46 protein-coding genes (1 of these 46 only partly in view) are annotated in these 57,455 nt (G+C 74.7%); 17 read left to right on the forward strand and 29 right to left on the reverse strand.

Annotated elements, in window-relative coordinates; genetic code table 11:
* Positions 1-140: 140 nt before the first annotated feature.
* Positions 141-728, reverse strand: a complete 588-nt coding sequence (locus ACFVUH_RS17430; protein WP_355359830.1) for a lytic polysaccharide monooxygenase — start codon at positions 726-728, stop codon at positions 141-143.
* A 303-nt stretch (positions 729-1,031) separates the two neighbouring features.
* Positions 1,032-1,862 (reverse strand): hypothetical protein, encoded by an 831-nt coding sequence (locus ACFVUH_RS17435; protein ID WP_387914097.1) that lies wholly within the window; start codon positions 1,860-1,862, stop codon positions 1,032-1,034.
* A gap of 396 nt (positions 1,863-2,258) precedes the next feature.
* On the opposite strand from ACFVUH_RS17435, the gene ACFVUH_RS17440 reads away from it, so the two are divergent.
* The 4 genes from ACFVUH_RS17440 to ACFVUH_RS17455 all read left to right on the forward strand — a co-directional run bounded on the left by ACFVUH_RS17440 (position 2,259) and on the right by ACFVUH_RS17455 (position 8,003).
* Positions 2,259-3,644: a cellulose binding domain-containing protein gene (locus ACFVUH_RS17440; RefSeq protein ID WP_387914099.1), complete on the forward strand. Its 1,386-nt coding sequence runs from the start codon at positions 2,259-2,261 to the stop codon at positions 3,642-3,644.
* A gap of 456 nt (positions 3,645-4,100) precedes the next feature.
* On the forward strand, positions 4,101-4,622 hold the full coding sequence (locus tag ACFVUH_RS17445; RefSeq protein WP_387914101.1) for a hypothetical protein: 522 nt from the start codon (positions 4,101-4,103) through the stop codon (positions 4,620-4,622).
* Positions 4,623-4,737: 115 nt separating this feature from the next.
* The gene (locus ACFVUH_RS17450) at positions 4,738-7,689 is read left to right on the forward strand and encodes an AAA family ATPase (protein WP_387914102.1); all 2,952 of its coding nucleotides are present in this window, start codon (positions 4,738-4,740) and stop codon (positions 7,687-7,689) included.
* A gap of 137 nt (positions 7,690-7,826) precedes the next feature.
* Entirely contained in the window at positions 7,827-8,003 is a 177-nt protein-coding gene (locus ACFVUH_RS17455; RefSeq protein WP_355359816.1) for a hypothetical protein, read from the forward strand.
* Between the two features lie 133 nt (positions 8,004-8,136).
* On the opposite strand, the gene ACFVUH_RS17460 is transcribed toward ACFVUH_RS17455, so the two are convergent.
* On the reverse strand, positions 8,137-8,577 hold the full coding sequence (locus ACFVUH_RS17460) for a hypothetical protein (protein ID WP_387914104.1): 441 nt from the start codon (positions 8,575-8,577) through the stop codon (positions 8,137-8,139).
* A gap of 314 nt (positions 8,578-8,891) precedes the next feature.
* On the opposite strand from ACFVUH_RS17460, the gene ACFVUH_RS17465 reads away from it, so the two are divergent.
* From ACFVUH_RS17465 to ACFVUH_RS17475, 3 genes are all read left to right on the forward strand, one after another.
* The gene (locus ACFVUH_RS17465) at positions 8,892-9,971 is read left to right on the forward strand and encodes an LLM class flavin-dependent oxidoreductase (RefSeq protein WP_387914106.1); all 1,080 of its coding nucleotides are present in this window, start codon (positions 8,892-8,894) and stop codon (positions 9,969-9,971) included.
* Entirely contained in the window at positions 9,968-11,086 is a 1,119-nt protein-coding gene (locus ACFVUH_RS17470; protein ID WP_387914108.1) for an LLM class flavin-dependent oxidoreductase, read from the forward strand. Before ACFVUH_RS17465 ends, ACFVUH_RS17470 begins: the two co-directional genes overlap by 4 nt.
* Before the next feature lie 235 nt (positions 11,087-11,321).
* Positions 11,322-12,848, forward strand: coding sequence for a S8 family serine peptidase (locus ACFVUH_RS17475; protein WP_387914110.1), 1,527 nt, complete (start codon positions 11,322-11,324; stop codon positions 12,846-12,848).
* Between the two features lie 250 nt (positions 12,849-13,098).
* Here ACFVUH_RS17475 and ACFVUH_RS17480 read toward each other — a convergent pair whose 3' ends face one another.
* The 3 genes from ACFVUH_RS17480 to ACFVUH_RS17490 form a co-directional block, all read right to left on the reverse strand.
* A complete protein-coding gene (locus tag ACFVUH_RS17480) occupies positions 13,099-13,641 on the reverse strand; it encodes a DUF1707 domain-containing protein (protein ID WP_387914111.1) in 543 nt (180 codons plus the stop codon).
* A 58-nt stretch (positions 13,642-13,699) separates the two neighbouring features.
* Positions 13,700-14,374 carry a CPCC family cysteine-rich protein gene (locus tag ACFVUH_RS17485; protein WP_387914112.1) on the reverse strand — a complete coding sequence of 225 codons (675 nt, stop codon included), beginning with the start codon at positions 14,372-14,374 and terminating at the stop codon, positions 13,700-13,702.
* 69 nt (positions 14,375-14,443) lie between these two features.
* Positions 14,444-14,800, reverse strand: a complete 357-nt coding sequence (locus tag ACFVUH_RS17490) for a beta/gamma crystallin domain-containing protein (protein ID WP_355359799.1) — start codon at positions 14,798-14,800, stop codon at positions 14,444-14,446.
* A gap of 208 nt (positions 14,801-15,008) precedes the next feature.
* Here ACFVUH_RS17490 and ACFVUH_RS17495 point away from each other — a divergent pair, with 208 nt between their 5' ends.
* The 4 genes from ACFVUH_RS17495 (at position 15,009) to ACFVUH_RS17510 (ending at position 18,382) form a co-directional block, all read left to right on the forward strand.
* A complete protein-coding gene (locus ACFVUH_RS17495; RefSeq protein WP_355359796.1) occupies positions 15,009-15,530 on the forward strand; it encodes a hypothetical protein in 522 nt (173 codons plus the stop codon).
* Positions 15,531-15,949: 419 nt separating this feature from the next.
* Positions 15,950-17,083 (forward strand): hypothetical protein, encoded by a 1,134-nt coding sequence (locus tag ACFVUH_RS17500; protein WP_387914114.1) that lies wholly within the window; start codon positions 15,950-15,952, stop codon positions 17,081-17,083.
* Positions 17,084-17,247: 164 nt separating this feature from the next.
* Positions 17,248-17,631 (forward strand): hypothetical protein, encoded by a 384-nt coding sequence (locus ACFVUH_RS17505; RefSeq protein WP_387914115.1) that lies wholly within the window; start codon positions 17,248-17,250, stop codon positions 17,629-17,631.
* A 43-nt stretch (positions 17,632-17,674) separates the two neighbouring features.
* Positions 17,675-18,382, forward strand: a complete 708-nt coding sequence (locus ACFVUH_RS17510) for a hypothetical protein (RefSeq protein WP_387914117.1) — start codon at positions 17,675-17,677, stop codon at positions 18,380-18,382.
* Positions 18,383-18,451: 69 nt separating this feature from the next.
* On the opposite strand, the gene ACFVUH_RS17515 is transcribed toward ACFVUH_RS17510, so the two are convergent.
* The 17 genes from ACFVUH_RS17515 to ACFVUH_RS17595 form a co-directional block, all read right to left on the reverse strand.
* Positions 18,452-20,407: an ATP-binding cassette domain-containing protein gene (locus tag ACFVUH_RS17515; protein ID WP_387914119.1), complete on the reverse strand. Its 1,956-nt coding sequence runs from the start codon at positions 20,405-20,407 to the stop codon at positions 18,452-18,454.
* Positions 20,408-20,632: 225 nt separating this feature from the next.
* Positions 20,633-22,207: a phytoene desaturase family protein gene (locus ACFVUH_RS17520; protein ID WP_387914120.1), complete on the reverse strand. Its 1,575-nt coding sequence runs from the start codon at positions 22,205-22,207 to the stop codon at positions 20,633-20,635.
* 55 nt (positions 22,208-22,262) lie between these two features.
* A complete protein-coding gene (locus ACFVUH_RS17525; protein WP_387914122.1) occupies positions 22,263-22,823 on the reverse strand; it encodes an OsmC family protein in 561 nt (186 codons plus the stop codon).
* 152 nt (positions 22,824-22,975) lie between these two features.
* Complete coding sequence (locus tag ACFVUH_RS17530; protein WP_355359776.1) at positions 22,976-24,370, reverse strand: solute carrier family 23 protein; 1,395 nt, start codon at positions 24,368-24,370, stop codon at positions 22,976-22,978.
* A gap of 123 nt (positions 24,371-24,493) precedes the next feature.
* Positions 24,494-25,039 carry a 2'-5' RNA ligase family protein gene (locus ACFVUH_RS17535; protein ID WP_387914124.1) on the reverse strand — a complete coding sequence of 182 codons (546 nt, stop codon included), beginning with the start codon at positions 25,037-25,039 and terminating at the stop codon, positions 24,494-24,496.
* Entirely contained in the window at positions 25,036-26,772 is a 1,737-nt protein-coding gene (locus ACFVUH_RS17540) for a methyltransferase (protein WP_387914126.1), read from the reverse strand. The genes ACFVUH_RS17535 and ACFVUH_RS17540 overlap by 4 nt, the downstream gene beginning before the upstream one ends.
* Before the next feature lie 77 nt (positions 26,773-26,849).
* A complete protein-coding gene (locus ACFVUH_RS17545) occupies positions 26,850-28,016 on the reverse strand; it encodes a 4-hydroxybenzoate 3-monooxygenase (RefSeq protein ID WP_387914190.1) in 1,167 nt (388 codons plus the stop codon).
* A 197-nt stretch (positions 28,017-28,213) separates the two neighbouring features.
* The gene (locus ACFVUH_RS17550; RefSeq protein ID WP_387914127.1) at positions 28,214-34,300 is read right to left on the reverse strand and encodes a DNRLRE domain-containing protein; all 6,087 of its coding nucleotides are present in this window, start codon (positions 34,298-34,300) and stop codon (positions 28,214-28,216) included.
* A 328-nt stretch (positions 34,301-34,628) separates the two neighbouring features.
* Positions 34,629-35,684 carry a ketoacyl-ACP synthase III family protein gene (locus tag ACFVUH_RS17555; protein WP_387914129.1) on the reverse strand — a complete coding sequence of 352 codons (1,056 nt, stop codon included), beginning with the start codon at positions 35,682-35,684 and terminating at the stop codon, positions 34,629-34,631.
* Positions 35,681-36,661, reverse strand: coding sequence for a hypothetical protein (locus tag ACFVUH_RS17560; RefSeq protein WP_387914131.1), 981 nt, complete (start codon positions 36,659-36,661; stop codon positions 35,681-35,683). Before ACFVUH_RS17560 ends, ACFVUH_RS17555 begins: the two co-directional genes overlap by 4 nt.
* Positions 36,658-37,908: a cytochrome P450 gene (locus ACFVUH_RS17565; RefSeq protein ID WP_387914132.1), complete on the reverse strand. Its 1,251-nt coding sequence runs from the start codon at positions 37,906-37,908 to the stop codon at positions 36,658-36,660. Before ACFVUH_RS17565 ends, ACFVUH_RS17560 begins: the two co-directional genes overlap by 4 nt.
* Positions 37,905-40,799 (reverse strand): PEP/pyruvate-binding domain-containing protein, encoded by a 2,895-nt coding sequence (locus ACFVUH_RS17570; RefSeq protein ID WP_387914133.1) that lies wholly within the window; start codon positions 40,797-40,799, stop codon positions 37,905-37,907. Before ACFVUH_RS17570 ends, ACFVUH_RS17565 begins: the two co-directional genes overlap by 4 nt.
* Entirely contained in the window at positions 40,792-41,481 is a 690-nt protein-coding gene (locus ACFVUH_RS17575; protein WP_387914135.1) for a nitroreductase family protein, read from the reverse strand. The genes ACFVUH_RS17570 and ACFVUH_RS17575 overlap by 8 nt, the downstream gene beginning before the upstream one ends.
* The gene (locus ACFVUH_RS17580) at positions 41,478-42,149 is read right to left on the reverse strand and encodes an isoprenylcysteine carboxylmethyltransferase family protein (protein ID WP_355359746.1); all 672 of its coding nucleotides are present in this window, start codon (positions 42,147-42,149) and stop codon (positions 41,478-41,480) included. The genes ACFVUH_RS17575 and ACFVUH_RS17580 overlap by 4 nt, the downstream gene beginning before the upstream one ends.
* Positions 42,146-42,934 (reverse strand): AfsA-related hotdog domain-containing protein, encoded by a 789-nt coding sequence (locus ACFVUH_RS17585; protein ID WP_387914137.1) that lies wholly within the window; start codon positions 42,932-42,934, stop codon positions 42,146-42,148. The genes ACFVUH_RS17580 and ACFVUH_RS17585 overlap by 4 nt, the downstream gene beginning before the upstream one ends.
* Before the next feature lie 422 nt (positions 42,935-43,356).
* Positions 43,357-45,030 (reverse strand): FAD-binding dehydrogenase, encoded by a 1,674-nt coding sequence (locus tag ACFVUH_RS17590; RefSeq protein ID WP_387914139.1) that lies wholly within the window; start codon positions 45,028-45,030, stop codon positions 43,357-43,359.
* A gap of 121 nt (positions 45,031-45,151) precedes the next feature.
* Positions 45,152-45,802 (reverse strand): TetR family transcriptional regulator, encoded by a 651-nt coding sequence (locus tag ACFVUH_RS17595; RefSeq protein WP_387914141.1) that lies wholly within the window; start codon positions 45,800-45,802, stop codon positions 45,152-45,154.
* A gap of 225 nt (positions 45,803-46,027) precedes the next feature.
* Between ACFVUH_RS17595 and ACFVUH_RS17600 the strand changes: the two genes are divergently transcribed.
* From ACFVUH_RS17600 to ACFVUH_RS17620, 5 genes are all read left to right on the forward strand, one after another.
* Entirely contained in the window at positions 46,028-47,053 is a 1,026-nt protein-coding gene (locus tag ACFVUH_RS17600; protein WP_387914142.1) for a hypothetical protein, read from the forward strand.
* A 337-nt stretch (positions 47,054-47,390) separates the two neighbouring features.
* Complete coding sequence (locus ACFVUH_RS17605; protein WP_387914144.1) at positions 47,391-48,191, forward strand: MHYT domain-containing protein; 801 nt, start codon at positions 47,391-47,393, stop codon at positions 48,189-48,191.
* Between the two features lie 351 nt (positions 48,192-48,542).
* Complete coding sequence (locus ACFVUH_RS17610; protein ID WP_387914145.1) at positions 48,543-49,748, forward strand: phosphatidylserine decarboxylase; 1,206 nt, start codon at positions 48,543-48,545, stop codon at positions 49,746-49,748.
* Between the two features lie 27 nt (positions 49,749-49,775).
* Positions 49,776-51,200 carry a hypothetical protein gene (locus tag ACFVUH_RS17615; protein ID WP_387914147.1) on the forward strand — a complete coding sequence of 475 codons (1,425 nt, stop codon included), beginning with the start codon at positions 49,776-49,778 and terminating at the stop codon, positions 51,198-51,200.
* Entirely contained in the window at positions 51,197-51,928 is a 732-nt protein-coding gene (locus tag ACFVUH_RS17620; protein WP_387914148.1) for a pyridoxamine 5'-phosphate oxidase family protein, read from the forward strand. Before ACFVUH_RS17615 ends, ACFVUH_RS17620 begins: the two co-directional genes overlap by 4 nt.
* Before the next feature lie 58 nt (positions 51,929-51,986).
* Here ACFVUH_RS17620 and ACFVUH_RS17625 read toward each other — a convergent pair whose 3' ends face one another.
* From ACFVUH_RS17625 to ACFVUH_RS17645, 5 genes are all read right to left on the reverse strand, one after another.
* On the reverse strand, positions 51,987-52,688 hold the full coding sequence (locus ACFVUH_RS17625; protein ID WP_387914150.1) for a nicotinamide riboside transporter PnuC: 702 nt from the start codon (positions 52,686-52,688) through the stop codon (positions 51,987-51,989).
* Positions 52,689-52,805: 117 nt separating this feature from the next.
* Positions 52,806-53,276 carry a riboflavin kinase gene (locus ACFVUH_RS17630; RefSeq protein WP_355359717.1) on the reverse strand — a complete coding sequence of 157 codons (471 nt, stop codon included), beginning with the start codon at positions 53,274-53,276 and terminating at the stop codon, positions 52,806-52,808.
* Positions 53,269-53,793 (reverse strand): flavin reductase family protein, encoded by a 525-nt coding sequence (locus tag ACFVUH_RS17635; protein ID WP_355359714.1) that lies wholly within the window; start codon positions 53,791-53,793, stop codon positions 53,269-53,271. The genes ACFVUH_RS17630 and ACFVUH_RS17635 overlap by 8 nt, the downstream gene beginning before the upstream one ends.
* Before the next feature lie 45 nt (positions 53,794-53,838).
* Positions 53,839-55,185 (reverse strand): NtaA/DmoA family FMN-dependent monooxygenase, encoded by a 1,347-nt coding sequence (locus ACFVUH_RS17640; RefSeq protein ID WP_355359711.1) that lies wholly within the window; start codon positions 55,183-55,185, stop codon positions 53,839-53,841.
* A gap of 46 nt (positions 55,186-55,231) precedes the next feature.
* Positions 55,232-56,152: a ribokinase gene (locus ACFVUH_RS17645; RefSeq protein WP_387914152.1), complete on the reverse strand. Its 921-nt coding sequence runs from the start codon at positions 56,150-56,152 to the stop codon at positions 55,232-55,234.
* A gap of 131 nt (positions 56,153-56,283) precedes the next feature.
* Between ACFVUH_RS17645 and ACFVUH_RS17650 the strand changes: the two genes are divergently transcribed.
* Positions 56,284-57,279, forward strand: coding sequence for a LacI family DNA-binding transcriptional regulator (locus ACFVUH_RS17650; protein WP_355359705.1), 996 nt, complete (start codon positions 56,284-56,286; stop codon positions 57,277-57,279).
* Between the two features lie 22 nt (positions 57,280-57,301).
* Here the strand turns inward: ACFVUH_RS17650 and ACFVUH_RS17655 are convergent, their stop codons facing one another.
* Positions 57,302-57,455, reverse strand: partial view of a cation-translocating P-type ATPase gene (locus ACFVUH_RS17655; protein ID WP_387914154.1) — the 3' portion only. Its footprint extends 2,576 nt past the window's final position; only the last 154 of its 2,730 coding nucleotides appear in the window; its start codon lies off the right edge, out of view; its stop codon occupies positions 57,302-57,304.

A 57,455-nucleotide genomic window follows, 5' to 3' on the forward strand; every position in this document is an offset into this window, starting at 1 on the left:
GGGGGGGGGGGGGGCGGGGGGGGGGGGGGGGGGCCCCCGGGGCCCCCCCCGCCGGGGCGGGCCCCCCCCCCCCCCGGGGGGGCCCCCCCGACGCTCGTACGGGGTGACCGGAGGTCACGTTCCTACGGGGTGACCGACGATCAGAAGAGCACGTCGGTGCAGGAGTAGAACGCGTTCGCGGTGTCCGCGACGTCCCAGACCGCGACGACCACGTGGTGCCCGGTGCGGCCCGTGGGGAGGGTCGCGGTGTGCTTGGTGACGGCGTCGGGCTGGCGGCGGTTGTAGGGGACCGTCAGGAACGGCGTCAGGTCCAGGCTGGCCCGGGTGATCTTCTGGGTCGGGTCGTAGCCCTGCTTGGTCAGGAAGTAGCGGAAGTTGGTGGTCGAGTGCCGGGCCTCGATCTCCCAGGTGAAGGTCTGCTGGCCGCCGGCCGTCACCTTGGTGGTCGGCCAGTTCCCGTTGCGCGGGTTGTCCAGCGGCGCCCAGCGGGCGTCGGCGCCCGCGCAGATGGTGCCGTCGGCGGGGCCGCCGGACGGGAAGCCCTTCGGGCCCTCGACGCTCTGCGGCTCCCACTGGATGTCGCCGCAGTTCTGGACGACGCCCGCGCCGCACAGGGCCGAACGGCTCGGCGGGAGGTTGATGAACCCGTGGGAGTTGGCCGGGACGGCCATCGCGAGCGGGACGGCGACCGCGGCCAGGGCCGCGCCGACGATGTGGCGTTTGCGCATGATGCTCCTCCGTGGGGGGATGGAGAGTTGTGCCCGACGCAGATGGCGCGTGTGGGGGTGCGCCAACCGGGTGGATCTTGGCATGCCTGCGCCAGGTGAATGCCCATACCGTAGGGAGCGCGACGCCCACCGTCAATGGTCTGGACCAGTTTGACGCTCGGCCAACCGGCACTCACCGCCGCCGAGTTGCGCCCGTGGTCAGCGCGGTCGGCCGGGGTCGCCGGGGCGGGGTTCGAGCGCCGTCACGGTGACGGCCGTCCACGGGCGCAGCGGCCGGGCGCAGCGGACCGGCCCGGCCGCCGGTCAGTGCCGGATCGTCGGGGCCGCCTCGCCGTAGACCCGCAGCAACTGGTGGGCGTGCAGCCAGCGCAGCTCGGCGCCGCAGGCACGCAGCGCCATGCCGAGGGCGTGGCGCATCGCCCCGTTGACCGCCGACCGGGCGGTGGCGGCCCGGGCCGCCTCCGGCAGGTCGCTGCCGGCCAGGTCGGCGAGCCCGCGGGACGGGTTCCAGCCGAGGTCCGCCGCCCCGTCCCGGTCGCCCGTGCCGCCGGTCGGGGCGCAGCGGGCGAGGGTGACGCCGGTGGCGCCGAGGTGCGGGGCGAGCGGCAGGCCCGCGAGGGCCGCGCTGCGCCGGACGGTGCCGACGACGCCCGCCGGGAGCCCGAGTTCGACCGGGGTCGGCCCGGCGGGCCGGGCCACCAGGACGCCGGGCGGCACGCGCAGGGCGCCGTCGACCGCGGCCCGGCCGTCGACCCGCAGCTCCCGGCCGACCCGGTCCCGGCCGGTCTCCAGCCCGAAGGCCGGCAGGAACTCGGCGAGCGCGTTCTCCATGGCCGTCGCCACCAGGTCCCGGGCCGATCCGGCCGCCTGGCCCGGTTCCGCCATGGCGGCGGCGCCGGTCAGGCGCGGGGACGGCAGCCAGTCCAGGGCGGCCACGCCCTGGCACCGGTCACGGTCGTCGACGGGGCGCGCGGGGCGGATGCGCACGCCGGGCCCCTGGTCGCCGAAGGCGACCGGCAGGCCGGCGAGCAGCACCGCGTCGGTGAGGCGGTCGGCCAGGGCGGGATCGACCCGGCCGGCGGGCGGTCCGGCGTCGGCCGGGGAGGGCGGCTGCCGGTGCGACGGGGTAGTCAACGGTGCGGGCCCTTCGGAGCGGTCCCCCGGCGACGGGGGACGGGGAGAGGACGGGGGGACGCGGTCGCGCCGACCTGTCCGGCGCACCGTCGAACTCCCGTTCCCCGGCCCTCTCATCCCCAAACGCCGTACCCGGCGGGCAGGATGGGCCGCCACGCGGCGCGGACCGGGGCTCCGCACGGCCCGCCCACCGCCGTCAACAGGCACTATCAGCCACTCCCCGCGGCGGACGCCCACGTTCCGGCCGATCGTCCCGGTTCGGGTTGACCGCCAAATTGGTCTATGCCACTTTCTGATCGCGCGGCCCGCCACCTCCTCCCCCACCCCAGCCGAGGTGAACCCGGGCTCCCCTCCGCCGGTGCCGCGCGCCGACCCCCACACCAGGAGAGGATCCCCATGACCACACGCACCAGCCGCCGGCTCCCCCGCCTGCGCGCGACGCTCGCCACCGCCGTCGCCGCCGGGCTCGGCGCCGCGCTGCTCGGCGCCCTGCCGGCGGCGGCCGCCGGCGAGCCGCTCGCCGTGCAGTACCGCAACGGCGGCAGCGGCACCGCGCAGGCCTCGCCGTGGCTGAAGGTCGTCAACACCGGCTCCGCGCCGGTCGCCCTGGACCAGGTCAAGCTGCGCTACTACTTCCGCTCCGACTCCCCCTTCGCCGCGTACCGCTTCGCGTGCGACTGGGCCGTCCGGGGCTGCGCCAACGTCACCGGCACCATCGGCACCATCAGCGAGCCGGGCGCGGCGGCCGACCGCTACCTGGAGATCGGCTTCACCGCGGGCGCCGGCACGCTGGCCCCCGGGGCCGACAGCGGCGACCTGCAGCTGCGCGTCCACCGCACCGACTGGCAGGTCATGGACCAGGGCGACGACTACTCCTTCGGCGCCGCGCAGAGCGGGTACGCGAACTGGGCCAAGGTCACCGCCACCGTCGCCGGCGTCCAGGTCTGGGGCACCGCCCCCACCAAGCCGCCCGTCCCGGCGGGCCCGGTGCTCTTCGACGACTTCGACTACACCGGCCACGACGACCCGGCGCTCGCCGCCCACGGCTGGAACGCGCGCTCCGGCGGCGGCGGGCCCGGTGTGGCCGGTGCCACCTGGGCGCCCGAGAACGTCACCTTCGCCAAGGAGGCCGGCAACTCGGTGATGACCCTGCGGACGTCCACCGCCGGGACCGCCGAGTCCACCCGGCAGAGCGAGTTCCACAGCCAGGCCATGAAGTTCCGCTACGGCACCTACGCCGCCCGGGTCCGCTTCTCCGACGCCCCGGTGAGCGGCCCCGACGGCGACCACCTGGTGCAGAGCTTCTTCGCCATCAACGACCTCAAAGCCCCCAACGCCGACGACTACTCCGAGTACGACTTCGAGTACCTCCCCAACGGCGGCTGGGGCGAGCCCTCGAACATCTTCTTCGCCACCTCGTGGGAGACCTACGGTCCCCAGGGCAACGACAACCAGTACACCGTCTCCCGGACCTCCTTCGCCGGCTGGCACGACCTGGCCCTGACCATCGACGACAGCGGCATCGTGTACTACGTCGACGGGGTCGAGTTCGCCCGCCACGACACCCGCTACCTCCCCGAGCGGCCGATGGTGATCGCCTTCAACCAGTGGCTCACCGACCTCGCGGGCCAGACCGGCACCGCGGCGCGCACCTACGAGGAGCAGGTGGACTACGTGCTGCACGTCAAGGACCGGGTGCTGTCGCCCGCCCAGGTCGGTGCCGCCGTCGCCGCCTACCGCGCCGCCGGGACGACCTTCACCGACACCGTCCCCGCACCCTGATCCCGACCCGGTGCGCAGCCGGCCGGGCCGCCGGGTACGCACGGGGGCGCTCGGGGCGTGTGCGAAGCGCTCCGGGGGCGCACAGTGCTTCGTCCACGACCGCAGGACCGCGAGCAGTCCGGCGGACAGGTGGCGGCCGGGGTCTGCCGGGCCCCCGGCGGAACGGGTGACGGGTGGGGAAAACCGCAGGCCGGAGAGGTCCGGCCGGAGGAACTCACCGGCAAACCCGCGCACGGGAGCCCGGCGGCCTTCCCCCGCACCACCGGGCGCCCCCGCCCCACTCTTGGCCCCGGCCGCCGGGATCCGCACGATCTCCGGTGTCCGACGCTCACCGCCCCCACCGCGGCAATGGGTAGTGGCCCCCATTGATCCCCGCACCGTTCCGGAGGTCCGCTGGACACCGGCCCGTCGCCGCACTCCCCCACCCGTCACAGCGAGCAAGGCCAGGTGAACGGCATGCACGACCCCCACCAACCGGTGTACCGGCCGGTCCGGCGGTCCGCGATGTACCTGCGGTGCCGCCCGTACGACCCGCACGAGGCCGACTACGTGCGCTCCGCCATGGAGCAGCTGGCCCAGCGACTCGGGCTGCCGTACCCGGACGTCTACGCCGACCACGGTCTGAGCACCCGGGGCCCGCTGCCGGCGCTGGCGAGCCTGCTGACGGCCGCCGAACGCGGCTGGCTGGACGTGGTGCTGGTGCCGGGCCCGTTCGTGTTCTCGCTCGACGACCGGGCGGCGGCGGACACCGTCCGGCGCCTCGCCAGGGCGGGCTGCGAGGTCGTCGAGGCACCGGGCCGGGTGATCCGCCCGGCCGCTCCGCCGTGGGACGCCCTCGGTCAGCTCCGGGACGTCCCCGGCTCGCTCCAGGAGGTCCCCGGTCAGCTGCGCGACGCCCCCGGGCACCGGCACCTCGCCGGTGCCGGCGCGGCGGCGCCGCTCCCCGACGGCGGTCCGGTGGTGTACAGCGCCGTCTGAGCCGAGGCCCGCGGCCCCGCGGCCCGGACCCCGCCCGACACGGGCGGGCCGGGCGCGGGCATCATGGAGACATGCCCGTACAGCTTCCCTCCGCCCCCGGCCGGGCCCGGTGCCGATGAACCGGCCGCCGGTACCGGACGCGCCCGAGGGGCGCGCCTTCGTCGGACGGGTCCGGGAGCTCGCCCGGCTGACCGAGGCGCTGGCCCGCCCGCCGGCCGTGCTGCTCGTCGAGGGCGAGGCCGGCGCCGGCAAGTCACGCCTGGTCGCCGAGGCGCTGCGGGCGCTGACCGCGGCGGACCCCGGCGCGACGGCCCCTGACCGGACGGGCCCCGGCGCGAAGGAACGCGCCGTGCTCGTCGGCCGCTGCCACCCGCTGCGCGAGCCGGAGCCGTTCGGCCCCGTGGTGGACGCCCTGCGGGACGCCGCCGCGCTGCTGCCCCCGCCCGACGCGCTGCCGCCCAGCACCGGGGCGCTGCGCCGGGTGCTGCCGGACCTCGCCGACCGGCTGCCCGCCGCGCCGCCCGAGGGCGGCGAACTGCTGTCCGCCCGGCGGCTGCTGGCCCAGGGCGTGCGGGCGCTGCTGGCGGCGCTGGACGATCCGGTGCTGGTGGTCGAGGACGTGCAGTGGGCCGACGACGCGACCCTCGACCTGCTGCTGCGGCTGGCCCGCGACCTGCCGCCCCGGCTGGCCCTGGTGGTCACCTACCGCCCCGAGGACCTGCCGCCCGGCACGCCGCCGCCCACCGCCGCCCACGGCGGCGCACCCACCGGGCCCGGTGCGGGCGTCGACCGGGTGCGGCTGGGCCCGCTGGACCTGACGGAGGTCGCGGAGCTGGCCCGCGCCGCGCTCGGCCCGGCGGCCACCACCGAGGTCACCCGGGTGCTGCACGAGCGCGGCCAGGGCCTGCCGCTGGCCGTCGCGGAGGACCTGCGGGCCCTGACGGACCGCCCGCTGCCCCGGCGGGCGGCCGACCTGGCGGCCGTGCTGACGGACGCCGAGGTCCCGCGCGGGATGGTCGACGCCGCGGCCTGGCGCCTCGCCCGGCTCGGCGTGGACGGCGCGGCCGTCGTGGCCGCGGCGGCCGTGCTCGCGGTACCCGCCGACGAGGACCTGCTCACCGCCGTCGCCGGGCTGGACGCCGCCACCGGTGCGCGGGGCCTGGCCGAGGCACTGCACACGGCTGTCCTGGAGGAGACCTCGCCCGACCGGTACGCCTTCCGTCACCGGGCGGTCGGCCGGGTCGCCCTGCAGCGGATCCCCGGGCCGGGGCGCCGGGTGCTGCACCGGCGGGCGGTCGCCGCGCTGGAGACCCACGAGCCCCGGCCGCTCGCCCGGATCGCCGAGCACACCCTGGCCATGGGCGACCGCGCGGCCTGGCAGGACCTCGCCCAGGCCGCCGCCGACCAGGCCGTCGCGCTGGGCGACCCGGGCGGCGCCCGGCGGATGCTGCGCGGCCTGCTGGACGAGCCCGACCTCGACCCGCCCCGGCGCGGCCGGGCCGCCCTGGCGCTGGCCCGGCTCGCGGCCGACGACGTCGACCCGGCGGCCAGCGTGCAGGTGCTCAGTGGCATGGTCGCCGACCCCCGGCTGCCGGTCGCCGACCGCGGCGAGATCCGGCTCGCGCTCGGCTTCCTGACGGCCGTGCACAGCGGCAACCGGGCCGGCTTCGGCCGGATCCGCGAGTCGCTGGACGAGCTGGAGGAGCGCCCGGTCCGGGCCGCCCGGGCCATGGTCGCGATCTCCATGGACGAGCGCGACGGCGCGGGCCGCCATGCCTGGGAGTGGCTCGCCCGGGCGGACCGGCTGCTGGCGGACCACCCCGACGAGGACGTGGCCGCCGCGGTCCGGGCCACCTCGCTGACCTTCCAGGCCCGGGCCGGCGACCCGGCGGTCTGGGGCCGGCTGGACGACCTGCCGCGCGCCTCCGAGAGCCCCGAGGTGATGCGGCAGACCACCCGGGCGCTGTACAACACGGGCGAGATCGCCATCGAGCTCGGCTACGACACCCGGGCCGCGGACCTGCTGACGGAGAGCCGGCGGCTGGCCCGGCTGACGGCCATCCCGTACCTGGAGTGCTACAGCCGGCTGGCGCTGATCCGGCTGGACATGCTGGCCGGGCGCTGGGACGGGGTGGAGGAACGGTTCGCCGCGCTGGGCGCCGAGTTCGACGACCTGGCGATGGCCGGGGCCGAGCGTTCGCTGCTGTTCGGGCGGCTGGCGGCGGGGCGGGGGCGGCTGGCGCCCGCCCGGGAGGAGTTCGAGATCGCCGCCCGGTACGGGCAGCGGGAGTCGCAGGTGACGGTCGCGCTGCGGGCCGCCGCCGGGCTCGGGGGCCTGCAGCTGCTGGAGGGCGACACCGCCGGGGCCGCCGCGACGGTCGGCCCGGCGCTGGCCACCGCGCGGCAGGCCGGCGCGTGGGCGCGCACCGCCGAGCTGCTGCCGGTCGCGGTGGAGGCGCTGCTGGCGACGGGCGGGCGGGCCGAGGCCGAGGCTGTCACCGGGGAGGCGGCCGAGGCCATGGCCGACCGGGGCGCGCCCGCCGTGTCCGCGGCACTGGACCAGGCCCGCGGGCTGCTGCTGGCGGCGAACGGCGAGGCGTGCGCGGTGGACGCGTTCACCCGGGCCCGCGACCGCTGGCAGGACATCGGGCGGCCGTACGAGGCGGCGCGGGCGGACGAGCGGATCGCCACCGCGCTGGCCGCCGTCGACCGGGCCCGGGCGGCGGAGCGGATGGCGGCCGCCGAGCGGGTCTACCTCGGCCTGGGGGCGACCACCGACACGGCCCGGTGCCGCAAGCTGCGCCGGGACCTGGATCTCGGCGGGATCGGCTCGCCGGGGCGCCGGGGTTACGGCAAGCAGCTGTCGCCGCGCGAGCGGCAGGTGGCGGAGCTGCTCGCGCAGGGCACCGCCAACCAGGACATCGCCCAGGCCCTCTTCCTGTCACCGCGCACGGTGGAGCATCATGTGGCGAACGTGCTGCACAAGCTGGGCACCAGCCGGGCCGGGACGGCCCAGGCACTGGCCCGGGCCGACGCCGAGGACGCGGCGGACGGCGGTTCCGGCTGATCCGGACGGGTGCCCTCATCGTTCCCGGGGAGCGATAGGTAGTCACCCGCATTGATCCGGCCGGTCCGGACGGGTTCCCTGGTGGTCACCGGCGAGCGAGCGGGGCAGCCGCTCCCCGACCTGGAGGGATCCACCAGATGAGTGCACGTCACCACGCGCTGAGCGCGACCGCCGTCCCGGCGACGGACGGCCCGGACCCGGCCGGGTCCACCGTCCGGATCTCCCCGTCCCCCCGCAAGGCCGGGCACCATCCGCTGGCCCTGGTCCGGCTGGCCCGGCTGAGCCGCACCGGTCCCGCGCACTGGGTGCACTGACGGCGCACCGAACGCGCCGGTCCCCGGAACTGCCGCGTGCGGGCGGCGGCCGGGGACCGGCTGATCGTGGAAGGCCGAACGGCCCTGCCCGGGCGAGCGGGCAGGGCCGTTCGCCGTGCCGGTGCCGTCCGGGTCAGCAGCCGGACGGCACCGTGATGGTGGCGGTGGCGGGCGGCCAGCCCCACTCGGTGGTCTCCAGCGAGCCCGTGGCGCTCGACCCGCACGGCACGGTGACGGTGAGCCGGCCCACCGCGGTGCCGCTGTGGTCCACCAGGACGCTGGGCGTGATGGTGCCGAGCGTGGCACCGCCGACCAGCGAGGCGGTCAGCCGGTAGGGGACCGTCCGCGCCGTCCAGCCGAGGCTGCCGGGCGAGGTCTGGCCGTAGAAGGTGACCTGGTCGCCGCTGATGGTGACGCAGATGTCGTTGACCACCACGCCCCGGTAGCCGGTGACGCAGGTGCCCGGGCCGGCCGGGGAGGTGGTGTCGGCGGTGGTGCCCTGGGCTGCGGCACCGCCGGCCCCGGCGGCGATCAGGACGGCGCTGGTGGCGAGGGTGGCGAGGAGCCGGTTCATCGGGTGATTCCCGTTCATGGGTAGGGACGACGACAATGCGAAGCCATGTGACATTTCACGCTTCACACCTCACATGCTGGCATCGATTGAGGCGGAATTCCTAATTCCACCCTGGCTTTTGAAGCCCAATGACGGATTCAGCCTTCTTATGACCGAATCCCGCCGTCGGCTTGCCTTCATGACGCCCGGTTTCCATGCATGAACACTTCATTGCGACCGTTGCCCGGGCGGTGCGCCGCCGCGCAGGATGAACCGGCCCGGCCGCGCGGACGAACGCGCGGCGGACGGGCGGCCTACAGGAGGCGATCGTCGTCGTGTCCGTGCAGCAGTTCCATCTCGCCGTCCGCCCGCCCGGCGCCGGCGGGCCCATCATCCCCGCCCCGCTCGACCAACTCGATCAGCTCGACCGGTTCGACCGGCTGGCCCGGTTGGCCCGGGCCGCCGAACGGGGCAGGTTCGACTTCCTGCTCCTCGCCGAGACCGCGCCGCCCGCGCCACCCGGGCCGGAGGTCCTGACCGCCCTGAGCACCCTGGCCGCCGCCACCACGCGGCTCGGACTCGCCGCCGGCGTCGGCCCGGCCGCCCATCAGCCCTACGAACTGGCCCGGCGGCTGGCCTCGCTCGACCACCTCAGCGAGGGCCGCGCGGCCTGGAGCGTGACCACCGGCCCGGACGGCGCCGCCGCAGCGGGCGGCCTCCGCCACGGCAGCCCACCGCCGGAGGCCGACCGGGACGCCCACGCCGCCGAGTTCCTGCGCGCCGCCCGGACGCTGTGGGACAGCTGGGCGGAGGACGACGTCCCGGCCGACCCGGCCGACGGCGCCTTCGTACGGCCCGGCGCGGGCGCCTTCGCCCACCGGGGAGCGCACTTCGACCTCGCCGGCCGGTTCACCACACCGCGCGCACCACAGGGCCACCCGGTCGTCGTCCGGACCGTCACCGCCCCGCGGGACCTGGGCTCGGCCGCCGCCGACGCCGATGTGCTGCTCGTCCCGTACACCGGCCTCGCCGAGGCCCGGGAGCTGCGCCGGGACCTCGCCGACCGGCTCGCCGCGCACGGCCGGTCCCCGCAGGACCTGAGGGTGCTCACCACCCTCACCCACGCACTCGCCGACACCTCCGCCGCCGACGCCTCCGCCGCGGAGGTCGCGGACGTCGCCGGCACGCCGGAACAGGTCGCCGACACGCTCACCGCGTACGTCCGGGGCGGCGGCTCGGACGGCTTCCTGCTCACCCCGCACCCGGCCCCCGACGCGCTGGACGCGTTCGTCGACCGGGTGGTGCCGCTGCTCCAGGCGGAGGGCCTGCACCGCACCGAGTACACGGGCCCCACCCTCCGCGACCACCTCGGGCTCGCCCAGGCCCGCCGACCGAGCCGGGAGGCCACCGCATGACCAGCCCCTCCGCACCCCGATCCGGCGGCGGCCTGCCCCCGCTGCACCTCGCCGTCGCCCTGGACGGCGCCGGCTGGCACCCGGCCGCCTGGCGCTCCGAGGGCGCCCGCCCCGGCGAGCTGTTCACCGCCGGCTACTGGGCCGACCTGGTGACCGAGGCCGAGCGGGGCCTGCTCGACCTGGTCACCTTCGAGGACGCCCTCGCCGTCCAGTCCGTGGGCCTGCAAGGGCCCGACAACCGCACCGACCAGGTGCGCGGCCGGCTCGACGCCGTCCTGATCGCCGGCCGGGTCGCCCCGCTGACCTCCCGGATCGGCCTGGTGCCCACCACCAACGTCACCCACACCGAGCCGCTCCACCTGGCCGCCGCCCTCGCCACCCTCGACCACGCCGCCCCCGGCCGGGCCGGCTGGCGTCCGCAGGTCTCCGCCCGCTCCGACGACGCCGCCCACTTCGGCCGCCCCGCCCCGGCCACCCTGACGGCGGCCGACCTCGCCTCGCCCGACACCATCTCCGCCCGCCTCGCCCCGATCTTCGACGACGCCGCCGAGGTGCTGGCCACCGTCCGCCGGCTCTGGGCCGAGCGCGGCCACGCCCTCCCGGTCACCGTCCTCGCCCACGCCCGCATCCCGTACGAACTGGCGGCCAAGGGCGGCGACGTCGCCTACGTCACCCCGCACTCCCCCGACGACACGGCGGCCGTCCTCGCCGCGGTCGCGTCCGCCGCCACCACCGTCGCCCGGCCCGCCGACCGCCCCCTCAAGGTCCTCGCCGACCTGGTGGTCCTCCTCGACGACCGCCCGGGCGAGGCCGCCCGCCACAAGGACCGGCTGGACGAGCTCGACGGCGCCCCGCTCACCTCCGACGCCGAGGTCTTCGCCGGCACGCCCGCCGAACTCGCCGACCTCCTGCTCTCCTGGCGCACCGTCGAAGCCGGCGGCCTGCGCCTGGACGGCTTCCGCCTGCGCCCCGCCCGCCTCCCGCACGACCTCCTGGCGATCACCCGCAGACTCGTCCCCGAACTCCAACGCCGCGGCGCCTTCCGCACCGCCTACACCACCACCACCCTCGCCGACCACCTCGCCCTGCCCACCCCGGCTCCCACCCGCAGCTGACGCCGGTTCACGAAGCGCGGACCGAAAGGCCCGACCCCGGGGCGACGGAGGGCCCCGGGGTCGGGCCCGCGCGAGCAGCAGGACGCTGCAATCCGCGGACGAAGAACGGAGACCGGGCCATTGCTGGTCGGCGAGAGGGCGGGATAGCTTCGTTCCTGTACCACCCGTCCTACACCTGCCCTGGCGTCACTCTGCCCTCGGGCGGGTCCTGCACCCCGGATGATGCGGAGACCACATGGCTCGACGACGTTCCTTACTGCGGCTCGGCCCGGCCGTACCGATCGTGCTGTCGCTGACCGCCTCGCTCGGATTCCTCCCCACAGCGGCCTCGGCAACGCCGCAGGTTCGGCCCACCGCGCAGGCCGAGGACGCGCGGACCCTGTCGTACGTCGTCAACACCACGACCGACCGTCGCACGATCGCAGCGGTCCGACAGGCCATCACCGCGGCCGGCGGCACCATCGTCGTCGGCTACGACGGGATCGGCGTCATCGTCGCCCACTCGGCGGACCCCGACTTCGGCGAGCGGCTGCGCGCGGTACGCGGCGTGCAGTCGGCGGGTGCCACCCGGACCTCGCCGCTGAGCACGGTGGGGACGACCGGCGAGGGTCCGGTCCAGTACCTGACGGAAGCGGAGGCCGCGAAGCTCACGGAGGCGTCCGGCGGCGAAACCGAACCCCTCGAGGCCGAGCAGTGGGCCCTGCGGACGATCGGCGCGGACAAGGCCGCGCGGATCAACCCGGGCAGCAGGGACGTCACGGTCGCCGTGATAGACACCGGCGTCGACGACACCCACCCGGACCTCTCCCCGAACTTCTCCCCCTCGCAGTCCGCGAACTGCGCCAGCGGCAAGGCCGACACCACCTACGGCTCCTGGCGGCCGGCGGACCCGGCCTACTTCCACGGCACGCACGTGGCGGGCTCGATAGCCGCGGCCCGCAACGGCATCGGCATCGCGGGCGTGGCGCCCGGGGTCAAGGTCGCCGGCATCACGGTCGCCCAGCCCACCCCGCGCCAGCTGATATACGCCGAGAGCGTCGTCTGCGCCTTCGTGTTCGCCGCCGACCACGATGTGCAGATCACCAACAACAGCTACTACGTGGACCCGTGGCAGTACAACTGCCTGGACGACCCCGACCAGAAGGCCATCGTCGACGCGGTCAACCGCGCCCAGCTCTACGCCCAGCGCAAGGGCACCCTCACCATCGCCGGAGCCGGCAACTCCAACCACGACCTGGCCTCCGATGCCATCGCCGACGGTCGCAGCCCCAACGACTCCACCCCGGCCGACCGGACGATCGACCCGCACAGGTGCCTGGACCTGCCCGCGCAACTGCCCGGCGTCGTCACGGTCAGCGCGACCAGCGCCAAGAACACGAAGTCGTACTACTCCAACTACGGCCTCGGTGTGATCGACGTCGCGGCGCCCGGCGGCGACCGGTACCAGGCCTCGGACGCACCGTCCGGACACCCCGGCGTCCTGTCGACGCTGCCGGGCAACCAGTACGGCTACGAGCAGGGCACGTCCATGGCCACTCCCCACGCCTCAGGTGTGGCCGCACTGCTCAAGTCCGCCCACCCGCACGCGACACCGGAGCAGTTGCAGGCACTGCTCAAGACCCAGGCCGACAACCCCGGATGCCCGGCCGACCCGTACGACGGGAACGGCGACGGCGTCGTGGACGCCACCTGCGCGGGCGGCAGGCGCGTCAACGGCTTCTACGGCTTCGGCATCGTCAACGCGCTGCGCGCGGTCCGGTAACCGCACCGCACGCGCGGGTCCCGCTGCGGCGGTCGCCCCGGGACAACCCCGGTTCCGCCCCCTGGACGAAGCGCCCCCGGCCATCGCGGACGGGGGCGCTTCCGCATTTCACCGTCAACCTGACCGCCCAGGGCCTCACCTTCGCGGCCGGGACCGCCCGGCACGCACAGCCGGTTCCGGCGCCCCTCGTCGCTGCGGGAGACGCGCCGCATCCGGACGCCCGGCCTCGTCCGGTGGTCTCCGCGCGCGTTCAGCGCCAGGAGTGACGGATCCTCACTCGGCCGTACCCCACGGCCCCGGAGATCCGGATCGTCGGACCGCCCGGGCGGGGGCTCGACGGAGGCCGGTAGCGCAGGTCCTTCCACTCCGTCTGCAGAGCGTCGAGGTCGACGACCGCGTCGCGGGGCACCGTGATCCTGGCGTTGCCGGTGCCCAGTTGCAGCTCGATGTCGACCACCGGGTGCTCGATCACGGCCCGGGACAGGTCCAGGTGGACCCGTCCGAAGGCGGACGCCACCGTGAGGAACCGCGGCACCCGCCACGCGCCGCGCCGCGCGATCCGTCCGCCGGCGGCGGCGATCGTGGCGGTGGTCTCCGCCGGCGGCGCCGGGAGCGAGGACAGGACGGTCGCCAGGTCGCCGCGCGTCCTGGCGGTGAGCACGTCGTGGAGGCGTTCGTCCATCTCCTCGTGCGAGAGGTGCCCTTCGGCGTACGCCCCCTGCACCCGACGCACCGCGGTGTCGCGGTCGTCCTCGCCCAACGCCGCCGAGCGGTCCTCCGGTTGAGAAGTCACCGCCCCACCCTATCGGCGTACCCGCGACCGGCAGCGGCCGGGAGCGCTCCCGCCCGGCCTACGGCTCGTACGTCACCTCGAAGCCTGCCAGCTGACGACGCAGTGTCATCGCCGCTCCGGGGCAACGGCGTTCGAGCTCGGCCCAGCCGGTGAAACGGAGGTCACGGGGAAGCTCGACGAGCCCGGTGACGGCGTCCCGGAAGGCGTTCCAGTTCATGCCGTAGAACCACGGGAAGCCGAGGTCCCGCTTCAGCACCGCGTGCAGCCCGTACTCGTCGCGGACCCGGCTCACGTCGATGACCACGCGCCGGGCCGGGTCCGGCCCGGGCGGCTCCTCGGGTGCCCGGTAGGACGGGAGCCACCAGCACAGTCGGGACGGGTCGGCGGGCTCCGGATGCCGGGCGCCTCCGAGGTCGGGTGACCCATCGTCCGTGTCGTCGAACAGATCTGAACGCGGATCGATCGGGCGCCACCCGGTGTCGAGCGGTTCGTCCTCGCCGGGCGGCCGGACGAAACGTCTGGCCCGCTGGTCACGGGCCCCGTAGGCCCGGAAGTTCCGCTGGGCCTCGATGAGCGGGACGCGGTTCGCGCGGCCGGGGGTGAACGGGCGGCGCAGTCCCGGGAGGTCGTCCTCCCAGAGGCAGACCGGGCAGAGCACGCCCGAGCCGGGCCAGCCCTCGGCGGTGTCGAAGACGAGGTGGCCGCAGCACGGGCAGGGGCGCCTGGTGTCCATCGGTTCAGTGTTGTCCGTGATCACCGTGCCCGGCAAGCGGGTTGCCGCCGGGCACGGGCCGTCGGGGCGTCAGCCGATCTGGATGGCGGCGACCCTCGGCGGACGGTTCGGGAAGGTGATGTCGTGCCAGCGCTCGATCCGCACCGAGTCGCCGTTGACGTCGAAGTAGGTCAGGTCGTTGTTGCCGGTGGAGATCCGGTCGACCCACCACCCGCCGAAGTCGGTCCTCCCCCCGTTCGCGTAGCAGTCGACGCTGTCGCGGCCGTCCAGGTGCGACCAGATCTTCAGGAAGTCGTTGCGGCCCCCGTCGCACTGGACGTGGTCGATGGCGTAGGCGCTGCCGCCCGGCACGCCGAGGGTCAGCGCGGCGGCCGCCGCGAACGCCACGACCGTGGACCAGACGGTCCTCGTGCTCTTCGAGATCACAGGTTTCTCCTTCTCCCGGGAAGGGCGGTGCACGGCCCGGCCACGGCGCGGCACTTGGGCCGGCGACCGGGAGCCCCAAGCTAGCGATCCCGTGTCCCCCGGACGGCCGCAACACTCCGGGTCCGAACGGCGCAGGCGCAGCTTCACCCGTTCGTGGAGCCCACCGTGGACGGAGGAGCCGGCGGGCGGTGATCGGTAGGGTGACGGGGTGACTGAACCCGGGCGGTGCGCGCTGCTGTTCCTGGACGTCGACGGGCCGCTCATCCCGTTCGGCGGGCCCGGCCCGTACCCCACCTACGGGAGGGCCGACGGGAATCCGCTGCTGGCGAGGATCGATCCCGCGCACGGGCCCCGGCTGGCCGCGTTGCCGTGCGAAGTCGTCTGGGCGACGACCTGGATGGACTCCGCGAACCTGTGCATCGCCCCGCTGCTCGGCCTGCCGCCGCTGACCGTGGTGGACTGGCCGGAGCCCTCCGCGGAGGAGGACGCGGCGGACGGCTACGACGGGCCGTACGAGCCGTACGGGCTGCACTGGAAGACCCGTCCGCTCGTCACCTGGGCCGGCGGACGGCCGTTCGCCTGGGTCGACGACGAGATCACCGCCGTCGACCGGGACTGGGTCGCCGCGCACCATCCGGGACCGGCGCTGCTGCACCGGGTCGATCCGCGGGTGGGGCTGACCGACGGCGACTACGCGGTGCTCGACTCCTGGCTGCGGCAGCCGTTCTGACCCACGGCGCTTCCGGCCCGGACCGGCCGTGCCCGGACGGAAGGACGGTTTCCGGTCAGGGACCCGCCGAGGCGGGACGGAGGTGCTGGGGCGGGTGGTGCCGGTGCGGGGGCGGGCGGGGCGACCGGGGCGGGAGGCACCCGGAGGGGCGGCCTCCGGACCCCGCGCGAAGGGCCGGACGGCGCGTGCCGCGGGCCTGTGCCGCCGCCCGGCGCGCCCCTACGATGTGAGCGCCGTCGGGCCTGACCCCCGACCCCGTCACTGCCGGCCGATGCCGGGTGGCGCCGGTCCCCTCCCTGAGGGACCGGTCGTCCCCGTCGGCCGCCGCGCGCCGGCTCACCCCGGGCACGAGCGGAACCGCAGTGCGGGCACCACCGCGCAGGCCGCCCGTGATCTCCTCACACCCAAGGAGTACACCCATGCACGCCGGCACCGCCGCACCACCGGTCAGACCCGTCCCCGCCGACCGCGCTCTGCGCGCCGTCCGCGCCCCGCTGCTCGTCCTCGCGATGCTGGCCGCCCTGCTGGGTGTCAGCCTCCCGGTGGCCGGCCCGGCGAACGCCGCCGTGCCCGACCGCTGGGGCTTCGCGTTCCTCGACAACCCGACCCCGCCGCCGGGCTACGTGCCCGACACCAGCCGCCAGTGGGGCAGCTGGCCCTCGCCGGCCGCCAACCCGGTGACGGTGGACCAGATCGGCGCCGGGTCCTACGTCGTGCACTTCCCGCTGATCGCCGGCCCCGGCGGCATCGCGCACGTGACGGCCGTCGGCCGCACCGGCAGCTGGTGCCAGGTCCGGGGCTGGTCCACCGCCGGCACCGGGCAGGACGTCTCGGTGGGCTGCTACCGGCCGGGCGGCGCTCCCGAGGACACCCGGTTCACCGTGCTCTACACCACCAGCAGCGGGGTGCCCGCCCCGGCCGTCGGCGGCTACGGCTACGTCTACTCGAACACCACCGGCGCGGTGATCACCCAGTACAACTCGACCGGCGGCACCAACGCGGTGGGCTACGGCGGCACCGGCGTCTGGAAGGTCTGGCTGCCCGGCCTCGGCCAGGCCACCCCCGTCGGGAACATCGAGGTCACCGCCGTCGACCCGGTCAACGGCGCGCGCTGCAAGGTCGCCGACTGGGCGCCCTCCGCGAGCGGCCAGACCGTCGTCGTCAACTGCTACAACGCCGCCGGCGCGCCGTACGACACCCGCTGGACGCTGAGCTACGCGGAGAAGCGGGCCGTGCACGGGGCGGCGCTGCCGCCCAAGTCCTACGGCTACCTGTGGTTCAACGGCGGCGTGCCGGGCGGGACCAACTTCAACTCCTCCGGCGGGGTCAACACGCTCGCCGGCTCCGTCCCCTACACCGTCAACCTGCCGAACGTCGCCGTGCCCTCGGACACCGCGCAGGTCACCGCCTTCGGCCCCGGCCCCGACTACTGCGGCCTGGCCACTCCCTGGGCCCGCAGCTCCGGCACGGTGAACCTCTACCCGCTGTGCTTCAACGGCTCGGGCACTCCGATCGCGTCCCGCTTCCTGACCGCGTACGCCTCGGCGTTCTGATCCGGCCGACCGCCACAGCACCGACCGCCCGTCGCCGGGCCCGGACGCCGCGAGCGTCCGGGCCCGGCCCCCTGTGCCGGGGGAACGGCGGGCGGGCGGGGAGCGGTTGGTCCGGATGCCACCGTGCGGGTGCGGCGGGGCGGTTCTGCGGTCACGTTGAGGAGATGGACATCGTCGTCGTACTGGAACCGGACACACCCACCAACATCCGGATCCTCGGGCCCGACCACACCCCCGCGGAGCCCGAGATCCCGGTGCGCCGCGCGCACACCGCCCCCACCGAGGCCTCCGGCGCCTGCGGCCCCCGCACCCTGTGCGGCCTGGACACCTCCGACATGACCCTCGCGCCGCACCGCTCCGGCGAGCTGGGCGGGCCACGGACCCGGGCCCACTGGCACACGTGCAGCACCTGCCGGAACGCCGGGGAGAACTTCACGCCCGACGCCCCCCAGGCGCCCAACGCCCCCAACGCCCCCGACGCGCCCGGGGACGGCACCGGCGACGCCCACGCCGGGGACGCCCGCGCGGGCGACGATCCTGCTCCGTGAACCGCCGTTTCCGGGGCCGCGGCGGGCACCTTAGGCTGACCGGATGACAACTGACCGCAAGACCCTGCTCGCCCCGGTGCTCCTGGCCGGACTCCTGCTCGGGACGTCCGCCTGCTCGTCGTCCGGTGCGGCGGACGCCCCGTCGGGTGGCGGGGCGCTCTCCTTCGGCAAGCTGAAGTCGGCGGTCCAGGTCCTCGGCCCCGACGCCTCCTGCCCGTTCGGCCTGGACCTGGCCGGGGCGCTGAAGGCGGTCGGGATCGAACGCGGTGTCACCCCGGCGGTCGGCACGGGCGGGCGACCGGTGCGGGCCGAGGTCGTCCCGGGCGAGGAGGCCCGGGCGGTTCCGTCCGGCGTGACGCCCAGCCCGGCGGTGGCGTCGCTGCCGGCGCGGCCCGAGAGCGTCCAGGTGTGGTGTTCCTACACCGCCGGGACGACTCCGCTGGAGATCGCCGTGCTCGCCGCCCCGGCCGAGGGGATCGCGCTCAACCTGGCCCTGCCCTACCTCCAGCAGGCCGGCGATCTGACGGGCGACCAGCTGGTCGCCGTCTCGGGCGGCCAGCCCGCCCCCGGTCAGACCGGCACCACCCCCGGCCGCGGATCGGTCGGGATCGCCCGGGTCGCGGTCGCGGACAAGGGCGACCTGACGCTGCTGGTCAGCCAGGGCACGAAGGCGGCCGTCCCGGACGCGGCGCTCACCGGCGAGCCGCTGCGCGCGCTGGCCGGCAAGCTCGCCGCGCAGCTGCACGTCTGAGCCGCGTCCGGACGGTCGACCCGATCGCCACCGGGCCGGCTGCCGGACCGGCTACCTGCCCGGTGGCGGTCAGGGCCCGGCGGTGTCCGAGCGCTGGGCGGGCACCGTCGGGACCCGGTCGTGCTGCAGGGCCCGCAGGTCGGCGAACATCCCCGGCTCGGCGGCCAGCCGCTCGAACGTCCCCTCCTGGATCACCCGGCCGTGGTCGAGCACCACGATGCGGTGCGCCACCCTGGTGTTCTCCAGGTTGTGGGTGACCAGCACCGTCGCGCAGTCCCTGGCGACCTCGGCGAGACCGGTGAAGATCCGGTGCTCGGCCCGCGGGTCCATCGCACTGGTCGGCTCGTCGAGGATCAGCAGGGTGCCGGCCCGGGCGCGGTGGAAGGCGGCCGCGGTGACCACCCGCTGCCACTGCCCCTCGCTGATCTCGGCGCCGCCCCAGAACTCCTTGGCCAGCAGGGTGTCCAGGCCGCCGGACAGCTCGGCGATCACCTCGTCCGCGCCGGTGGCGGCGGCCGCCTCCAGCACTGCGGCGTCGCCGGCCTCGCGCGGCTGACCCAGCGTGATGTTCTGCCGCGCGGTGAGCGGCCAGTGCGCGAAGTCCTGCTGCACGAGCGCCGTCTGGCGCCACAGCAGGTCCGGATCGAGGTCCCGGGTGTCGACGCCGTCCCAGGTCACCGTCCCGCCGTCGGGCAGGGTGAGGCCGCACAGCAGCTTCATCAGCGTGGACTTCGCCGCCCCGTTGACCCCGACCACGGCGACGATCTCGCCCCGGCGGACCCGGAAGTCCACGCCCTTGAGGGCGACCCGGTCCGATCCCGGGTAGCTGAAGGTGACGCCCCTGGCCTCGATCACCGCCGTCCCGGCCGGCGGGGCCAGCGCCCCGCGGTCCAGGCGCTGGGCCCGGGCCATCGCGATGAACTTCTGCCAGTCCCCGACGTACAGGCCGGTGCGGTGGACGGCGGCGCTGTAGTTGGCGGCGGCGTGCAGGTCCGCGGCCGCGGAGCGCAGCGCGATCACCGCGGTGCCGGCCGAGGCCAGGGTGACGCGGCCGTCCGCGAGCAGCCAGGCGAGGCCGCCCCAGACCAGGCAGGACCCCACCCCGGACGCCGCGGCGCCGTACAGGCCGAGCACCGCGGCGCGGCGGGCGGCCGTGTCGCTCGCCTCGGTGACCTTGGCGACGGCCCGCCGGTAGATCCGCAGCAGGAACGGCGCGATGGTGTTCGACCGGACCTCTGCGGCCAGCCGGCGGTCGCAGAGGAACCAGCGCAGCACATTGGCCGCACGGGTCGCGCCGAAGGTGGACATCATCGCCCGGTAGAAGGCGTTGGCGGCGGCCGTGCGCGCCAGGGCCTGCGGGATCACCGCGAGGACGAGCAGCGGGAGCAGCACGGGGTGGATCGTGGCGATCACGAACCCGGCCGCGACCAGGCCCGCGGTGTAGCCGATCACGTCGCGTGCCTGGGAGAGCAGGTCCCGGGTGGCGCCCGCGCCGCGGTCGCCGGCGTCCCAGGCGGCCTGGAAGCTGGGGTTGTCGTAGGCGACGAGTTCGGCGCGGGTCGCGGCGTCGATCAGTTCCAGCTCGGCGGCGCGGGCGATCTTCGGCCCGATCCGCTCGGCGGCCCACTCGCTGGTGATGCGCAGCAGGGCGGACGTCCCGGACATGGCGGCGAGGAACGCCACCGACGGGAGGGAGCGGGTCAGGCGCTCCGCGATGGAGCCCGCGCCGGCCACCAGTTGGGTGATCATGCCGGTGGTGGCCAGCAGGCCGAAGGCCTGGGCGACGGCGGAGGCCGCCGCGCAGCCGAGGAGGACGAACAGGGCGGGCCGGTCGGCCTGCCGGCCGAGGCGCAGCGCGAGCGCGAGGAGCCGGGGCAGTGCCCGGGCGGTGGCCCGCAGGGTGGTCTTGGTGCCGTCGATGATCTCCGCGTCGCTGCCCGGGGGCTGCCACTCCATCATCACGGAGTCGTCGACGCCGTCGGTGGTCGTCGTGGGGGCGGTGGGGGCGGGGGTGGGCGAGCTCACGCGGCGGCCTCCTCGCCCGGGCGGACCGGCCGGGGCGCTCGCCCTCGAACGGCTGTCCCACGAGGTGCGCCGGCGAGTGAACTCTGCCGTTTCACAAAGGACTTGGCTGTCCTCCAGGGGGCTCTCATGGCGGAGGATCCTGCCCCGGCCGCCCCGCCGCGTTCAACCCCGGCGGTTCCGGGCGAGCCTGGAGCGAACAACCCTTTTTCGATTCCGGGCAAGGGCCTAACCGGGCAGGTCCTCCAGTACGGCGCGGGCCGCGTTGTGGCCGGGGATGCCGCTGACCCCGCCGCCGCGGATCGCTCCCGCGCCGCAGAGCAGGACGTTCGGGTGGGCCGTCGCCACTCCCCAGCGGGCGGCGGCGCCCCGCGGTTCCTCCGTGGCGTACGGGAACGCGAGGTCGCGGTGGAAGATGTGGCCGCCGGGCAGGCCGATCTCCCGCTCCAGGTCGAGCGGGGTCTTCGCCTCCACGCAGGGCCGGCCGTCGGCGTCGGCGGCCAGACAGTCGGCGATCGGCTCCGCCAGTGCCTCGTCGAGGCCGGCCAGGCTCGCGGCCACGGCCCGTTCCTTGGCGGCCGGGTCGGCGAACAGCCGGGCGGGCTGGTGCAGGCCGAACAGGGTGAGGGTCTGCCGGCCCTGCCGGACGGCGTCCGGGCCCAGGATCGAGGGGTCGGTGAGGGAGTGGCAGTAGAGCTCCGACGGCGGCGCCGAGGGGATCCGGCCGGCCGCCGCCTCGGTGTACGCGGTCTCCAGCTGCCGGTAGCCCTCGGCGACGTGGAAGGTGCCGGCGAACGCCTCGCGGGGGTCGGCGGCGGGGTCGCGCAGGCGCGGCAGCCGGCGCAGCACCATGTTGACCTTCAGCTGCGCGCCTTCGGGCGCGGGCCCGGGGTCCTCGCCCAGCAGCCGGGCCAGGGTCGCCGGGGCGGCGTTGACCAGGATCCGGCGCCCGACCGCCGTCGCCTCGCCGTCGCGGTGGCGGTAGGTCACCTCGGCGTCGCCGGTGCCGTCGGTGGCGACGGCGGTGACCTCGCAGCCGATGCGCAGTTCGGCCCCGGCCGCCCGGGCGGCCGTCGTGAGGGCGTCGGTCACCGCGCCCATGCCGCCGACCGGGACGTCCCAGTCGCCGGTCCCGTTGCCGATCACGTGGTAGAGGAAGCAGCGGTTCTGCCGCAGTGACGGGTCGTGGGCGTGGGTGAAGGTGCCGATCAGCGCGTCGGTGAGGACCACGCCGCGCACCAGGTCGTCGGCGAAGGTCTCTTCGAGCGTCTCGCCGAGCGGCCGCTCGAACAGCGCCGTCCAGGCCGCGTCGTCACCGACCCGGCGGCGCAGTTCGGCCCGGGTGGGCAGCGGTTCGGTGAGGGTCGGGAAGACCCGTTCGGCGAGGCCGGCGGTCATCGCCTGGAAGCGCCGCCAGGCCTCCCACTCGCGGTCCGCCCCGGTCAGCGCCCGGAAGGACGCCCGGGTGCGGCCGGCGTCCGCCGCGTCCACCAGCAGGCCGGTGGGCTTCCCGTCGCGGACGGCGGGGGTGTACGAGGCGATCCGGCGCCGCCGCAGTTCCAGCCGCAGGCCGAGGTCCCGCACCACCGTGCGCGGCAGCAGGCTCACCAGGTAGGAGTAGCGCGACAGCCGGACGTCCACGCCGGTGAACGCCGGGGCCGACACCGCCGCGCCGCCGACCCGCGGGAGCCGTTCGAGGAGCAGCACCCGGCGCCCGGCGCGGGCCAGGTAGGCCGCCGCCACCAGCCCGTTGTGGCCGCCGCCGACGATCACGACGTCGTGCCGGGAGGACGAGTTCGCCATGTCCGGCACGGTACGCGACCGGGGCGGCCCGGGGAACACGGCGGGCGGCGGCGGGTCAGGCCGGGCCGTGCGGGTCCCGGGAGAGGCGGACGTCGACGCTGTGCTCGGAGCGGACCAGCCGCAGCATGGGGCAGCGGGCGTCCGCGGTGGCCAGCAGGTCCGCCAGGGCCTGCGGCGAGGCCCGGCCCCGCAGCTCGACCTCGGCCGTCAGGTCGTACGGCACGGCGGGTGCCTCGGTCGGCACGCCGAAGAACCGGGCGTCGTTGTTGCGAGCGTTCACCCGGACCTCCACCCGGTCCAGCGGGAGGTCCTCCAGGGCCGCGACGCACAGGATGGTGTGGGTCAGGCAGGTGCTGACCACCGCGCAGAACAGGTCCGGCGAGGTCGGGCCGAGGCCGAAGCCGCCGATGTCGGGCCCGCCGTCACCGATGAAGGACCAGTCCCCCACCCTGACCTTGCGGACCCCGGTCGCGTCGTCGGCCACGCAGACCGCGCCGACCTCCTCGTCCCAGTCGGAGCTCTTCGGTCGCCGCCGGGCGGCGTCGCGCATGGCCGCGCCCTTGTCGCGCAGGTGCTCGGCCAGGCCCGGCCCGGGGACCGCGGGTATGTGCGTCATGGACCGTAGCGTACGGGCCGCAGTCCCCTCCCGGGGCCTTGACGGCCGCATTCACCGGGGTGGTCGCCATGACGGGTCGGCAGCTGACGACGGGACGGGCCGGGCAGGGGGAGGCTCCTGGGGGCCTCCCCCGCCCGGCCGTCGGGGCGTTCCTAGCGGGTGCCCGGCTCCTCGGAGTCGGTGTCGTAGGACGAGGTGCCCTCGTCCAGCAGCGGCTCCTGGGTCTTGAGGTGCGCGGGGGCCAGCGCCCGCAGCACGTGGTAGCCGGTGATGACGACCAGGGTGCCGAGCGCGATGCCGCTGAGGCTGAAGGTGTCGCTGAACTTCAGGGTGACGTTGCCGATGCCGATGATGATGCCTGCGGCGGCCGGCACCAGGTTCAGCGGGTTGCGCAGGTCCACCTTGGACTTGATCCAGATCTGCGCGCCGAGCAGGCCGATCATGCCGTACAGGATGACGGTGATGCCGCCGAGCACCCCGCCGGGGATCGCGGCCACCACGGCGCCGAACTTGGGGCAGATGCCGAACAGCAGAGCGAAGCAGGCGGCGGCCCAGTAGGCGGCGGTGGAGTAGACGCGGGTGGCGGCCATGACGCCGATGTTCTCGGAGTAGGTGGTGTTCGGCGGGCCGCCGAGGGCGGTGGACAGCATGGAGCCGACGCCGTCCGCGGAGATCGCGGTGCCGAGCTTGTCGTCCAGGTTGTCGCCGGTCATCTCCCCCACGGCCTTGACGTGGCCGGCGTTCTCCGCGACCAGCGCGATCACCACGGGCAGGGCCACCAGGATCGCGGACCACTGGAAGGAGGGGCCGTGGAAGGTGGGCAGGCCGATCCAGTCCGCCTTGCCGACGCCCGACAGGTCCAGCCGCCAGTGGTCGGTGAGCTGTCCGCTCCCGTCCACCGAGTGGATCTTCCCGAAGACCTGGTCGAACAGCCAGGAGATGCCGTACCCGAAGAGCAGGCCGAGGAAGATCGCCACCCGCGACCAGAAGCCGCGCAGGGCCACCACGGCCAGTCCGGTGAACAGCATCACCAGCAGCGCCGTCCACTGGTCCTGCGGCCAGTAGGTCGAGGCGGTGACGGGCGCGAGGTTGAAGCCGATCAGCATGACGACGGCGCCGGTGACGATCGGCGGCATCGCGGCGTGGATGATCCGCGCGCCGAAGCGCTGGACCGCCACGCCCACCAGGAACAGCGCCGCACCCACCACGAACACGGCGCCGGTGACGGTCGCGCTGGTGCCGCCCTGGGCCCGGATCACCGCGGCGACGCCGACGAAGGAGAGCGAGCAGCCGAGGTAGCTGGGCACCCGGCCGCGGGTGGCCAGCAGGAAGATGACGGTCGAGACACCGGACATCATGATCGCCAGGTTGGGGTCGAGCCCCATCAGCACGGGCGCCACGAAGCTCGCGCCGAACATGGCCACCACGTGCTGGGCGCCGAGCCCTGCCGTCCGGGGCCAGGAGAGCCGTTCGTCGGGGCGGACGACCGCTCCCGGTGCGGGCGTACGCCCGTCACCGTGCAGCTTCCAGCGCACGCCGAGATCCATGTGGGGGTTCGCTTTCTCTGTACTTCCGGGGGTCCTTCCGCACCATTCTCCTGGTCACCCGGCCTTTCGCCCGCCACCGCCCCCCTGCTGGACCGTGCGCTCGGCACGGTGGGGGCCGGCCGGTCAGCGGCCCGGCAGGGGGAAGGAGGCGCGGGTGCGCCACACCGTGCCGTCGTGGACGACGAGTTCGACCGAGGACACCCGGGCGGTCACCGGGAGCAGCGCGGCGACCTCGGCCTCGGCCCGGGCCAGGACGTGCTCGTCCTCGTGGTGGGCGACGGTCAGGTGCGGGACGACGTCGGCGAAGCGGCCGCCGAAGGGCGGGGCCTCCGGCCAGCGGGCGGCGATCGCCTCGGTGAGGCGGCGCAGTCGGCCGTCGGGTTCGGGGGCGAGGTACAGGATCCCGGGGAAGCGGCCGCACGAGGCGAAGCGCACCTCGAAGGCGGGGTGGCCGTCGAGCACGGCGGCGACGGCGGCGCAGACGGGGCCGTCGACCCGGGCCTCCGGCAGGAACGGGAACAGCACCGTGACGTGGGCCGGGACGCCGGCCCGCGCGGACGGGTCGAAGCGCTCGCGCCAGGAGCGGACGGCGGCCTCGGCCTCCGGGATCCTGACGATCAGTCCGGTGCCGCCGGGCCTGGACGGGTCGGTGTCGGCGGCGTCGGTCATGGGCGGGCTCCTGGTGGGGTGGCGGGCCGGCGGGCGTGGAGGAGGGCGGCGTCGAGCGGGAGGGGGCTGTGGGCGAGCAGGTCCAGGCCGGCGGCGGCGAGGAGGGCGCCGTAGTGGTCGGCGGTGCGCTCACGGCCGCCGACGTTGCAGAGCATGTGGAGGTCCCAGGCGGTGGCGAGCGACGGGGAGCCGTCGGCGGGCAGGAGGCGTTCGAGGACGAGCAGGTCGGCGTGGGCGGGCATCGCGCGGGCACAGTGGCGCAGGATCGCGCGGCAGCGTCGGTCGTCCCAGTCGTGCAGCACCCGGGAGAGGAGGTAGACGTCGCCGCCCTCGGGGACGTCGGCGAAGTCGCCGGCGCGGTACTCGCAGCGGTCGGCGCAGCCGGCCTCGGCCATGGTGCGGCGGGCGGCCTCGACGGCGTGCGGGCGTTCCAGCAGGATGCCGCGCAGTCGCGGGTGGGCGGCGAGGACACGGGCGAGGAGTTCGCCGTTGCCGCCGGCGACGTCGACGACGGTGGCGCCGGCCGGCAACCGGGCGGCGGCGGTGAGGGCCGGGTGGGCGGGGACGGGGTCGAACATCCGGGCGCTCGCCGCCATGGAGCGGTCGAAGAGCTCGGCGAGTTCGGGATCGCGGGCGAAGTGGTCGAAGTGGTTCTCGCCGTAGAGGTGGTCGAAGGCGGGCTCGCCGGTGCGCACGGCGTGGTCGAGGGCGCCGAAGGAGCGGTAGAAGGGTCCGCCGTACATCAGGGCCAGCGGGCGCATCGAGCCCGGGGCGTCCTCGCGCAGCAGTGCGCCGACGGCGGTGAGGCGGTGGCCGTCGTCCTCGGGGGTGACGACGCCGAGCATGGCGAGGTAGCGCAGCAGGGTGGCCAGGGCGCGGGGGTGGGTGCCGGTGCGGTGGGCGAGGGTCGCCGGGTCGACGGGGGCGGCCGGGTGCGGGGCCTCGTCCGGGCGAAGGGCCTCGTCCGGTTCCAGGGCCTCGGGCAGGCGCAGGCGGGCGGCGACGGCGAGCGCCTGGGTGGTCCACGCGCCGGTCAGCAGGCGCAGCAGGGTCTCGGCGGGCGGCCTGGGGGCCGGGGCGGCCAGGTGGGCGGCGAGGGCGGCGCGGTGGTCGCCCGGCGCGTACAGCTCCAGGCGGCGGTAGCCGGCCCGGGAGTCGGCGGGGGCGGTGAAGTAGAGGACGGTGCCGTCCTCGTGGGGGTTGTGGCCGCCGCCGTCGGGGGTGGCGCCGTGGTCGGCGAGCAGGGCGCAGAGGCCGCGCAGCAGCACCGGCTCCGGGTCCGGCAGCTCGAAGGCGAGGTGGGCCTCGTGCTGGTGGGTCCGTTCGTGGTCGGCGAGTGGCCGGAGTCCGGAGCCGGGCGGCACCGGCAGCGCGAACACCTCGACGGTGCGGGGCGTCGGGCCGGTGCCGGGCACGGGGACGCGCCGGATGGTGACGTCGAGCGCGGCTGCCGGGTGGTGGTGGCGGTCGGCCAGCCGCTCGCGGACGACGGTGCTGGGGCCCGGCAGGACGTCGGCGGGCAGGCCGCAGGCGGCCAGGTCCGCGCGCAGCGCCGCCGGGTCGGGCGGGAAGACCAGCAGGGCGGCGTGCACGAAGCGCAGGTGGCGGGTGAGGGAGCGCAGTGCGGTGGTGTCGAGGCCGGGCAGCAGCAGCGGCAGGAGGGTGGCGGTGTCATGGCGGCGGACGAAGTCGGCGGTCGCGTGCAGGCGGGAGGTGTCGTCCTCGGTGGTCATGGCGGTACGTCCTCGGTGCGTGGATCAGTGGTGTCCGCGGATCGGCGGTGTCCGTGGATCAGCGGTGTCGGAGACGGTCAGAGGCCGACGTAGTTCTCGGCGAACCAGTCCTGCTGGGCGCGCGAGGTGCGCAGGGCCGACAGGCGGGCGCGGCGCAGTCCCTCGTCGAAGGAGGACGGGCCGCCGTGCGGGGTGGGCACGGCGTGCAGCAGCCGGACCATCCAGTGCGAGAACTCCTGGGCGCGCCAGATGTACTCCAGGCAGCGGGCCGAGTAGCCGGCCAGCGCGCGGCCGTCGCCGTGGCCGAGTTCGTCGACCAGGGCGGCGGCCAGCAGTTCCGCCTCCAGGACGGCGAGGTTGGCGCCCTTGGCGGCCGAGGGGGTGATCAGGCTCGCGGCGTCGCCCGCGAGCAGCAGCGCGCCGTGGCGCAGCGGTTCGACGACGTCGCACTCCAGGTCGACGACGCTGCGCTGGACGATGCTCCCCCGGTGCAGCGGGCCGTGCTTGGCCGAGCGCATCCGTTCGTCGAGTTCGTGCCAGATCCGGTCCTCGGACCAGGCGTCGGGCGGGGTGCCGCGCTCGCACTGCAGGTAGTAGCGGGTGATCTGCGCGGTGCGGGCCATGTGGCCGGCGAAGCCGCGCTCGTGCACGGCGTAGCCGACGGCGTCCAGGCTGGGGGGTGCCTCGGCGAGCAGGCCGAGCCAGGACAGGCCGTGGTCGTGGTGGTGGACGACGGCGCCGGGCGGCAGTGAGCGGCGGGCGGCGCCGTGCCGGCCGTCGCAGCCGGCGACGTAGCGGGCCCGCCAGCGCACGGGGCGCCCGTCCGGGCCGCTCGCCTCGACGACCGGGCGTTCGCCGTCGGTGTCCAGCACCCGGTGGGCCTCGGTGCCGAAGTGCAGCCGGCCGCCGGCGTCCTGGTAGGAGGCGAGGAGGTCGGCGACGAGGTGCTGTTGCGGGTAGACGGTGTGGCGCTCACCGCGGCCCAGGTGGGCGTAGTCGAGCCGGAAGCGGCCGTCGGCGGTACGGAACTCGCAGCCGGCGTGGGCTTGGCCACGGCGGTGCAGGCCGTCGGCGAGGCCGTGGCGGTCCAGGACGCGGACGGTGTGCGCGGCGAGGAAGCCGGCCCGGGCGCGGGCGTGCAGGTGGGCGCGGTCGGAGCGTTCCAGGACGACGCAGTCGAGGCCGGCCCGGTGCAGCAGGTTGCCGAGGACGAGGCCGGCCGGGCCTGCGCCGAGGATCACCACGTCAGCCGATTCCTCGTCCATGTGCACTCCCCCGTTGATGTTCTGACGATCAGTCACACAACCTCAATGGTAACGACCGGCGGATACGGAAATCGGCACAAATCACTCTCAGGAGTGAGAGGAGGCCCGTCGGCCTGACGGCACCGGCCGGTGCCGGGCCCCGCAGGGTCCGGCACCGGCCGGCGTGCGCGGGATCGTCAGAGGTTGTAGACGATGCAGCCCGCGGCCATGGCCGCCGCCTTCTGCTGCCAGGTGTAGCCGTAGTTGCGGGACGCCCAGGCTCCCCGCCCGCAGAGGATCACGAAGGGCCTGACCCACGTCCAGGCCCGGCGCACCCAGCCCCACCCCCACTGGCCGTCGAGGTCGAAGTGGGTGTTCGGGTCCTGGAGCACGTAGTCGTAGGCGGTGGCGTTGCCGCCCGGGACCGGGTCGGTGGTCAGGAACCGGCCGAGCGTCGGGTCGTACAGCCGCACGCCCATGAGCACGGCCCCGGTGGGCGTCTCGGCCGAGCGCTGCTGGGAGCCGAGCCAGCCGTACCGCAGCGGGGCGGTGCCGGGCGCGCGGTTGCCGTACTCGTCGTAGGTCACCGCGACCGGCGCCCGGCCCGGGTCGAGCGGCAGGACGGCCACGATGTCGCCGTGCAGGTTGGCGAGTTGGAGCTGCACCCCGCCGGTCTTCGCGGTGGTGGCGCCCAGACCGCCGGCGGGCGTGGCGACCTGGCGGGTGAGCTCGCCGGTGGCGGTGTCCTCGACGGTCCAGCTGGGGCTGTCGCAGGCGCACCCGTAGTGGTTGATCCGGCTGCGCGAGGGGGTCCAGCCGGTGCCGGGGTTGGTCTCGGCGGTCCAGGCCCGCAGGCGCAGCGCCGGGTCCAGCGTCCAGGTCTGCCGGTCGGTGGCGGTGCCCTGCTGGCGGACGAGGTCGTTGGCGTAGTAGGAGGTGGTGGCGCCGGGCTGGGCCGTGGTCCGGCCGAACGCGTCGTAGCCGTAGCCGGGGTCGGTCAGCCGGTCGGCGGTGTCGTAGCCGTGCTGCTCCGGGGTGCCGCCGGACGCGGCGCAGTCGGCGCCGGGCGCGGCGTTGACGGAGCTGCGGGCGGTGCGGTTGGTGTTGCGGTCGAAGGTGTAGGTCCGGGTGGTGCAGACGCCGTCGGCGGCCGAGGTGGTGCGGGTGAGGCGCCCGACGGTGTCGTAGCCGAAGACCTGCTGGGAGGCCGAGGCGAAGGTGGCGGTGTGGGTGGCCCACTGGCCGTGCACGGTGGTGCTGATCCCGTCGCCGAGGACGGTCGTGCCGTCGCTGTCGCGGGTGTAGGTGCGGCTGACGGGGGTGCCGGTCGGGCTGGTGGTCTGGCGCATGGTGTAGCCGCCGGGGAGTCCGGTGCTGACCACGGTGCCGTCCGCGTCGTAGCGGGCGGTGAAGATGCCGGCCACCGAGTCGCCGACCGCGGTGGCCAGGCCGCGCGGTTCGACGGCGGTGTCGTAGGTGTAGCTGAGGGTGGAGGGCGCGGAGTCGGACACGAGGACCGGCCGGTCGAGCCGGTCGTAGCGGGTCGTGGTGGTGGCCCCGTCGGCGTCGGTGTAGGCGATGGGGCGCCCGAGGCGGTCGTAGGCGGTGGTGATGGCGCCGGTGCCGGCGGCGGCCGTGCTGACCGGGCGGCCGGTGGCGGCGTCGTAGCCGGTGGTCACGACCGGGACCGGCTGGCCCGGGCCGGTGACGGTGGAGCTGGTGCGGCGGCCGGCGGCGTCGTAGCCGGTGGCCGTGGTCCGCTGGACGCCGTTGGCGGTCTCGACGGTGCTCGTGGTCTGGCCCCAGCGGTCGTACTCGACGGTGCGGCGGGGCAGTTGGGCGGGGTTGGCGCCGCCTCCGGTGATGTCGGCGGCGGGTCCGACGGAGCAGACCTGGTCCGCCCACTCGGGCCGGGCGGCGCAGGGGCCGCTGCCGTCGGCGGTGTAGTAGGAGGTGGTCGTGGTGCCCGCGTCGGTGCCGGTGGAGGCGGGCAGGCCGGTGCTGGTCACCCGGCCCTGGGCGTCGTAGCCGGTGGTGGTGGTGAGCCGGGCCCCGTCGGGGTCCTGGACGCTCGTGGTGGGCCGGCCCTTGGCCCAGTCGTAGCCGGTGGCCGTGGTGCGGGCATCGGCGAGCAGGGCGGTGTCGATGCGGGGCTGTCCGCCGACGGTCTCCTTGGTGACCTGGTCGCGGACGGTGGCACTGCCGTCGGTGGGCCGGCCGCCGTCGTACTCCTTCACCGTCCGCTGCCGCAGCGGCAGTTGGGTTCCGGCTTCGGCGACGACGGCCGTCCCGGCGGTCAGTTTCCGTTCCAGCGTGGCGTAGTGGAGGGGGCCGAGGACCTCCAGCTCGCGGTTGCCGTCGGCGCTGTAGGTCGTCGTGGTGGAGAGCAGATCGGCCCGTTCGGCGCTGCCGAGGGCGGCGATCCCGAGGGCGGCCAGGGTCGCGCGGTCCTGGTCGGTGGCGCCCAGGGCCAGTGCGCGGTTGGCGGCGCTCAGCTGCCGGACGGTGTTGCCGGCCGCGTCGTGGTCGGTGGCGGTGACGGCCCCGCCGGGCCGGACGGTGTCGGTCTCCAGGCCGGAGGCGTCCAGGTAGTGCACGTCGGCGCGGCCGTAGCCGTTCGCGGGGAGCTGCGCCCCGGTGCCGGCGGCGGGTGTCTGGTCGGGCGGGAAGACGGCGGTCGCGTCGGTGGGGGTCTCCCGCTGGCCCCAGGAGGCGGTGGCGGCGCGGCCCAGGTCGTAGGGGGCGCCGGTGCCGGTGACCGGCACGTCGTAGACCAGGGTCGTGGTGGCGGTGCCGTCGACCTGGTCGGCGGAGCCGGGGGCCAGGGTCGGGCGCGAGGCGGTGAGCAGCATGCCGTCACCGGCGGCCGGCGAGTTGCCGGCCCGCCCGTAGGCGAAGGTCCAGGGGAGCTCGCCGGGCGGGGTGAGGCCGGTGACGCGGCCCGCCGTGTCGTAGGTGTACGCGGTCTTCAGCGCGGGGGTGATCCTGGGGTCCCAGGTCTCCCGGAGCCGGCCGTTCGTGTCGTAGGCGTAGCGGCTGACGTCGACGGCGGTGGCGGCGCTCGCGCCGGGTTCGGTGGACCACAGGCGGATCGCGCTGACCTGGCCCGCGACGTCCCCGAGGGCGGCGGCGGTCGCGGTGGTGGCGGGGGCGTAGACGAACTCCAGCACGCGGCAGCCGCGGACGGCCGGGTCGGCCGCGCAGACGGAGGAGGCGACCGCGCTGGTCGGACCGACCACCCGCTGCGGCCGGGTGAGGACCCGTCCGTCGGGGCCGGTGACGTTCTGGGAGACGATCGTGCTGGTGCTGTTGTCGAGCCCCCGGGTGGAGGAGCGGGTGAGCGTCCAGGCGGTGGCGGCGGGGTCGGTCCGGGCGAACTCGGCGGTGTCGCCGTTGCTGTCCGTCAGGGTGAAGCCGGCGGCGAAGGAGCCGGTCAGGGTGAGGTTGGCGGCGCCGGGTTCGGGGACCCAGCCGGTGGCCGTCCCGTCGGCGGTGAAGCGCAGCGCCGTGCCGTCGGTGCGCCGGACGTCCAGCGAGGTGTCCGAGGTGCGGCCGATCGCGGTGTAGCCGGAGTCCTTGCGGCCGGTGGCGGTGCCGGAGAGCCATTCCTTGCCGAAGATCGCGGCCTGGCCCGCCTGGGCCGCGCCCTCCTGGGGGGCACGGGAGGAGGCGGTGCGGGTGACGGCCGTGCCGAAGAAGGAGGCGTCGGTGCGGCTGAGGCCGTAGCCGCCGGTCAGCAGGTTGACGGTGCCGGGGCCGACGGCCGCGGTGGCGGCGTTGTCGGCGGTGCGGTCGACGATCGCCTTGAGCGGGTCGCTGGAGCCGGTGGCGCCGCCCGGGCCGGTGAAGTCGGCCTTCAGCTGCACCGCGCCGTCGGGGCTGACGGTGGTGGCGGCGTCCCAGGCGAGTTCCGGGCTGCGGCCGGCGGCGAGCGCGACCGGCCAGCCGGTGAGCGGGGTGCCGGCGGCGCTGACGTGGCCGGGCGGGACGGGCGCCCAGGCGTCGGCGTCCGAGCGCCGCCAGGAGAAGGTCACGGCGTCGAAGCGCGCGGCGTCGGCCTCGGCCTGGAGCGGCAGCCGGGCTGCGGTGCGCCGGCTGTCGGAGGGCCTGGCGATGCCGCCGGCGCCGGCGTGGAACTCGTAGGACAGCGCCTCGGAGCGGTTGTCGGCCCGGTCCACACTGCGCACCCGGAGGGTGTTGGTGCCGCCGTGGGTCGGCGTGGCCAGCAGGCTGACGGGCGCGTTGGTGCCGCCGGTGGCGATGCGGTTCCAGGTGCTGCCGTCCAGGGTCCACTCCAGCCAGCGGTGGTCCGCCGACGGGGGTGTGACCACGAAGGTGCCGCTCTGGCCGACGCCCTTGACCCAGGCGGCCGAGGGGTAGTCGGCGGAGGTCACGGCGGTCGGCGCGGAGGGCGCGGCGGTGTCCACCGTGAAGGTGCGCCAGGGCGACCAGGCGAGGTTGTAGTGGGTGCCGTCGTAGGGGTTGGTGCGGAAGCGGTAGGTCCGGCCGTCCTGGAGCAGGCCCGCCGGGACGGTCACGGACACCGGTTCCCCGCTGGCGCCCCACGGGGACACCAGGTAGCCGCCGACCGGCTGGTCGGTGGCCGCGTCGACGATCTGGAAGGTGCCGTTGATCCGGTCGTTGTTGGAGTCGGCGAAGGTGTCGCGCAGGACGGGGGTCAGGGTGTTGACGGTGTAGGCGCCGTCGTCCGCGAAGAAGGGCGGGCCGGCCTGCTGGTCGGTGCCGGTGCGGGGGCGGTAGTTGAAGGTGACCGCCAGCTTGGGGATCTGGCTCGCGGCGGCGTTCCCGGAGTAGAACTTCTTCCACCCCGCGGTGTCGGCCTCGTTGGCGGCGCGCAGGCCCAGGCCCTGGCGGCCCACCGTGGCCTGGCCCGCCCAGTACTGGAGCAGCGAGGTGACGTCGGCGTTGACGTAGGCGCCGTTGGCGCAGTTCTGGCCGCGGGTCTCGGTGGACGTCGCGAACTTCTGCAGCCAGGCCGGCTGGTTGGTCCAGCGGCTGGCGGTCGTCGCGTTGTTGGTGTCCCAGACCTCCCAGGCGGCGGGCTTGGTGCAGTCCCAGGAGTGGAAGTTGTAGAGCGACAGGGTGGCCTTGGAGACCAGGGCGTCCTTGATGGGCGCCATGTCCCAGCTGATGAAGGAGCGGGCGATGCGGGGTTTGGTCTTCGGGACGTCCGCCCAGTCGCCCGGCCAGCCGATCTTCAGGTCGGTGGCGCTGGACGCGTCGGTCGTCTCGCCCTGCTGGACCCAGGTGTCGAACACGTCGGACAGCACGGTGTCCGAGGGGTCGACCGTCACGGGGTAGCGGGTCGCCGGGTCGGCGAGGAACGCGGCGTCCGGGCTGAGGTGCAGTTCGACGGTGTCGCCGGAGCGGGTGACCTCGAGGCCCACCGGTGCCCGGCGGGTGTGCTCACCGGACTTCGGGTCGACGGTGGCGTCCCACATGACCGGGGCGGGCATCGTGGAGAGTGCGCGCCCGGTGGCGGACTCGACGAACGTCACGCCGCCGTCCTCGTTCCGGCGCGCGTCGATCCCCGGGGCCTTGAGCGGCAGGGTGTAGTCGGCGGGGCCGGTGGGGCGCCGCTTGAGGATCACGGACTGCTCGTAACCGGTGCGGGTGGCGTCGATGACGAGGTCCGCGTCGGGCAGGACGTCCTGGTAGGTGGCCCGGGCACCGTCCAGGCGGGGTTCGGGCAGGCCGCCGCGCCACTGCACCGCGACGCCCCGGCCGCCGGCGCTGAGGGTGAGCAGGTCCTCGGCCGGGGTGGCGGCGGCCTCGGCGAAGGAGCCGGCCCGCCGAGCGCTCGGCGCCCCGGCCAGGGCGAGCCCGCGCGGGTGGGCCTTGGAGGCGACGGAGCCGTCGGGGCGCTTGGCGAAACTGACGTCGACGTCGGCCCAGCCGCCGTCCGGGCGGCGCATCCGCACCGGGCCGGCCGCGACCTCCAGGGTCAGGGTGCCGTCGGGGTTGGCCCAGGTCGTCGCCGTCTCGGTGCGTTCGGTGGGCACCTCCACCGGCTTGCCGGTGAGCCGGGCCGCGAGCCGGGCGGAGGCCCGGTCGCGGGCCGGCTGCTGGGCCGCGGCGGGCTTGCGGTCGGCGGACGGGGGCTCGGGCTCCGGCCGGGCCGAGGCGGGCTGCACTCCGAGCAGCAGTCCGCCCAGCAGGGCGGCGGAGAGGGTGGCCGCCGTCCAGCGGCCTCGTGGTGCGCGGGTACGGGTGCGGCTGCGGGAGCCGGGCGGGCCTCCCGCAGCGGGTGGGAACCATGACACAGGCACACTCCAGGGGTGATCGCCGGAACGGGACACTGTCCTTGGGTACGCACGTGCTCTCGGGCGGCGGCCCGCGCCGCGGTTCCGCGCTCGGCGGATGCGGTGGCCCGTACGGTGACGTGGTGCCGTGGCGTGGTGCGGGGTGCCTGGTGCGGGGGCCTGGTGCGGGGGTGGACGCGGGGCCGCGCTGCTACGGCCGCCCGGATCGGGCGGCAATGTACATGACTATGTCATGCGGGGGCGTAGCACCGGCCGTGGCCGCGTCCACGGCCGATTCCCGCCGACGAACGGCCGGTTCCGCCCTCCCCGGGCGGAGGGCTCCGGGCGGCTACCAGGCGGGGTCGTCCAGCACCTCGACGACGGCCGCCGCCAGCGAGATGCCGGCGCCGTTGCCGAGGAGCAGGACGTGGTCGCCCGGGCCGACCGCGCCGGTGTCCACCAGGTGGGCCAGCGACAGGAACTGGTCGCAGGCGCCCAGATGGCCGAGCGTGCGCCCGAGGTCGAGCATGCCGCGCCCGGGGTCGATGCCCAGCGGGCGCAGCAGGCCCTCCAGGTAGCGGGGGTGGCCGGTGAAGACATGGGCGACCCGGGTGATGTCCGCCGCGGTGACGCCCGCCTCCTCCATCGCCCGGCGGGCGAGGTCGGTACGGGCCTGCGTGAGGTCGCGGGCCATGCTCAGGCGCAGGTCACGGTCGGTCACCCGGTCCGCGTAGGCGCCCATCCGCAGGCCCATGGGGATCCTGGTGCCGCCCGCCGGGCTCGGCGGGAACAGGTCCTCCGTCCCCCGGTAGACCCGCTCCCAGGAGGAGAGCGAGGACTGGGCGACGGAGCGGATCCGCAGCGGTCCCGCGGCGGCGGACAGCAGCACGGCGCAGCCCGCGTCGCCGAGGATCGAGCCGCGGCCGGCGCCGAAGCCGTGGGCGTAGGTGAACCGGTCGATGCCCGGGGCGCCGAAGTTGTCGGCCGCCGTGACCAGGACGGCGGACCGCTGCGGGGCGTGGACCAGGTGGCCGTGGGCCAGCCGGGCGGCGTCCAGCATCGCGGTGCAGCCCTGGTCCAGGCCGATCGCCGGCGCCGTGCCGCCGAGCACGTGGTGCTGCAGGTAGTGGGCGGCGTACCAGCCGTCCGGGCCCTGGTGGTAGGTGCCGGCGTGCAGCACCAGCCGGACGTCCTCGGCCCGCAGGCCGGAGCGCTTGAGGGCGAGCCGGGCGGCCTCGGCGGCGAGTTCCGGCGCCGGGGTGTCGTCGGCGACCGACACGCTCGTCCAGCCGTCGGCCAGGGCCTGTTCGGCGCCGGGCCGGCCGGCGGCGACCTCCTCGGTGAGCGGCCGGAGCCGGGGCAGGTGCGCGGCCAGGCCGGCGATGTACAGGTGGTCCGTCCTCATGAGGTGCTCCCCAGGCCGGTCAGCAGGTGGCAGACGAAGACGGCCGGCAGGTAGCCGGCCACCGCCGCGACGGGCCAGCGTGCCGCCCCGGTACGGGTGAAGCGGCGGGCGGCGAGCACGACGAGCACCGGCGGCAGCAGCGCCGACCAGCCCCAGCCGGCCGCTCCGCCCGACCAGGGGCGCAGCACCGCCAGGGAGACGGCGGCGGACCCGGCGGCGGAGCCGAGCGCCAGCGCGACCGTGGTCCGCAGGCCGAACACCCGGACGTAGCTGCGCTCGTGCGGGCCCGGCGTGCGCACGATCTTGCGGGCCAGTTCGTGGTGGGTGGCCGCCAGCATGATCACCGCGAGCAGCGGGAGCACGTGGCGGGCCTCCCGCCCGAGGGTGCCGGGGTCCGCGCCGGTGTCGTGCAGGAACACGGCGTAGAGGTAGAGGTTGAGCAGGATCTGCACCGGGGAGCTCAGCAGCACGCCGGTGACCATCGCGTCGCCGCGCGGCCACCCGAGCCGCAGCTCGGCCCCCACCAGCAGGGCGGTGTAGCCGAACTGGGCGGCGAGCAGGAGCAGGGCGGGGCGGTCGCCGGCGTTGAGCAGGAGCAGCAGCGCGGCTCCGGCGGCGGCGAGCGCGTACAGGTCGCGGGGCAGGACGGCGCCGCGGGCCAGCGGACGGGACGGGTTGTGGCTCCGGTCGTAGGGCAGGTCGCGCAGGTCGTCGGCGGCGCGCAGCAGGAGCAGGTCGACCAGGACGGTGAGGGCGGCCGTCGCCGTGCCCCACCCGGGCCGCCAGTGGGTGACGCGTTCGTCGGCGGCGGCGAACAGGCCGGTGGCGCCCAGCGCCCAGGCGGCGGCGAACAGCAGGGAGAGCGGCAGCGGGAAGCTGCCGCGGACGAACGCGGCGAGCCGGGCGGCGAGCGGGGCCGGTGCGGCGGGCGAGGTGGGCGAGGTGGAGGGGGCCGGGAGGGTGGGCCGGTGGGTCATGCCGGCCGCCCCGCGGCGGGTGCGGCGGCGCTCCAGCGGACCGGAAGCCGCCAGACGCCGTTGATGAACATCGTCCGACGCCACTCCAACTCCTCCTCCGGGACGGCGAGTTCCAGATCGTCGAAGCGGCGGAGCAGCGCGCCGACGCCGATCCGCAGTTCGGCGCGGGCGAGTTCGGCCCCGAGGCAGAGGTGGCGGCCGTGGCCGAAGGCGAGGTGGGCGGCGACGTCCGGGCGGTCGGGGTCGAACGCGTCCGGGTCGGCGAAGACCCCCGGGTCGCGGTTGGCGGCGTCGGTGAGCGGGACGACGATCCGCCCGGCCGCCACCGGGCAGCCGCCCAGCTCGGCGTCCTCGGTCACCAGGTGGGGCGCGCCGCCGGTGTTGTTGAGGGAGGTGAAGCGGAGCATCTCCTCGACCGCGGCCGGGATCCGCTCGGGCCGCTCGCGCAGGGTCCTGACCAGCGCGGGGTGGCGCAGGAGCAGCAGGACGCACATGCCGAAGGAGTTGCCGGTGGTCTCGTAGCCGGCCATCAGCATCCCGGAGCCGAGGGCCACCACCTCGCGGTCGGACAGCCGTTGACCGGGGTCGTCGTCGGCGCGCAGGGCGAGCCTGGTGAGCAGGTCGTCGGCCGGGGTGCCGGCCGCGGCGGCGCGCCGCTTGTCCGCGACGAGGGCGGTGAAGTAGTCGTCCATCCGGGCCTGGGTGGCGGCGACCTCCTCGCGGGCGTGGCCGGAGGTGGACATCAGGACGTCGACCTCCGCGCGCAGCATCGCGCCGTCGTCGAGCGGGACACCGAGCACCTCGCAGATGACCTGCATCGGGAAGGGCACGGTGAAGCCGCCGACCAGGTCGGCCTCGCCGGAGGGGGCGCCGCCGGTCAGTTCGTCGAGCAGGTGCTCGGCGAGGGCCTCCAGGCGGGGGCGCAGCAGCCGGACCCGGCGCGCGGTGAAGGCGGGCAGGATCGCTCGGCGGCGGCGGGTGTGGTCGGGCGCGTCGGCGGTGGCCAGCAGGACGGACTCGGTCTTGCGGGCGAACAGCGGGCGGGCCAGCTCGGTGTAGCCGGCGCGGCTGAAGCGGTCGTCGCCGAGCACGGCGGTGACGTCCTCGTGACGGGTGACCAGCAGGGCGGGCTGCCCGCTGGACAGCTGGACGGGGTGCGGGGTGCCGGTGCGCCGCAGGCCGTGGTAGGCGTCGGGCGGGCGGACGTCGCCGGCGGGCGGGAACGGGAAGCGGGCCGGGTCGGTCATGGCGTCTCGCCCTTCTCGGTGCTGACGGTGGGGCCGGCCGGTTCGGCGAGCTGGTCGACCGGCTGCTCGGCGGGCTGCTCCGCGGCCGGTTCGGCGGGCTGTTCGGCCGGTGGGAGCAGGCGCACGGTCCCGGCGGTGCCGTCGATCTCGATCCAGGCGCCGTCCGGGATCGCGGTGGTGGCCTGCGGGACGGCGACCACGGTGGGCACGCCCAGCAGCCGGCCGGTGATCGCGGTGTGCGACAGCAGGGTGCCGCGCTCGACGACCATGCCGGCGGCGGACATCATCAGGAACAGCCAGCCGGGGTCGGTCTCCCGGGCGACCAGGATGCGCCCGGTGGCGAGGTCGGGGTCGGTGGACGGGTCGAGCACCACCGCCGCCCGGCCCCGGACCACGCCGCCGCTGGAGCCGATCCCGCGCAGCAGGCCGTCGCCGACGGCCCCGGCCGCGTCCACCGCCACGGCGTGCGGCAGGGCCCGGGCGAGCGGCAGGCCGGCCGGGGTGCCCAGCAGGGCGGGCCGCTGCGGGTTGCCGGCCCACTCCTCGCGCTGGGCGCGGCGCAGCGCCACCAGGGCGCGCAGGTCGCGGACCGTCCCGGTGCCGTCGAAGGCGCCGATGACCTCCTCGACGGTCAGATCGGCGACGTCGAGCCGGTCGTCCAGGACGCCGGTGCGGGCGAGTTCCGCGCCGAGCCGCCACATCACCTCCCGGGAGAGGCCGAACAGCTGGGTGCGGCAGAACCGGGTGTCCTCGCGGATCCGGGCGAGGTCCCGGGCGAGCGAGGTGAGGCCGAGCAGGACGGCGCGCTGCGCCGGGTTGGGGCACACCTCGCGCAGCCGCTCGCGGGCGCGCCGGGCGGCGGCCTGCTCGTCGGCGCGGTTGGCGGCCACGGTCGCCCCCTGGCGCACCAGCGGGCGGATCAGGGCGAGCACGGTCCACGGGCGCTGGCGGGGGGTGGGCTCCTCCAGCTTGAGGTCGTGCAGCGCGCGGTCGCCGTAGCGGGCGAGGTAGCCCCGGGCGGCGTCGGCGACGGCCACCCCGTGGCGGCCGGAGACGATCTGCTGCCAGAGCTGCTCGGGGTCGGCCGCGTCGTCGAGCACGGCGGCGCGCAACTCGGGGACGCCGCCCACGAGTTCGGCCAGAGCCATGGCCGCGCGGACGGCCTCCAGGGAACGGTTCTCCCGCCCGCCGCCCATCAGTCCGACCAGGACCTGCGGGCCCTCGCCGGTCCAGCGGCGCAGCAGGGTGCCGCCCGCGCCGAGCACCACGAGGGCGAGGAAGGCGTTGACCAGGGTGACGCCCCAGCGCTCGCCGGCGCGTTCCCACAGCCGGCGGTAGAAGGCGATCAGCTCTTCGGGCGAGTCGCCGACGGTCTCCGCCTCCGCCATCTGCCGGTCCCACCACCGCAGGAAGCCCTTCACCTGCCAGGGGTGCGCGACGCTGCGCCAGGCGAGGCGCGGCAGCGCGCGGGCGACCGCCGGGGCGGCCCAGCGGCGCTCGGCGCGGGCCGGGCCGGTGATGCCCATCGCCTGTTCCCAGCCCTTGCGCACCAGTTCGAACATCGGCATCTGCCCGTGCAGGGCCTGCCAGTCGTCCAGCCGGTAGTAGACCTGGCCCTCCAGGTAGCCGACCATCCGGGCGAGGCGGTGCGCGTTGTCCCGCACCCAGGTGTCGGGCACGCCCATCCGCCGGTAGAGGTCGGCGAAGGAGCGGCGGTAGAACTCGCGGGACTGGGAGTAGGTGAGGGCGCCCGAGACGCCGGGGAAGCTCTCGGTGATGTTGTGGTTGCCCCAGTAGACCCGGGCGGGCTCCTCGGCGGGGGCGTCGGGCTCCTCGGCCCGGGCGGCGGGCGCGGCGTCGACGGGGGCGGCCGGGGCGGTGACCATCGGGCGGGCCTGGAGCAGGTGGACGGTGCCGTCCTCGGTGAGGGCGCCCTCGATGTCCTGCGGGACGCCGAAGAGCTCCTCCACCCGCGCGGCCAACTCCCCCACCGCGCGCACCTGGTCGTCGTCGAGGACCGGCACGTCCGCCAGCTCCCCGGCGACCGGCAGCAGGACCGGCGTACCGGAGGCGGCGCCCTCGGGCAGGCCCATCGACCACCGCTTGTGCACGGTCCGGGCGCTCACCGCGCCGGTGGCCGGCTCCTGGAAGAAGTGGTCGATGTCCGCCTTCTCCTGGACGACGCCCTCGCCGATGCCGTACGCGGCCGCGACCACCCGGCGCGCCGAGCCGTCCCGGGGGTCACGGGTGAACGCGACGAACGACCGGGTGCCGAGCACCATCCGCTGCACGCCGACCGCGACCCGGGCCCGGCGCGGGTCGAGTCCGCGCAGGATGCGGTAGCGGACCGCCTGGGCGTTGAAGGCCGAGGCCCAGCAGCGCACCACGGCGTCGGCCAGGCCGTCCTCGTCGACGTAGAGGAAGCTGTCGCTCATGCCCGCGAACGGGTCGACGGCGCTGTCCTCCCCCATCTCCTCGTCCGGGCGGCCGGCCGGCGAGGCGGCGTCCGGCGGGTCGGCGTGCGGCGAGCCGGCGGGCACGACGCAGGCCCGGACCGCGACCAGGCCCTCCGGCCCGGCGATCGCGGCGAACTCCTTGCGGACCCGCTCGGCGAGCGCCGGGGGCAGGGCCGAGGAGGCCAGCGCTTCGCGGGCCGCCGCGCACCAGGCCTCGACGGCGTCCCGCGCGGCGCCGTCGGCCGGCAGCGGCGGCAGCGCGGGGCGCAGCGCGTCCAGGGCCCGGTCGAAGGCGGCGGCGGGCAGGCAGAAGAACTCCGGCACCCGGAACCCGGCCTGCCGCAGCAGCTCCTGACGGGCGAACTTGTGACCCACCCGCGCGGCGTCGGCCAGCGCGGCGCCGTCGGCCGCCGCGGTCACCACGAGCTCAGTCATCCGACCCACCGCTCCATTCCGCGCCGCCCCAGCCGTCCAGGTGCAGCACACTGTCGACGGACCGGCGCGGCGCCGGTCCGAATCCGTCCCCCACCACGTGCGCGGTGGGGATCAGTGCCCCCTGGCGCACGCCGTCCGGCAGTCCGAGGATGTCGGCGACCTCCCGCTCCGCGTCCAGGTGCACCGTGGTCCACGTCGTGCCGAGGCCGCGGGCGCGCGCGGCGAGCATGTAGCTCCAGGCGGCCGGCAGCAGCGAGCCCCACACGCCCGCCTGGTTGCCCTCGGGCAGCGGCCGGCCGCCGAGGTCCAGGCAGGGGATCACCAGGACCGGCACCTCGTGCAGGTGCTCGGCCAGGTGCCGGCCGCCGGTCAGCATCCGGTCGGTCACCCCGACCCCGGACGTGCCGGCGGAGGCCGACGGCGGGTAGCGGACCTCGAAGACCCGCCGGTAGACCTCCGCGACGCGCTTGCGCAGGTCGTCGTCGGCCACCACCAGCCAGTGCCAGCGCTGGGTGTTGCCGCCGTTGGGCGCCTGCAGCGCGATCTCCACGCAGGCGCGCACCAGGTCGAGGTCCACCGGGCGCGTCGGGTCCAGGCGCAGGCGCACCGAGCGGGTGGTCGTCAGCAGTTCGTCCGGGGTCGCCGGCAGCCGGACCCGCGCCGGGCGGGCGGGCGCGCTCACCACAGCCCCGGCACGAGGCGGGCGTGGCCGTCCGCGTAGGCGCGGTAGCCGGGGATGTGCGCCAGCATCCGCTCCTCGGTGCGGATCCGGAAGGTGATCGCGGCGCAGAGCGCGACCAGCAGGACGGCGCTCAGCGGGTTCAGGAAGAACGCGACGAAGCCGAGGTGCGCCGACAGCATCCCGGCGTAGGCGGGGTGGCGGATGAAGCGGTAGACGCCCCAGGTGACCACCTGGTGGTCGCTCTGGCGGGTGACGTGGTGGGAGTAGAACCGGCCCAGGGTGTGGATCGCGACCTGGCGCAGCACGACTCCGCCGACGAACACCGCCGCCGGGACCAGCAGCAGCGGCGACCAGTCGTCCCAGGGCAGCGGGCCGAGCACGGCCGCGGAGACCGTCGCGATCCGGGCCGCCGCGTAGAGCAGCAGGGTCGCCGACTCGCGCGGCGCGGCGCCGGAGCTGCGGAAGGTCACCGGGATCTCGACCGCCAGCCAGCCCAGGTAGCAGGCGGCCAGCACGGCCGCGACCAGGTCCACCGGGTCGCCCGCGTGCCGCAGGTGGACCACCAGACCGGTGCCGACCGCGAGGACCGCGAGCACGAACAGCAGTCGCGGCGCGCGCACCGCCCAGGGCGATCCCGCGCCGCCCGCCATCGGTTCCACCGTACTCATCGGGCCGCCCTCCGCTTCAGATAACCGGCACGGCTGAGGGTCTGGACACCGATCTCCAGGCGTCCGTGCCGTTCGCCGCTCTCCACGTCCACCACCACGAACCGGAACACCGACCGCAGGCCGCGCGCCGGTACGAACTCCCACCACAGCTCCAGCGGCACCGTCGCCGGCAGGCCGGTCGGCAGGTCCCCCTCCAGCGACAGCCAGAGCATCTGCGCGTCGGCGTCCCGGCCGTGGGCCGTGTGGCCCAGCAGTGTCGCCAGTTGCCGGGCCGACTCGATCAGCGCGGCCGGGGTGTGCGCCCCGGCGCCCGCCAGCCGGTGTCCCGGCGGGGGCACCAGCACGGCCGCCCGTTCGACCCGCGCCGGCCCGCCCACCAGCACGTTCTCCGGCCGCCGGCGGTGGACCAGGGTCTGGTCCGCGGGCGCGCCGCCCTCCCGGCCGGGGCCGGCGAGCAGGGCCCGGACGGCCCCGGCCGGGACGACCGGCCCGCCGCCTTCGAGCGCGACCGAGGCCCGGCAGACGGTCGCCCCGTCCTGCACGGCCAGCAGTCGCCACGCCGGTCCGTCGTCGGCCGCGGCGGGCTCGCTGTGCAGCCAGACCGGCCGGCCCAGCTCACACATCCGGTCGAAGGTCAGCGACAGCCGCATCCGCCCGTCGGCCGCGCCCGCCCGCCGCGGTGCCAGCGCCCGGACCTCGTCCAGGATCGCGGCCACCAGCACCATCCCGGGCACATGGTCGAGCGGGTGGTCGAAGAAGCACCGGTCCCGCTCGTCCACCGCCACCGGGACGGCCTCCTCCGGGCGCGCCCGGGGGCCGATTTGGTTTCCCGATGCTTCATCAGGACTCGATCTTGAACCCTTGTGCCGCACGTTTCTTGACGGCTCGTCCGTTTCTGACGTGACGTCAGTTCTGAATGATTTGCCTGATACCAACGATGTCACGAGGACCGAGGTAACCATCGATCACCGAACCGGACAACCCGGACGTCACAACACCGGCAAGTCCCGACCCGACCTGCCGGAAACACGCCCTTCGGTGGCCAAAAACCCATCGCGCCGCCCTCCCGGCGGTGCCCGGGGGACGGCTCAGGACGACGGGTCGGCCGGGCCCGCCGCCCTGTCCTGCGCGTGCGCGTGTGCGCACCGGAGCGCGGCGAGGTCGTCGGCGTGGCGGCCGAGGCGGCGGCGGGCGCCGGGGGCTGCGGTCAGGCGGTGGCCTCCGCCGCGGCGCGGCCGGCCGCGCGACCGGAGAACAGGCAGCCCCCGAGGAAGGTGCCTTCCAGCGCGTTGTAGCCGTGGACGCCGCCGCCGCCGAACCCGGCGGCCTCACCGACCGCGTAGAGCCCCGGCACCGGCGTGCCGTCGGCGCCGAGCGCGCGGGAGGCCAGGTCGGTCTGGATGCCGCCGAGCGTCTTGCGGGTGAGCACATGCAGCTTGACGCCGATCAGCGGGCCCGCGGCCCGGTCGAGCAGCCGGTGCGGCGCGGCGGTGCGGCCGAGCCGGTCGCCGAGGTAGCGGCGGGAGTTGTGGATCCCCTGGATCTGGGCGTCCTTGCCGAAGGGGTTGGCCAACTGCCGGTCCCGGGCCTCGATCTGACGGCGCATCGTCGTCGCGTCCAGCAGCGGGCTCTCGGTCAGCGCGTTCATCCTCGCGACCAGGTCCTCCAGCGTCGCGGCGGTGACGAAGTCCTCGCCGTGCCGTTTGAACGCCTCGACCGGGGCGGGCGCGCCCTTGCTCAGCAGGCGCTCGCGCACGAAGGCCGTGCGGTCGCCGGCGGTGATGTCGGGGTTCTGTTCGGAGCCGGAGAGGGCGAACTCCTTCTCGATGATCTTCTGGGTGAGCACGAACCAGGAGTGGTCGTGCCCGGCCAGTTCGGGGTCGGTGCGCAGGTGGCGCAGGGTGCCCAGGGTGTCGTAGCCGGGCAGGCAGGGCTCGGGCAGCCGGCGGCCCAGCGCGTCGAACCACATCGAGGAGGGGCCGGGCAGGATCCGGATGCCGTGGCCGGGCCAGACGGGGTCCCAGTTGTGCAGGCCCTCGGTGTAGTGCCACATCCGGTCGCTGTTGACCAGGCGCGCCCCGGCCTCGGCGGTGATGGCGAGCATCCGGCCGTCCACGTAGGCGGGGACGCCGGTGACCATGTGCCGGGGCGGGGCGCCCAGCCGGGCGGGCCAGTGGGCGCGGACCAGGTCGTGGTTGGCGCCGATACCGCCGGCGGCCACCACGACGGCCTGGGCGGTGAGTTCGAAGTCGCGGACCTCGTCACGGTTGGAGGCCGCGCCGCGCACCGAGTCGTCGTCGGCCAGGACACGACCGCGCACACCGGTCACCGCGCCGTCGGTGACGACGAGTGCGTCGACCCGATGGCGGTGGCGGAAGGTCAGCAGCCCGTCGGCGGCGGCCTGCCGGGCGTAGCGGGCGAAGGGCTCGACGACGCCGGTCCCGGTGCCCCAGGCGACATGGAAGCGGGGGACGGAGTTGCCGTGCCCGTCGGCGCGCAGGTCGCCGCGTTCGGCCCAGCCGACCGTGGGCAGGAAGCGCAGCCCGTGTCCGGCCAGCCAGGAACGCTTCTCGCCGGCCGCGAACTCGACGTACGCCCGGGCCCAGCGCACCGCCCAGCTGTCCTCGTCCTCCTGGCGGTCGAACCGCGCACTGCCCTGCCAGTCGCTCCAGGCGAGCTCGAAGGAGTCCTTGACGCGCATCCGGCGCTGTTCGGGCGAGTCCACCAGGAACAGTCCGCCGAACGACCACCAGGCCTGGCCACCGAGGTTGGCGGCGTTCTCCTGGTCGACCAGGATCACCCGGCGTCCCCGGGAGGTGAGTTCGTGGGCGGCGGTGAGTCCGGCCAGGCCGGCTCCGACGATGATGACGTCCGTGTCCATGGGTGTCCTCGGGGAAGTGCCGTCACGGGCCCGCTCGGGGGGCGGGGCGGTGGGCGCGGGTGGTGAGGGAGGGTGGTGAGGGGGCGGCGCACCGCCGAAGGAGGGCTGCTGCGGCGTGCGGTCAGCCCGCCGGGCGGTCGCGGCCCCCCGGGGCGTTCAGCAGCACGTCGGCGAGCCGGCGGATGTCGTCGGCCATGTCGATCCGGGGGTCGAGCAGCCACTGGAGTTGCAGGCCGTCCGTCGCGGCGATCAGGATCCGGGCCGCCCAGGCGGCTTCGGCCGCGCGGTCCGCGTCCACGGCGCCCGCCCGCTCGTCGGGGACCGGTCCGTCCGGGGCCGGCCCGGCGGAGGCCTGCGCGACGAGCTGCTCGGCGAACCGCCGGCGGTAGCGGTCGTAGCGCTCCCCGAAGTAGTCGTGGGCCGGGTGGTCCGGCTCGGCGGCGGCCGCGGCGAGGTCCACGAAGAGCTTGACCAGACCGGGGGTCGACGCGTTGGCCGCCAGGACCTGCAGGAAGTCGCCCGCGCTGCGGGCCTCGAACGCGCCGAACCGCTCCTCCGCGGCGGCGTCGCGGGCGGCGAGCACGGCCGTGAGCAGGGCCTCCCGGCCGCCGAAGTGGTGCAGGACCCCGGCATCGGTCATCCCGACCCGCTGGGCGATGTCGCGCACCGACACCTTGCGGCTGCCCGCCTCGGCGTAGGCGGCGAGCGCGGCCTCGATGATCTGCTGCCGCTTCGAGGAGGTTTTGGCGTAAGGGCCTCTCGGCTTGGTCATGAGCGGAGTCTACGAGGCACCCGGAGCGCCGGGAACCCCAAAACCTTGAGTTTCTAAGTTTTTGTGGGACGGCCCGGCACGGCCCTGCCGGGAAGGACCCGACGGGGCCAACCGCCGTACGCCGAAAGGCCAACACGCGGGGCGGTGCCTCCCTAGGCTGAGACGACTCCACACGTGGCGTCGATTCCTGATTCCCCGTCCGCCCGAACGCAAAGGAACCGCACCATGCGCACCACTCCCCTCCTCCGGGTCGCCGCGGTGGCGCTGGCCGCGACGGCCTCGACCGTCGCCGTGACGCCCGCCCGGGCCGCCGCTCCCCCGCTGAGCACCCCCACGGCGATAGCCCACCTCGACCTCGCCCGGGGCCAGCAGCCGGAGAACATCACCGTGCTGCCGAACGGCAACACCGTCGTGACCTTCGCCTTCTCCCGTCAGCTGGCCGAGATCGACCGCCACGGCGCCGTCCGCGTCCTCGCCACCCTGCCCGCCCCGGCCCCGGGTTCGGCCACCCCGGCCCTGACGGCCCCGTTCCTCGGCGGCGTCGTGCGCGCGGACGACGGCGTCCTCTCCTTCATCTACGCGACCGGGACCGCCGACCTCACCGGCATCTGGCGGCTCGCCCCCGGCGGCACCCCCGAGCGCGTCACCGCCCTGCCCGCCGACGCCCTGCCCAACGGCCTCGCCCGGGACGGGCGCACCGGTTTCCTGTACGCCGCGGACTCCGTCCTCGGCACCGTCTGGCGGATCCCCCCGGGCGGGGGCACCGCCGTCCGGTGGGCCACCGGCACCGCCCTGCAGCCGAACGGCTTCCTCGGCGCCAACGGCATCAAGATCCACGACCACGCCGCCTGGGTCTCCAACCTCGACAACGGAACCCTGCTGCGCATCCCGATCCGGGGCGACGGCACCGCCGACCCGGCCCGGGTCGTCGCCACCGGTCTGCCCAGCATCGACGACTTCGCCTTCACCGGCCGCGGCGACCAGATCCTGGCCGCCCTCAACGGCAGCAGCGAGATCGCGCTGATCGCCGGCGACGGCACCCACACCATCGTGCTCGACCACTCGGACGGCCTGCAGAACCCCACCTCCCTCGCCGTCCGCGGCGACCGCGTCTGGATCGCGGACGCCGCGTACGTCACCCAGCAGGACCCGAACCTCCTGACCGCCCGCCTGGGCCGGACCACGGCCGACGGTCCGTCCACCCGAAACCCTTCACGAAACAACCCCCGAACACCCCCGTCAGGTCCTTGACCGGCGGGGGTCGTTAGTATGTGTCCGCACGCAAGGCCCCGGCAGAGCCCTGCCGCCCCCGTGGCACCGCCCGTGACCCTCGACTCCGGGCGTACCACGAGGTTCACCGAACCGGGGCCTTCGAGCAGCGAGGTGACGGCACACCGACCGGAGCGGGTGCGGCCGCGGCCCGGGTACCCGGGCCCCGCCGACCGGTGGACCACTCCCCTTCAACCCGGCTTCCCCGGGGGTTCGAATCCTTCGTGTACCCCTGGAACCGGAAGGCCCGCGCCGCCCCTCCCCCGGCGCGGTCCGTTCCCGTCCGCATCCGCCAACGAACGTCAGCCCAGGTACCTCCATGCACCCCCACACCGCCCCCATCGACGGCTTCCACTACGGCTGGATCAACCCGGTCCTGTCCTACCTGGTCGCCTGCCTCGGAGCCGCACTCGGCCTCCGCTGCACCGTCCGCGCCCTGGACCTGCCGCCGCGCCGTCGGCTCGGCTGGCTGCTGCTCGGCGCCGCCGAGATCGGCTGCGGCATCTGGACGATGCACTTCATCGCGATGCTCGGCTTCACCGTCACCGGCTCGACCATCCTCTACAACGTGCCGCTGACGCTGTGCAGCCTGCTGCTGGCGATCGCGGTCTGCGGTCTCGGCATCCTCTACGTCGGCTACCGGCCGCGCGGCCTGTCCACCCTGCTGGTCGGCGGGACGGTGATGGGCCTGGGCGTGGCGGCGATGCACTACCTCGGCATGACCGCGATGCACGTCCAGGGGCAGGTCTCCTACGACCCGGCCACCGTGGCCGCCTCGGTCGCGATCGCGGTGGCCGCGTCCACCGTCGCCCTGTGGATGACGCTGAACATCACCGGCCTGCTCGCCTCGCTGGCCTCGTCGCTGATCGCCGGGGTCGCCGTGGTCTCCATGCACTACACCGGCATGGCGGCGGTCTCGGTCGTGCTGGACGACCGCACTCCGATCGGTGGCCTGCCGGCCTCACAGTTCATCACCCCGCTCGCGGTGGCGATCCTGGTGCTGCTCGCCCTCGGCGGCATCGCGCTGATGCTGTCGCCGCAGGACTCCTCGCTGTCGGGCCGGGCCGGCGCCGCCCGACCGGAACCGGTGCGGGTGCCGCTGTTCGACCGGCGCGGGTGATCCGTCGCCGGACGGACCGGACGGCCCGGCGCGGGGGGCTTCCCGCGCCGGGCCGTCGCGTCGTCCAGAGGTGTCCGGACACCGGTGCGGACCCATGGCTACGGGCGGGCGGCGGGGCGGCCGGTGCCCTGGACGGGGAGGACGCCGTCGCGGAGGCACCCCGTCGAAACTCCCCTCCACCGCTACGACTTCAGGACGGCCCCGGCCGGGCACGACACGCGACGTACCGCCGGGCGGAGGTGGTTTCCAGACGAACGGCCTAGCCGCGGGCGCGCTTCTCCGCAGATCGGGACGTACTGGTGAGGGCGCAGCAGCGCCGGAGGACCCCACCGTACGGAAGGACGCCAGGACGTGACCTCGCAGAACATCAAGGAGTTCAAGGAGAAGGTCGAGAAGCTCTACGATGACGAAACGAGCGACTTCAGGAAGAAGTTCGACGCGGCGATCAGGGGTCTGACGCCGCCCACGGTCTACCCGGACTCGGACGTCTACAAGGACTGGCGGGGAGCGAACGGAAAGACCCTGGCGGAGTTCTTCGTCGAGTGGTACGACTGGGCCTGGAAGCAGCCCCTCTCCGACGGACTGAAATACATCCGGAAGTTCAGCTGGATCAGCTACGAGAACGCCGCCGGGCTCGCGTTCGTGACCAGCGATTCAGGGCGTGACGTGCTGGCCGACTTCACCCAGCTGCAGGGCCGGCAGATGGACTCCGAGGACTCCGAGAAGCTGGTCCAGCAGTGGATCGACGAACTCGGCCCGAAGCGGATGGCCGACTTCAAGAAGGGGGACTGGTCGACCCTCAACAAGTTCTTCATCAGGGAGCTGACGGACACCGCCCGGCCGATCGACTACCCCGACGACCCCAGCGTCGTGACCGCTCCGACCGACTGCGTCATCAACATGGTCGTCGACAATCTGGCGCCCGATACGCCGCTGCCGATCAAGGCCGCCGTGACCATGAGTGTGAGCAGACTGCTCAACGGCTCCCAGTACGCCGAGAACTTCATCGGCGGCACGGCCGTGTCGTGCATCCTCATGCCCGACACCTACCACCGCTACCACGCCCCGGTCGGCGGCAAGGTGGTGGAGTCCAACGAGGACGTCCACGGCGTCTACTACGGGATCCGGGACTTCCCCGACCTGCTCAACAAGGGGAACGTCGGCTACGGGTACGACTACAGCCTGTTCGAGGACTTCCGCCGCGGCTACGCCATCATCAAGACGCCCTACCTGGACCACGAGGGGAAGCCGGACGGCGAAGGCTACGTCGCCCTGGTGCCCGTCGGCCTCAACTCGATCGGCTCCGTGAAGTTCCAGGAGAAGTTCCGGCGGATCGACGAGAAGTCGGCCCCGGTCGAGGTGAAGAAGGGCGAGGAGATCGGCTACTTCCAGTACGGCGGTTCGCTGAACATCCTGCTGTTCGAGGCGGGTCGGTTCCCCGCGCTCCAGCTGCTCATGGGCCAGCGCATCGGGGTCCTCCAGGAGGTCGCGCACACCGAGCGCCACTTCGAGCGCTACGTCCGCCCGCTGCCCGGGCGCGTCACGCCGGCGTCCTGACCCCTACCCCGAAACGGAAGGTGCCCCATGCCCCGTCAGCCCGTGTACTCGATCCCCGCGAACGTCGCCAACACCCAGATGCTCCACTTCTACCCCGACCCGGAGAAGAAGGAGGAGGAAGGACTCCCGAAGACCGTCCGGTCCTACGCCGGGTACGCGGACGTCAACATCCAGGACATTCCGGAGAGCCATTTGTTCTACTGGTTCTTCGAGAGCCAGACCTGTGACCCCAACATCGACGCCGACAAGCAGAAGGAGCTGATCGAGCAGACGCCCCTGTTGATCTGGCTCAACGGCGGGCCCGGCGCCTCCTCGCTCGCGGGACTGTTCCTCGAGAACGGCCCGCTGCGCATCGGTGACGACGCGGCCGGATCCATCTCGGTCAGCCCCGACACCTGGAACCAGGAGGCCCACGTCCTCTACTGGGACCAGCCCATCGGCTCGGGATACAGCTACTACGACGGTGACGACCAGGACGACAAGGGCTACGTCAAGGACGAGGAGACCCTCAGCCAGATGTTCTGGCTGGCACTGCAGCAGTTCTTCGCGACGTACCCGGAGTACCTGAAGTGTCCCCTGTACGTCTGCGGTGAGAGCTACGCCGGCAAGTACGTTCCGTACATCGCCAAGAAGATCCACGAGCAGAACCGCGGCAACACCGGAACGCACCTCAACCTGGCCGGCATCGCCGTGGGCAACGGCTGGATCAGGCCGGAGCTCTCCATCCGCGTCATGATCGACTACGCCTACGCGTCCGGATTCCTCGGCCTGGGCCAGAAGGACGTCCTGGACTTCGGCTACGCCAACTTCCAGGAGGCCCTCAGGGCCGGCAAGCTGAAGAAGGCCACCGATCTCGGGAACGGCCTGGTCAACGCCGTGCTGGCGTTCGGGGGCAACTTCTACCTCTACGACGTGCGCAGCTGGGACGGCCTGTCGGTGGGTGCGTTGCCCGCCTACCTGAACAGCGACGCCGTCAAGGCCTCCCTGCACGTCGACCACGAATGGCAGTTCGCGGACAACTCCGGACCGGTGGCCGACGCGCTGAAGGCCGACATCATGGCGGACGCCTCCCCGGTGTACACCGATCTCATCGACGCTCCGGAGAAGTACAAGGTCCTGCTCTACACCGGGGACTTCGACTCCGCCTGCGGCTACCAGAGCACCGAGGAGATCCTCGACGAGATCATGAAGGACGGCTGGCGCAACGCCGAACGGCTGATCTGGAAGCAGGCCCAGGGGCACCCGAAGGGCTTCGTCCGCACCCTGAAGAACGTCACCCAGGTCGCCGTGCCCGACTCCGGGCACGAGGTGCCGGCCTACCAGCCGCAGGTCTCCCGGGAGATGCTCTACAACTGGCTCTTCGACCGCCCCTTCCACGGCCAGGACCCGACGAGCGCGGTCCAGGCGATCCTCGACAAGGCCCAGCAGGACGCCGACCAGGAGAAGGAGTGAGCGGGCACCTCAAGCGGACGAAGGAGTCCGAGGACCTGACGGCGGCCACCGCGGTCCTCCGGAAGGGGTACGTCTGCACTCTCGCCCACGTCGACCCGGACACGGGCCGGCCGAGGTGCGTACCCATGGTCTACGCGTACCACGAGGAGGGGAACGAGAAGCTGCTCTACCTGCACGGCTCCGTCTACTGGCCGCCGGAGCCGAAGCTGAAGCCCTCGCTGCGGCAGCTGTGGAACGACGCCGGAGTCCCCGTCTGTCTGGCCGTCACCCTTCTCGACGGCCTGCTCGTCGGGCGCGCGGCGATCAGCACCTCCCTCGACTACCGCTCCGTGGTGGTGGACGGCCTCGCGAGGAAGGTCGATCCGAAGGACCGCGCGAAGGCGTTCGAGGCGCTCAGCGAACAGGTCATCCCGGGCCGGTGGCCCGAACTCCGCCCGATCAAGGACGGCCAGGGCGGCAGGGAGGACGAGCTGGACACGGACGGGAAGAACACCCCCACCGTCGGGGTGCTCTCCGTCAGCCTCACGGAGAACGCGACGGTGCGGTTCAAGAAGCACGCCGCCGCCGAGCCGGAGCACGAGAACGAGGACGACTGGAAGCTCGGCATCTGGGGCGGCCTGCTCCCGATCCGCCAGGTCTACGGGCCGGCCCTCCCCGACTCGCACGTCAAGGACAAGGAGGCCGACCCGCCCGCCTCCGTCCAGCGGCTGATCGGCAGGACCACGTAGAACGCCGACGCCACGTCCTGCGAGCCGGGAACCGCTCGCAGGACGTGGCCGTCGCCGGTTACGCGCTGGTGCTGGTGGTGTCGTTGCGGCCCTCCAGGACGACGGCCGGCTCCAGCGGGGAGGCGATCTCCTGGCCCTTGCTGTGCGAGGCCCAGTCGCGGATGCCGACGAGGACCATGATGAAGAAGATCCCGTAGACGATGCCGGAGAAGTACAGCTCGGAGTGGATGGCGAGCGGCACGCCGACCAGGTCGACGGCCAGCCAGACGAACCAGAACTCCACGTACCGGCGGGCCTGGGTGTACATCGCCAGGATCGAGCCGACGAAGATCCAGGCGTCGGCGAGGACCATCCACCAGGGGGCGCCCGGGTAGAAGGAGGCGTCGGTCGCCTTGAGCAGCGCGGCGAACCCGAAGGTGCCGACGGCCATGACGCCGATCAGGGCCGCGCGCTCCTGCCAGGAGGCCCAGCGGACGTTGATCGTGCCCTCCTGCTGGCGGCTGCGCCGCCAGGTGGCCCAGCCCCAGGACGCCGAGGCGATGATGACGACCTGTCGGGCGGCGTTGCCGCCGAGGTGGACGTTGAGGCTGGCGATCAGCAGCAGGACCGATCCGAGGATCTGCACCGGCCAGGCGACGAGCGAGCGGCGCAGGGCGAGCCAGACGGTCGCGAGCGCCAGGAGGTTGCCGAAGAAGTCGGACCAGTAGACGGGGATGCCGAAGAAGCTGAACTGCTCGTTCAGCCACTGGAGTGCGCTCATGACCAAACACCTTTGTTTGCTGGGGGAACAAGCCTGGGTGTGAGCTGCGGCCCGGGACGGGGCCGGTGACGAGGCGTGGAGCGACGGTGGTGGGGGGAAGGACCGTGCGCGGGTGCCTCAGGGAGCGGTGCCGCGGTGCGCGGCGAGCGCGTCCTCGCGGACGCGCCGCCCGTGGTCCGAGGCGAGGAGGGCCTCGGAGCGCCGGACGTCCTCCCGCACGGCCCGTACCAGGGCGGCGGGAGAGGGGAACTTGACGGTGTCGCGGATCCGTTCGGCGAACCAGACGGTGACCCGCTCGCCGTAGACGTCCTCGTCGAGGTCGTGGCAGTACGCCTCGACGTGGACGTCGGCGGTGTCGCAGAAGGTGGGGTTGGAGCCGACGCTGATCGTCGCGGGGTGGACGGCGCCGGTGCGGTGGCGGACCACCCAGCCGCTGTACACCGCGGCCGGCGGGACCGGGGAGTCCGGGCCGGCCGCGATGTTGGCGGTGGGGAACCCGAGCCCGTGGCCCCGGCCGGCGCCGTGCACCACCGTGCCGGTGAGGTGCGGGCGGGCGTCCGGGGTCACGGGCACGGGGGTCTCACGCATGGGGCAGGAGCTCGCGGAACTGGCTGGTGTGGAAGACGAGCGGCTCCACGCCGGCGAAGAGTTCGGCGCTCAGCAGTTCCAGGAGCACGATCTCGTGGTCGCCGCCGTCGTACGTCGCGCCGACCCTGGCGGTCAGCCACAGCGCGGCGTCCTCGATGAGCACGGCGCCCTCGGGCGTCGCCGTCCACCCGACGCCGTCGAAGCGCTTGCCCTCGCGGGAGGCCAGGCGCCGGCACAGCGCGCCCTGGCTGTGGCTGAGCACGCTCAGCCCCACGACCGGGGCCGGCGCCAGCCGCGGCCAGGTGGTGGAGGTGCGGGCGACGCTGACGGCGACCATGGGCGGCTCCAGCGAGATCGAGACGAAGGAGCTCGCCGCGAACCCGACCGGCTCGTCCCCGCGCAGCGCGCTGATCGCGACCACGCCGGTGGGGTAGGCCCCGAAGGCCTGTCGCAGGGTCGCGGCGTCCAGTTCCGCCGGCGTGGACGTGCCGGCCGGATCGTGGGCAAGGGTGGCCATGGTCATCGACATCCTCTCGTCATCGTCTGGTCGCGGGTGCTGTTCTCAGTGCCGGTAGCGGGCGGCCGGGTGGCTGGCCGGCAGCGCCCGGTCGTCCGCGCCGGTGAGCCGCTCGCGCAGGCTCTCGCCCGCCGTGTACTCGCCGCGGAAGACGCCGCGCTTGCGCAGGATCGGCAGCACCGACTCGACGAACTCGACCGTCGAGGCCGGCTGGACGGCCGGGGAGAGCAGGAACCCGTCGAGGTCGGCGCCCTCGGCGAGCGCGCAGATCTCGTCGGCGATCTCCTCGGCCGTACCGACGACCGGGCGGGCGCCGACGCCGTGGGTGTGCCAGTCGGCGAGGACGTCGCCGACCGTCTTGCCGGCGAAGCGGGCCACCTGGGTCTGCGACATCTCGGTGGACAGCTCGGTCATGGGCGTGTCGGGCGCGTAGGAGGAGAGGTCGAGCCCGGTGAACATGGCGTAGCTGGCGACGGTGACCTCGGGCCGCTGGGCGTCCAGGATCCGCTGGTAGCGGCGCTCGGCGTCGGAGGTGCTGGCGCCGACGACGCAGGAGAACGCCGACATCACCTTCACCTGGTCGGCCCGGCGGCCGGCCTTGACCGCCTCCTCGCGGATGGAGGCGGTGTGCCCGGCGAGCTGCTCGACGGAGCCGCTGCCGACGAACATGCACTCACCGTGCCGACCGCCGACCCGGCGGCCGGCGGGCGAGGCGCCGGCCTGGAAGAGGACCGGGGTGCCCTGCGGGGAGCGCGCGGTGTTGCCGTAGCCCTGCGAGCGGAAGAAGGGTCCCTCGTGACTGATCAGGTGGACCTTGGCGGGGTCGGCGAAGCGGCCCTCCTTGTCCTTCTCCAGCGCGTCGGGCTCCCAGGCGCCCTCCCAGTACTTGTAGACGAGGTCGAGGAAGTCCTCGGCCATCCGGTAGCGGTCGTCGTGCGCCACCATCTCCATGCCGAAGGCCTTGACGGCGGTGTCGGCGGTCCCCGTGGTCACCACGTTCCAGCCGATCCGGCCGCCGGAGAGCTGGTCCAGGGTGGCCATCCGGCGGGCGAAGGCGTACGGCGGCTCGACGAGGACGGAGCCGGTCATCACCAGGCCGAGGTTGGTGGTCGTCGACAGCAGTGCGGAGGCCACCACCACCGGGTCGAGCCGCGGCAGGTCGAGGGTCTCCTCGGTGGCGATCGGCGGGCGGGTGCCGTCGATCTCCGACCAGCCCCAGGCGTCGGCCAGGAACAGGAAGTCCAGCTTGGCGTCCTCGCAGAGGGTGGCGAGCTCGCGCCAGTAGCCGAGGGTGTCGAAGAGGTGCCGCCGGCTGTCGGGGTGGCGCCAGGTGGCGGTGCCGCTCGCGTTGGTCTGGGCGTTCTCGAACAGGCCGATCTTGAGGTTCTTCATGGGGTGGTTCTCCGTAGTGCTGGTGAGGGACCCGTGGGGGGAGTTGTCAGGATGCGGAAGGGAGGGCGGGGGCGTCGAGCTGGGCCGCGTAGGGCATGGAGGACTGCGCCCCGAGGCCGGTGACGGCGTGCGAGGCGGCGCGCACGGCGCGCCGGACGGCGGTCGGCAGGGTGGCGCCGCGGCCGAGGGAGTCGGCGAGGGCGCCGCAGAAGGTGTCGCCGGCGCCCACCGTGTCGACCGCGTGCACACGCGGCGCGGGCACGTGGGTGACGCCGGCGCCGCGGGCCTCCCTGAGCAGGGCGCCGTCCGCCCCGAGCGTCACCACGACGGCCCGGGACGGGAGCGCGGCGTGCTCCAGCAGTTCCCGCGCCTCGGACAGGCCGGCGGGCCGGGCGGTCCCGAGCAGGGAGGCGAGTTCGCCGAGGTTGGGCACCAGGACGTCGACCGCCGCGAGCACCCCGGGGTCGACCGGGCGGGCCGGCGCGGGGTTGAACACGACGGTCCCGCCCTGCTCACGGGCGCGCAGGACCGCCAGGTCGACCACCTCGGGGACGATCTCGTTCTGCACCAGGACGACCTCGCCCGACGAGCGGACCAGCCGCGCGGGCAGGTCCTCGACGCCGAGCGCGGCGTTGGCGCCGGGGTTCACGACGATGGTGTTCTCGCCCGCGCCGTCGACGACCACCGCGGCGAGCCCGGTCGGGTGCTTCTCGTCGGAGCGCACCGCGGTGACGTCGATGCCCTCGGCGGCGAGCGCCGCCAGGATGGCGGCCGCGTCGGCACCGACCCGGGCCACCAGCCGCACCCGCGATCCGAGCCGGGCGGCGGCGACCGCCTGGTTGGCGCCCTTGCCGCCGGCGCCCTCGGCGAAGTGCCGTGCGAGCACGGTCTCGCCGGGGTGCGGCAGGCCCTCGACGCTCAGCACGAGGTCGCGGTTCACCGAACCGACGACGGTGATGGACGGCATTGGCGCTCCTTTGGGAGATCGATTTCCGACATGCTGTACCAGCACCCCCCGGCCGTCAAGTAGCCTCCTCGTGAAAAGACCGCCCCGATGTCGTGGCCCCCACCGTCCCCCCACCCCGAAGGACACTCCACGTGACTGCGCCCCGACTCCTCGACGTGGCCGAGGCCGCCGGCGTCTCCCGCGCGACGGCATCACGGGTCCTCGCCGGCACGCCGCGCAACGTCGACCCCGAGCTCGCCCGCCGCGTCGAGGAGGCCGCCCACCGGCTCGGCTACCAGGCCAACCACTCCGCGCGGGCCCTGCGCACCGGTACCACCGGCACCGTCGGCGTCGTCGTCCCCACGCTCGCCAACCCATACTTCGTCCAGCTCGCCGACGCCATCGCCCAGCACGTCCGGGCCGCCGGCGGCACGCTGATGGTCTCCGACGCGGCGAACGACCCCGCGATCGAGGCCGAGCAGATCGACACCCTGCTCGCCGGCCGGGTCGACGGCCTGTTCGTCGTCCCGGTGTCGGCCACCGAGTCCGGACCCGCGATCCGCAAGGCCGCCGCCCGCCGCCCGGTGGTGCTGTTCGACCGGTGGGCCACCGGCTCCGGCACCGTCGCCGTCACCCTCGACAACGCGGCCGCCGTCCGACTGCTCGTCGACCACCTGGAACGGACGGGCCGTCACCGGATCGCGCTGGTCGCCGCGGGGCAGGCCTCCTCCTCCGGCGCCGAGCGGCTCGCGGCCTTCACCGAGCTGCAGGGCGACGGCGCCACCACCGTCCTGCTGCCCAACTTCACCACCGACGCCGGGCGGACGGCGGGGCGGCGGATCGTCGAGCAGCGCGACCGGATCGACGCGGTGGTCTGCGGCGCGGACGTGCTCGCCGTCGGTCTGGTGAGCACGCTGCACCGCTGCTCGGTCGCGGTGCCCGGGAAGATCGCCGTCACCGGCTTCGACGACACCGAGATACTCGAACTCTTCGACCCGCCCATCACGTCCATCCGCCACCCGCTGTCCGCCATGGCCGAGCGCGCGCTGACGCTGCTTCAGGCGCCCAGCCGTGAACGGACCGAGCGGGTGGAGCGCTTCCAGCCCCAGCTCGTCGTCCGCGCCTCGACGGACGTCACCGCCTCCTGACCCCCGCCGCGCTGACCCCGCGTCACGCGGCAGGGCTCGCCGGACGGGCACGGGCCGCACGGGCCGGCAGCTTGCCCAGCTCCCACAGCAGGAGCAGCGCGACGGCGGCCAGCAGCGCCCAGCCGAACTGCCGGGCGTCGAGGTCGGTGGTCCCGAGGATGCGGTGGAACGCGTCC

Source organism: Kitasatospora sp. NPDC058032, from assembly GCF_042885845.1.
Lineage (GTDB): Bacteria > Actinomycetota > Actinomycetes > Streptomycetales > Streptomycetaceae > Kitasatospora.

What these genes read in the sequence shown, in the direction of transcription:
- ACFVUH_RS17430 (WP_355359830.1), bottom strand. Translation starts at nt 728, where the DNA reads ATGCGCAAACGCCACATCGTCGGCGCGGCCCTGGCCGCGGTCGCCGTC.
- ACFVUH_RS17440 (WP_387914099.1), top strand. Translation starts at nt 2,259, where the DNA reads ATGACCACACGCACCAGCCGCCGGCTCCCCCGCCTGCGCGCGACGCTC.
- ACFVUH_RS17445 (WP_387914101.1), top strand. Translation starts at nt 4,101, where the DNA reads ATGCACGACCCCCACCAACCGGTGTACCGGCCGGTCCGGCGGTCCGCG.
- ACFVUH_RS17450 (WP_387914102.1), top strand. Translation starts at nt 4,738, where the DNA reads ATGAACCGGCCGCCGGTACCGGACGCGCCCGAGGGGCGCGCCTTCGTC.
- ACFVUH_RS17455 (WP_355359816.1), top strand. Translation starts at nt 7,827, where the DNA reads ATGAGTGCACGTCACCACGCGCTGAGCGCGACCGCCGTCCCGGCGACG.
- ACFVUH_RS17460 (WP_387914104.1), bottom strand. Translation starts at nt 8,577, where the DNA reads ATGAACCGGCTCCTCGCCACCCTCGCCACCAGCGCCGTCCTGATCGCC.
- ACFVUH_RS17470 (WP_387914108.1), top strand. Translation starts at nt 9,968, where the DNA reads ATGACCAGCCCCTCCGCACCCCGATCCGGCGGCGGCCTGCCCCCGCTG.
- ACFVUH_RS17475 (WP_387914110.1), top strand. Translation starts at nt 11,322, where the DNA reads ATGGCTCGACGACGTTCCTTACTGCGGCTCGGCCCGGCCGTACCGATC.
- ACFVUH_RS17485 (WP_387914112.1), bottom strand. Translation starts at nt 14,374, where the DNA reads ATGGACACCAGGCGCCCCTGCCCGTGCTGCGGCCACCTCGTCTTCGAC.
- ACFVUH_RS17500 (WP_387914114.1), top strand. Translation starts at nt 15,950, where the DNA reads ATGCACGCCGGCACCGCCGCACCACCGGTCAGACCCGTCCCCGCCGAC.
- ACFVUH_RS17505 (WP_387914115.1), top strand. Translation starts at nt 17,248, where the DNA reads ATGGACATCGTCGTCGTACTGGAACCGGACACACCCACCAACATCCGG.
- ACFVUH_RS17510 (WP_387914117.1), top strand. Translation starts at nt 17,675, where the DNA reads ATGACAACTGACCGCAAGACCCTGCTCGCCCCGGTGCTCCTGGCCGGA.
- ACFVUH_RS17520 (WP_387914120.1), bottom strand. Translation starts at nt 22,207, where the DNA reads ATGGCGAACTCGTCCTCCCGGCACGACGTCGTGATCGTCGGCGGCGGC.
- ACFVUH_RS17525 (WP_387914122.1), bottom strand. Translation starts at nt 22,823, where the DNA reads ATGACGCACATACCCGCGGTCCCCGGGCCGGGCCTGGCCGAGCACCTG.
- ACFVUH_RS17530 (WP_355359776.1), bottom strand. Translation starts at nt 24,370, where the DNA reads ATGGATCTCGGCGTGCGCTGGAAGCTGCACGGTGACGGGCGTACGCCC.
- ACFVUH_RS17535 (WP_387914124.1), bottom strand. Translation starts at nt 25,039, where the DNA reads ATGACCGACGCCGCCGACACCGACCCGTCCAGGCCCGGCGGCACCGGA.
- ACFVUH_RS17540 (WP_387914126.1), bottom strand. Translation starts at nt 26,772, where the DNA reads ATGACCACCGAGGACGACACCTCCCGCCTGCACGCGACCGCCGACTTC.
- ACFVUH_RS17555 (WP_387914129.1), bottom strand. Translation starts at nt 35,684, where the DNA reads ATGAGGACGGACCACCTGTACATCGCCGGCCTGGCCGCGCACCTGCCC.
- ACFVUH_RS17560 (WP_387914131.1), bottom strand. Translation starts at nt 36,661, where the DNA reads ATGACCCACCGGCCCACCCTCCCGGCCCCCTCCACCTCGCCCACCTCG.
- ACFVUH_RS17565 (WP_387914132.1), bottom strand. Translation starts at nt 37,908, where the DNA reads ATGACCGACCCGGCCCGCTTCCCGTTCCCGCCCGCCGGCGACGTCCGC.
- ACFVUH_RS17570 (WP_387914133.1), bottom strand. Translation starts at nt 40,799, where the DNA reads ATGACTGAGCTCGTGGTGACCGCGGCGGCCGACGGCGCCGCGCTGGCC.
- ACFVUH_RS17580 (WP_355359746.1), bottom strand. Translation starts at nt 42,149, where the DNA reads ATGAGTACGGTGGAACCGATGGCGGGCGGCGCGGGATCGCCCTGGGCG.
- ACFVUH_RS17590 (WP_387914139.1), bottom strand. Translation starts at nt 45,030, where the DNA reads ATGGACACGGACGTCATCATCGTCGGAGCCGGCCTGGCCGGACTCACC.
- ACFVUH_RS17595 (WP_387914141.1), bottom strand. Translation starts at nt 45,802, where the DNA reads ATGACCAAGCCGAGAGGCCCTTACGCCAAAACCTCCTCGAAGCGGCAG.
- ACFVUH_RS17600 (WP_387914142.1), top strand. Translation starts at nt 46,028, where the DNA reads ATGCGCACCACTCCCCTCCTCCGGGTCGCCGCGGTGGCGCTGGCCGCG.
- ACFVUH_RS17605 (WP_387914144.1), top strand. Translation starts at nt 47,391, where the DNA reads ATGCACCCCCACACCGCCCCCATCGACGGCTTCCACTACGGCTGGATC.
- ACFVUH_RS17615 (WP_387914147.1), top strand. Translation starts at nt 49,776, where the DNA reads ATGCCCCGTCAGCCCGTGTACTCGATCCCCGCGAACGTCGCCAACACC.
- ACFVUH_RS17625 (WP_387914150.1), bottom strand. Translation starts at nt 52,688, where the DNA reads ATGAGCGCACTCCAGTGGCTGAACGAGCAGTTCAGCTTCTTCGGCATC.
- ACFVUH_RS17630 (WP_355359717.1), bottom strand. Translation starts at nt 53,276, where the DNA reads ATGCGTGAGACCCCCGTGCCCGTGACCCCGGACGCCCGCCCGCACCTC.
- ACFVUH_RS17635 (WP_355359714.1), bottom strand. Translation starts at nt 53,793, where the DNA reads ATGGCCACCCTTGCCCACGATCCGGCCGGCACGTCCACGCCGGCGGAA.
- ACFVUH_RS17640 (WP_355359711.1), bottom strand. Translation starts at nt 55,185, where the DNA reads ATGAAGAACCTCAAGATCGGCCTGTTCGAGAACGCCCAGACCAACGCG.
- ACFVUH_RS17645 (WP_387914152.1), bottom strand. Translation starts at nt 56,152, where the DNA reads ATGCCGTCCATCACCGTCGTCGGTTCGGTGAACCGCGACCTCGTGCTG.